Genomic DNA, 57,671 nt, shown 5'->3' on the forward strand with positions numbered 1-57,671 from the left:
GTAAAATGTTAAATGAACTTTCTTCGCTCAGTCTGTTAGCTAAGACGGCGCCCGCCGATCCGGCACCTAAAATAATATGGCTATAGATCTGCTGACTATTCCTTTTTTTTGGCGATGTAAATGATTTGTTTTTAGTCATTTAGTTTAATTTTTTCTAAGAGAATTTTGACTTTACAAATCTTTACATTTGTCAAAACAGATGACATGTACAAACGGCGCTTTTATATATCCTTTTTACGTTTTATATACAAAATGTCTTAATTTTACATAATGAAAGATTCTCATGTCTCAACGCGAATAGTCTCGATCGGCGAAATTAATTCGGCTTCGGGACAGGAATCTTTGGGAGATCAATTCCATGTTACGCGTACGAATGAGATTATCGGGCAGCCGAGCTATGAAAGGCCTGTAAGGGGTGATCACTTTACTTTCTTGCTTGTTCTCGCTGGCACTACTTCTTTGAAATACAATCTGTTGGATTACAAACTTGAACCGAATGACCTGTTCATCATCGCCCCCGGGATTATTCACGAATATCATCCCGGCATTGACGGCCTCATAATTGGTACAGGATTTACAAAGACATTTTATGCAGAGTCTTTGATCCATAAAAAGGATATCAATGTATTTGAATATCTATCTTCCAATACCGATCCGCACTTTCGGTTAAGCACTAAAGAAGCTGGCGTTTTACACGACTTGATGTTGATGCTTAAGACCAACCATGCCAATCAGGAACATGCCTTCCAATTTGATCTTATGTTCCATAGCTTCAATCTTTTTATGTTAGAGCTGGCTGCCATCATTAAACACCATCGGCCGAACAACGGTGCGACGTCAACACGTAGAATGGATTTACTAAATAGCTTTTTGAAGTTGTTGGCAATACATTTTAAGGTAGAGAGAAGCGTACAGTTTTATGCAGAGAAAATCTTTATATCCCCAAAGCACTTAACAAAAGTTGTTAAAGAAGAGACCGGCAAGTCGGTTGGTCAGCTGGTAAACGAAATGGTAATCGCAGAGGCAAAAATATTGCTGGATACTTCATCGTTGACCGTTGGAAACGTGGCAACCGAGTTAAACTTCAGTAGCCAGTTTTTTTTCAGTAAATTTTTCAAAAAACATAGCGGATTAACACCCTCGCAATTTCGAACAAATACATCAAAAACAGTGAGATAGGAACAACCACAACTACCTGTGGGGTACAAAATAATCTTGGTCAAGACATCTTTTTATGAAATTATTTTGAAACGATCGGTTTAATACATACTTTTGTCATATGCCAAGGAACAAGGAATTCGATTACGATGAAAAGCTGGTAACAGCTAGAGATCTTTTCTGGAAGAAAGGTTATAATGCGACGACTATGAACGATCTGGTGGATACAATGCAAATTAACCGGAGTAGTTTATACTTGGCTTATGGTAACAAACACGACCTGTTTTTAAAATCCCTTACGAACTATATCCAAAACAAGGATAAACAATACAGCCAGGCAGCGAAGAACAGTGAAAAGCCGTTAGAGGCGATCCGTAACGTTATTTATTCTGTCATGGAATCTGCTTTGCGAGACACTAACTGCCTGTTCACCAACTCGGTATTTGAGCTGGCAACAACGGATCAGGAGGTGAGCGAAATGTTGAAAAAGCAAACCCTGAAAGCGGTTGACCTTTTCGAGAAATTGTTGACGCAAGCAAAAGAAGACGGCTCCCTTTTATCAGCTAAAGAGCCGCGCGCATTGGCACACTTTTTAACATCGGGCCTTGTATCGATCTATAACACGCACATATTATTTGCGGATGCCAAACTCACTAAACAAACAACAGAATTTTTGATCGGGTCGATCAACCAATAATTTTTTTATCTTATTGTGGAACGATAGGTTTAATATAAAGGTATGTATATATGATAAAAATCAATCTTCGGTACACATGGTGGCGCTTGTATAGGAAAACTTATTGGACCACTTTCTCTAAAATAAAAACTCATAATAATTAATAACATGCAGAAAATCAAATTAAACAATGGCATCGAAATGCCTCTTGTAGGTTTAGGCGTCTTTCAGATACCGGATCTGAACGAATGCGAACAAACCGTGCTAACAGCTATCAGATCAGGCTACCGTTTGATAGACACCGCTTCCCTATACCTGAACGAATCCGCGGTGGGTAGCGGCATCAGAAAAAGTGGTGTAGCCAGAGAAGAACTATTCATCACTACGAAACTTTGGGTGCAAGATGCCGGTTATGAAAAGACGAGAATAGCTTTCGAAAAGTCACTGAAAGAATTAGAACTCGAGTATCTTGATCTATATCTCATACATCAGGCTATGGGAGATTATTACGGTTCGTGGCGTGCCATGGAAGAACTGTACAAAGAAGGCAAGATACGCGCTATCGGCGTAAGTAACTTTTTCCCGGACAGGGTAGTCGACCTCATCGCACATAACGAGATTGTTCCGGCGGTAAACCAGATAGAGATCAATCCTTTTTATCAGAGAGCCGCCGAGCACGAATTATTAAAGAAGCACAATATCGTCACACAATCCTGGGCATCATTCGCAGAAGGAAAAAATGAGATCTTCAGTAATCAGGTGCTTACCGGTATCGGCAGTAAATATGGAAAATCTGTCGCACAGGTTACCCTACGTTGGCTTATCCAGCAAGGTATCGGTGTGATCCCGAAATCGGTGCGTGAAGAAAGAATGGTGGAAAACCTCAATATCTGGGATTTTGAACTGACCTCAGAAGACATTGATGCCATAGCAAGGCTGGACACCGGTAAAAGTGTTTTCTTTGATCATCGTGATCCCGAAACCGCTGATTGGCTCACCAAGCTAACGTTCTAATTAACAGATCAACAAATAATTGTAATGTCAAGATCCATGGCCTGCTCAGGCTATGGATCCTATTTGATCAAGAAGTATTCTGAAGATTATAGCTAGGGTTCCTACGTAAATTCACATGGAACCGGTTGCACCTACATTTGGACGATTAGATTGGCCGACGACTCCGACCGTATAATTGGCGACTGTGCATTCGGAAAATATACTCGGGTTTCATGGGCTCATCTTTTTTCAAAGCCGATATCCTGTAGTAGATATATAGATAAAAAAAAAATGCGCAAAAAGAATTTATTTTTGAACGTTCATTCAAAAATAATTCCTACCTTTGTATCATTATGCCAAGAGTGATAGAATTTAACGAGCAAAAGATCATCTCCAAAGCGCTACAGGTATTTTGGAAGAAGGGCTATCACGCCACTTCGATGAAAGATTTGGTAGAAGCTACCGGGCTAAATCCCGGAAGTATCTATAATACTTTTGGAAACAAGCATGACTTATTTTTGGCTTGTCTCAAGGATTATCTGAACCCCATTTATGCATACGATTTGAAGCAAAAGGAAACGCAGAAAAATCCGCTGGAATTACTTCGTGAATTTTATATGGAGGTTGCTACCAATTCCGTACTAAGCCAAGACTCCTGCCTTTCAGTTAAAAGCTCTTTCGAACTCGCGGCGACAGATGATGAAACGCATCAGTTATTGAAGAACAGCATGGATAAACTGTTCGAGATCTTCGAACAAATGGTCATCAATGCACAAAAAGCCGGGTCTATCAGTGATAAGCAGGATACTTTCTTATTGGCCCAACTCATCGTAGCCACTTTGCCGGGCTTGGGGCAGAATTTCATTCTTTATAAGGATAAAAACCGCATAGCCAAAATCATTGATGATCTTTTGGATATGATAACACGATAAATTTTTTTTACCCTATTTTTGAACAATCATTCAAGTATAAATTATATTAACATTTAAATTTTAAGACAATGTCAAATTCAGAGCGCACGAATTCAGTGCAAAAAACAGAAAAAAAAGTAGCGTTGATCACAGGAGCTAACCGAGGTATCGGCCAACAGGTAGCAAAAGAGTTGGCAGGCCACGGTTTCATTGTACTGGTCGGGTCTCGCAAATTAGAAAATTCAAAAAAGGCTGTATCGGAAATAGGTGAAAATGCATATCCGATCGCCATTGATGTAACCAATAAGGAATCCATTTTGAAGGCAGCCAATCAGGTAAATACAGAATTTGGCAGACTTGACGTATTGGTCAACAACGCCGGGATCTCGCATGCAGGTTCATCAGAAAGGTCATTGGAAGAAATACTGGCCTCTGGCAAAGCCAGTGTAGCAGATATTGACGAGATGCGAGCCGTTTGGGAAACAAATGTTTTCGGCCTACTGGCTGTTACCCAGGCCTTTCTGCCATTGCTTCACAAGGCTCCTTCTGCCCGCATCGTTAATCTGTCCAGTGGTATGGCATCTTTAAATCTTAATGCAGACCCGGAATATCCGTACCGTGGAGGCTTCAATGTTGTTTACGGTGCCGGCAAGACAGCCGTCAACGCAATTACCCTAGCCTTGTCCATTGAGTTGGAATCTAGCAATATCCGTGTAGAGGCCGCAAGTCCTGGTTTTGCAGCGACCGCCATGAATAATTTTGAGGGAACGGAAACCGTCGAAGAGGCTTCCCGCAATATTGTTCGTGCAGCTCTTGGAGAGAATGACCCTTCAGTACTGTTCTCTGCACCGGAAGGATCGTTTCCTTGGTAAATTATCCCGGTTTTGGACAAGCAATATTTTAGAACTAAAAAATTTCGAGATGGAAAATGGAATATCAAACAAGGTGAATCCTCAAGAAACTACTAAGACCATTGGAATAGTGGGAGCAGGACACATAGCGCAAGCTGTTGCAAGGCATGCAGCAAAAGCAGGCTATAAAGTAATCATCAGCAGTAGGAAAAAACCTGACGAATTGGCTGATTTGGCCTTCTCTTTAGGGAACGGAGTAACTGCAGGAACCCCAACTGAAGCAGCACAGGCAGACCTTGTACTGATCGCCGTTCATTTTGATCAGATACCGGATGCTGTAAAAGATATAGATTGGAAAGGACGTACCGTTATAGATACGAGCAATGCCATTGTTTTTCCAGAGTTTAAACCTAAAGATTTTGGCGGAAAAACATCCAGCAGGGTTAATACCAGTTTATTTCCCGGTGCTTCACTTGTGAAAGCATTCAATACATTACCGGCCGCAATTTTGGCTTCAGATCCTAATGTGGATAAAGGTAGACGTGTCATCTTTGTCTCAGGGGATGATGATGAGTCGAAAAAAAAGGTTCTAACCTTTGCAAAAAACTTGGGCTTTTATCCGATAGATTTAGGAGGTTTGGATGAAGGCGGTAGATTACAGGAATTCGGAGGCGCCCTTATCACTCATAACCTTATCAAATTGAAATAAAGATAGTGAATGAGCTTTATAAAGCCCGTTGGGTTATGATATTAAAGAAAGTACCATTCTTGATGCCGTAATTACGAAGGAATAGTTTTTTTGCCCCGATCTTGAACGATTATTCAAGATTGGGGTTAAATAAAACGAAAATATGAAACGAATAAATGAGAACAGTACCTCAGGTGTAATCAAAATGTACAGCCAGGGAGGTCCGGAAGTATTGGTATTTCTTGTTTGCGTATTATCTTCGTCTAATATGGTGATCGTATCTCCATCGGCAACTCTTATGAGTTTACCTTTGATGATGTTCTGGCAAAAGACAATGGGACCGAGCTGACATATAAATTCAACTATTACAAATACTGAATCAGGACGAGCACTTTCTAAGAAACAATCTGAACCCTTTTGCAGTAGTGGTACTTACTTCGCTTATGGCCATCAAGCATAAAGACATAAGTGATGAAGAAATAAAAGGCATCAAGCATGATCTGTATGATGAATAGGCCGAATGGAGCTTACCATGCCAAAAATTTACATTACTGTATGTGAATGGAAATGAAATTTTTGACAAGGACGGTATGTTTTTACTAAATTATCTTGTAAAAGTTCTGGGAATTAATTGCATTGAGAACCCCATATCCGAATTCGATAGTGGATTCCGTTTACTTATGCAAGTTGTAATACCATAACAGAATTTGCCCAGTTCACTCATTTGTTCATGAACCTGCGATATAATAGCGGGGCGATAAAAATCAGATAAAATACAAAGGCTGCGAAAGAAGGCAACGTTTAGCCGATAAAATAGGGTATAGCCAACAATTTTTTTAGGATCGTAGTCCAAGCGAATCGTATAAAGGCCTTTACTAAGCCACAACAATCTTTGGGTAAATTCGATCGGGCTGTTTTCATTTAATTGAAGATCTTGTAAAAAATTACCAGTTACAATGCCTTCTCTAGAAATGCAAAATATCTCATTGCAATCCTTCATGCTCAACGTCTTCAAAAGTACATTTGTTTTATTCGCTGTGTTCATATTATAACCATTTAATGTGAATTGTCTGTTGTATCGATCCCATATCTCACTTTACAAATCAAAGCTTTGATGTATGATCCGCTAACTTTGCACTTATATGTTTAAGTAAATCAAACTGTTGTTTTTGGGCTTCAAAGAGTGTTTTTAGTTCCCCTTCCAACAACAGATCCATTTTCTTGTGTAAACTGCGAATTTGCAGTTCGGCTTTCAGGTTTATCAGGTAATCATTCTCACTTCTTTTCCTGTCTTTCTCCTCCTGTCTATTTTGGCTCATCATAATAATTGGGGCTTGTAAGGCCGCCACACATGAGAGGATTAGATTCATAAGAATATAAGGGTACGGGTCAAAGATATATAATGAGGAAGCAAGGGTATTAATGAGTATCCAGCCGGTAAGCATTAAAATAAAGACAATAATAAACCACCAGCTGCCACCGAAGCGAGCCACTTTATCGGACAATTTCTGACCTCTGCTGAGGGTTTCCAGTGGTGGGTTCGATAAATTTTGAATGATGAGCTGCTCGTCAACGATTGTTTCCTTAACAATCTGATGTAATTTGGACAGTTGTTCGTTCTGATGTTTTAATAATTGGTCAATATCTTGCGTGTCCATGGTCTGATTATTTGTTAATTAAAGGATAGCTGTCTAGGTAGGCGAATCTTAATTTTTTCCTGTTCATCTCTTCAATCAGTTTTTTTAATTCATTTACCATGATCGCCGAACAAAACATTTCGTCATGTAAGAGGAGTACTAAATGATCTTTGGTAAAAGTGTTGCGTCTCTTTAGTCTATGTTCAATTACTTCCATTAAACCTAGTGCATCTATGCTTGGCTCTTTCGTTATGCTGTCCTGCAGCCATGCTATATCCCAGCCGATAATGGTATATCCGTTTGCTGCCAAATGATCGGCCGCTTCAATTCCGTTTGTTATGTCATTTTTACTTCGACCGTTTATTCGCCACATATTTCTGCCCGGCATCCGGATAATGGAGGAAAAAGGATTAAGAAGCGAATCATTTTTCTGAAAGTCCTTTAGCACAGCCGCTGTATCTCGATAGTATTTTCGATAATGACCATTTGCATGGCTGTAACTGTGATTAAAGATTTTGATATGGGGATTACTTTTATAACGAGCGTAATTTATACGTCCTTCCTTGCTGGATAAGTTTGCTCCTACGGCAAATATATTGACGGCTATTCGTTCTACTCTAACTAAACTGTCGATGCATTTACTTTCAGGAAGTGGGCCATCGTCTAGCGTTAAGTAGATGGTTTGTTGTATCGCAATCGTTTTTGCGGTGAGCCCTATTATTAAAAACAGGGCGAGCAGCATGGTTTTCATAGGGCTTATCATTTATAAGGTAGGGCTTCCGATCTGAAGCACCACTCGACCTTCGATGCTACCTTTTCTCATATCGTCAAAGATCTGGTTGATATCTTCCAGTTTGCCGGCATGTACAGAAGCTTTTACTTTCCCTTCCACGGCAAAGCCAATCGCTTCTTGCATGTCTTTTCTAGTACCTACAATTGAGCCTCGTACTGTATACCGATTAAGAACGGTGTCAAAAATGGGCAGATCAAAACTGCCCGGAGGAAGCCCATTCAAGGAGATTGTACCTTTTCGCCGTAATGCTTCAATTCCTTGTTTGAAGGCGATGGGCGAAACGGCAGTTACAAGAACACCGTGCATTCCTCCCGTTGCCCGTTTCAGAAAGGAACCTGGGTTTGTTTCTGTCGCATTGACGGTAATATCTGCGCCCAATGATTTTGCTAATGCCAACTTATCATCGGCAACATCAATAGCCGCTACATGTAAACCCATTGCCTTAGCGTATTGAACAGCAAGGTGACCAAGGCCTCCTATTCCGGAAATGGCTACCCACTCACCGGGTTTGGTATCTGTCTCTTTTAAACCTTTGTATACTGTAACGCCTGCGCAGGTTATCGGTGCAATTTCTAGAAAATTAATATTTGGCGGGAAATGGGCTACATATCTTGCATCCGCCACTACATATTCTGCGTATCCGCCGTCTACGCTATACCCGCCGTTCTGTTGGCTTTCACAAAGTGTTTCCCAGCCGCTAATGCAGTACTCGCAATAACCACAGGCACTAAATAACCATGGAACGCCTACGATATCGCCTTCTTTGACATTTGATACCAGTGGGCCCAATGCGACAACATAACCCACAGCTTCGTGTCCTGGAATTAGAGGCAATTTCGGTTTTACCGGCCAGTCACCTTCACAGGCGTGTAAATCGGTATGGCATACGCCACAAGTAACAACCTTTACGAGAATTTGGTTTTCTTTGGGCTGCTTTACAGGAACTTGCTCAATTTGGAGTGGCTTGCCGAACTCATGTAGAACGGCCGCCTTCATTGTCTTTGGTATCATAGTTTTGCTGTTTAATCTTGATATCAAAGGTACTCCGCTGTCTTCAACACGTGGATGATTTACCTCAACCTTACAAATGATTATCGTCACATTGATAAAAGGGGCGTTTTGCTTGAAAAGAGAAGAAAGCTATTATGATTAAAATCATAGTCTATTATGTCGTTCATCATCCGGGATACCTGACAACTTACATAGCTTTGCTTGAAATAAAATGATCATTATGGAAACTTTATTAATCGCAACAGACTTCTCAAAAGCTGCCAATCACGCGGCTATTTATGCGGCACATTTAAGTAACCAGTTGGAAGCTAAACACCTAATATTATACCACTCTTATGAACTGCTTCCTACTACTGCTGATATCCCAGAGAGCATTGCACTGTCTGATGGCCGACTGCATGAACGTAGTTTGGATCTGCTCGACGAATTAAAACGCGAATTTATACAGACCTTGGATCCGCATACGAAAATTACCCTAGTAGCGAACTCGCTAAACATGGAACAGGGAATCAATAACCTAGCAGTAGAACACGGCGTCAATTTGGTTGTGATTGGGTTGTCTGGTAAAAATACCTGGGAGAAACTGCTGGTGGGTAGCAGTACAAAGTCCCTATTAAAAAATTGCCACTTACCTTTATTAGTCGTACCGGTCAACGCTGCCTTTCAACCAATTGATAAAATTGTTCTCGGTTGTGATCTGGAAGACGTCGCTGAGACCATACCGATTGAAAAACTTAAGTATCTAATAGGGAAGTTGAACGCCCAGCTGCTGGTAGTGCATGTAGACCATAAAGAGGAAGAGCATTTTGATGCCGATATGATCCGCGAACAATATGACTTTTATGATTTGTTCGAAGATTTTAATGCATCTATTCATTATATAGATAATAGAAATATTGATAAAGGAATTCTTAGCTATACTGAAAATCATCAAGCGCAGATGATTATCGTAATAGCGAAGAAACATTCGTTTATAGAAAGAATTACCAAGGAAAGTATTTCTAAGAAATTAGCTGCAAAAACGCGGGTTCCCCTGCTGATTATCCGTTAATGAACTTATCGAGTCTATATTTGTTTTTTGTAAGATTGATCGTTACTACCGGAGTGATGGTTGAAAACACAGACTCGATTCAATAGTTAATTTATGAATGCTACAAATTCTGAAATAGAAACAAATGCTAACCAATACGGTTTTCGTGGTTTGACAGCAACTGAAGTTGTTGAGCAACGACAGCGTGGGGGAGAAAATAGTATTGAACAACAAAAGGAGCGTGGCTTGATTCATATAGTAATTCAACTGTTGAAAGAACCGATGGTACTCCTTTTATTGTTAGCTTCTGCCGTATATTTTGTGAGTGGAGAGAAGGCAGATGCGATATTCCTGTCAGTTTCTATTGTGCTTATCAGTGTCATTTCCATATTTCAGGATTCGAGAAGTAGAAAGGCAATCGCGAAATTGAAACAGATCACAGCTCCCAAAAGCAAAGTCATTCGTTCCGATGGAGTTGTCATAATTGACAGTAAAGAACTTGTTCTGGGCGATTACCTGATAGTTGAAGAAGGGAATACCATTGCTGCAGATGGTAAAGTACTCCGTGCACATGATTTTTCTGTAAACGAATCCATTCTTACCGGTGAATCTTTAGCGGTTTATAAGGACGGAGCTGCAGATGATGCCTATGTTTTTCAGGGAACAAACGTGGTAAGCGGTTCTGCAGTTGCCTTAGTAACAGCAGTTGGGGAACAAACTACACTTGCCAAAATAGGAAAAAGTATCGACCATATAGCGGTTGAAAAAACACCACTAGAGAAGCAAGTCGAATCATTTGTAAGAAAAATGGCTTATGTAGGCGTTTCGGTATTTTTGCTTGTTTGGTTTATAAATTATTTAAAATCGCTCACCATTCTGGATAGTCTACTTAAGGCTTTGACTTTAGCCATGAGTATTTTACCAGAAGAAATTCCGGTTGCATTTACTACATTTATGGCCCTGGGTGCATGGCGATTGATGAAGAACGGCGTGTTAGTTAAGCAGATGAAGACTGTGGAAGCTTTGGGAAGTGCAACTGTGATATGTACGGATAAAACAGGAACACTCACGGAAAATAAAATGAGCTTGATAGACCTGTATACTTGGGATGAAGACAAATACTATGGTATAGAGGACCAAAAGCTAGGTGAATCCGCAAAGAAACTGTTAACCGCGGCTATGTGGGCCAGTGAAATTGTTCCGTTTGATCCCATGGAAAAAGCAGTGCATGAGCAGTATGCGAAGGCGATTGATTTGGATGAACGCCCGTTATTTCATATGGTATATGAATATCCAATAGAGGGTGTGCCACCAATGATGACGCATGTGTTTGAAAACGAACAAGGCCAGCGTATTATAGCAGCCAAAGGTGCACCCGAGGCCTTTTATGCGATCGCCAATTTTACTAATGAAGACAAATTGAGACTCGAAGGTGCCATAGAGCGTCTGGCGTCTAAAGGTTATCGCTTATTAGGTGTTGGCGTTTCTCATTTTCCGGGAAATGAATTCCCGGAAAAGCAACAATCATTGCTATTTGAATTTGTTGGATTAATTGCCTTTTATGATCCGCCAAAAAGAAATAGCAAGGAGGTGCTTAAACAGTTCTACAATGCAGGAATTAAGGTTAAACTTATTACAGGCGATAATGCGATAACCACTTTGGCAATTGCGGAGAAGATAAACTTCAATGGTCGAGAACGGCATATCACAGGTGCCGATTTATTACAATTACAGGAACCGGCGTTAACAAAGGCCGTAATGGACAATCAGATCTTTACACGCATGTTTCCTGAAGCGAAACTAAAAGTAATGGAAATTCTAAAGAATAACCGGGAGGTTGTTGGTATGGTAGGTGATGGGGTAAACGATGGACCGGCCTTACGAGCGGCTCATATCGGTATTGCCATGGGCAGAAAGGGTTCCGAAATTGCAAAGGAAGCTGCCTCGTTGATATTACTGGAAGATGACTTATCCAAAATGGTCACAGCAATCGCCATGGGAAGGAAGATTTATACTAACTTGAAAAAAGCAATACAGTATATTATTTCCATCCACATTCCTATTATACTGGTTGTGCTTGTCCCGTTGGTGCTTGGGTGGGTATATCCGACTATTTTTTCTCCTGTACATGTTATCTTTTTAGAATTAATTATGGGGCCAACTTGCTCCATTGCTTATGAAAATGAACCCATGGAGCCGAATACTATGCAGCGGAAACCTCGCCCGTTAACACAAACCTTTTTTACGTGGAAAGAGTTGGGCACCAGTATTATCCAAGGTTTGGCGATTACCCTTGGCATACTGGGGATTTATTTGTTTGGTGTCCATGCCGGGTTGGGAGAGACAGGCGTTCGTACCATCGTTTTTCTTACACTTATAACGGCGAATATCACATTAACTTTGGTGAACCGTTCTTTTTATTACTCATTTATTGCGGTTTTGAAGTACAGGAATGTGCTAATTCCCTGGATTATATTGGTTACTGCCCTTGTGGTTTTATTGCTTTTAACGATACCGCCCCTGCGCTCCTTTTTTGGCTTTCAAAACCTATCCATAGCGCAACTCTTATTGAGTGCAATCGTAGGTTTTTTTAGCGTATTGTGGTACGAATTAATCAAGTGGTATAAACGAACCTATTAGAAACTGTTTTGGTAGAAAATTAATTGTGCATTTTTCTTAATTTATCATAATTCAAAATGGAAATCCGATTGTCCTCGATCGTGATTAGCTTTTCTTGTTTGAAATCGCCCAATGTGCGGATCAATGATTCTTTAGCGACACCGGCGATGGAAGCAAGGTTTTCCCTTGATAAATCAATATAAAAGGGGGAAGCCCTTTCCGCGTTGTATTTATCATATAAGGTTATTAGGGAGTCGGCCACCTTTTTACGTAGGGAATTGTACGCTACCGCCAGTAATTGATTTTCGCTCATGTCCAGGTTTTCAGCTAAAATATTGATAAACTTCCTCATCACCGCAAAATTACTGTTCAACAGTTCCTCAAAATCAGACTTAGGTATAAGTGCTAGTTCTGTATCTTCAAGTGCTTCAGCAGATTCTCGATACTCGCAGTTTTCAAGTAAGGCACGGTAACCTAAAAAATCACCCGCTTTATATAGGTTTATAATAAGCTCCTTTCCGTCTGTATTTCGCTTGAAAGTTTTTACTTTGCCTTTCAAAACATAGAATAAACGTGCGGGCTGATTCCCCTCTGAATAAATCAACTGTTTCTTTTTATACCTATTGATATTACGACCTTCTTTAAGATCTTCCATGTAATCTCGTTCACCTAAGCTGCGCATCAATTGACTTACGCCATTTAAGTTAGGCTGCAATTTTTCTTTTAAAAACTCACTTTTTTTTAGCCGGGCTTCTACCACGTTTAAAAGCTCTGTTCCATCAAAAGGTTTGGTTAAGTAATCATCGGCTCCCAGATCCATACCTTTTCGTACATCCATTCGTTCGGTCTTCGCAGAAATGAAAATAAATGGAATATGATGCATAGGCATATGCTTGTGCAATAAATGGATAACACCATAGCCATCCAAAACAGGCATCATAATATCGCATATAATCAAATCTGGTTGATATTCTAAAGCTAGGGAAGCCCCTAATTTTCCATTTTCCGCAGTGTAAACTTTATAACCGGCAAGATCCAAGATTTCAGCCATACTTTCTCTAATCTCTTGATTATCTTCGATGAGAACAATTTTTTTCATGAGCGTATAGTTTGACCAATCATAAAAGCCATTAACACTTACATGAATAGAGCGTTATTTTTAGAAAGTGTGTTTCAAGGGCTGTCAGTGGCTTTCGTAAATATAGATATTTTTGAAGACAATTAAGGTTACGAATTGTTTTTGCTTAAACTGCATATAATACTTCTAATTGATCTTGTTTTAGGATCGTCACATCCCATCGCAATTTATCCTTAACCTTTACACGTAAGGCCTCTAAAGCACAGGGTTCACCATGATTCAGATATAATTTTATCGGTGCTTTATTGTTGCTGTATAGCCAGTCCATTAGTTCCTGTTGATCTGCATGGGCCGACAGACCGGTAATTTCGTGAACCTTTGCAATTACCGGATAATATCCGCCGTGGATCTTTATTTCGTAAGCGCCATTCAATAATGCTCTCCCCCGGGTGCCGGCCGCTTGGAAGCCAATTAGCAGCACAATATTCCGGTCGTCGCCAAGATAATGTTTAAGGTACTCGAGTGCCCGACCTCCTGTAAGCATACCACTTCCGGCAAGAACGATTTTACTGCCCTTTTGTTTGATTATTCTCTCGGTACCACTGAAATCCTTATTGATGGTTATGCTGCTTAATACTTTTTGCCAATGCCGATTGGCAAGTGTCGTCCACTCCGGATAGTGCAGTAATACTTTGTTGGCTAAGGAGGCCATAGGGCTATCTAGAAAGATAGGAATTTCTTTAGGTATTTTTCGTTCTTGTTTCAATTGATATAGCAAAAGGAGGAGCTCTTGGGCCCGGCCTACTGCGAAGCAGGGGATTAATAAGTTGCCCCCTTGGGAGATTACTTCCCGAACCATCGCGGTGAGCTGTTCTCCCGCATCTGAGTTTTCATGAAGCCGATCACCATAAGTGGCTTCCATAACAAGATAATCTGCCTCTCCAGGTGCTTGCGGAGAGGGAAGATAAGGTGTATGCCGGCGACCTAGATCACCCGAAAATACAATGTGTTTACCATAGCAGTTGAGCTTAATTGAACAAGCACCCGGTATATGTCCAGCCGGAAAGAACTGAAAATTTATGTAGTTATTTAGTTGGTACAGTTTGTTGAGTTCTACTGTTACAAATTGTTTTAGCGCCACTTCCACATCGGCAATTGTATACAAAGGTTCAGCAAGTTTGTGCTTCGTATAGCCATGCACATTTGCTTTGTAAGCATCTTCTTCCTGTAATTTAGCACTATCACGTAAGATGATTTCACATAGCTCCCGTGTAGGAGCACTCATGTAAATTTTGCCCTTATATCCATATTTTACAAGTAGTGGAATATAGCCCGTGTGGTCAAGATGAGCATGGGTGATAAGTAAATCATCAATTTTACTGGGATTAATAGGTGGATACTGCCAGTTTTTAGCTCGTAGTGATTTCAATCCTTGAAACAAACCGCAATCAATCATAATGTTGAGTGACGGCGTACGCACGAGTAGTTTCGAACCTGTAACTGTTTCTGCTGCTCCAAAAGCCTGAAGCAATACAGCCTTTTTATTATCAATCGTAAGCATTAGCTCTATGTTTTTAATACAAAATTCCATAATAGCTTATAACTCCCTTATGATAACGATCAATAGAATCCCTAATACCAGTCATATATATTGGCCACGATAAAGGCTAATTTTATTGCATAAAAGTCAAATTATGGAACGCGATATCAAAAAATCTACACAGCTTAACAAGCGGATCTTAATCACCGGTATTTTATTGGTAATAATAGGGTTTTTAACTTTATGGCGCCCTTTTCAATCCTATTTGTTTATTAGCCTTAGCTTCTCCGTTTTGATCATTGTCAGTGGTGTCCTTGAGATACTATTCATCATACAACATCAAAAAATAATAAAGATGTGGTTGACCATGTTGGTGGGTGGAATCATCGATGTTACTATGGGGATATATTTGTTGCTATCACCATTGATTATGATGATTATACTTACACCTTTAATCAGCATTTGGGTATTTTACAAGGGCTTTACAGCATTGCGTTTCGCCCTGTTGCTTCGAGCGTACGCTTATCAAAGATGGTGGTTACAGCTTGCAATGGGTGTAGCAATTATGCTGATTTCCTTAATAATTGTTTCAAGTGCTACTGCGAGTTTTTTGCAGGTAATCGGTTTTCTCAATACCATCTCTTGGACCGGTCTGGGTATCGTTCTAATCGGTATCACCGCTATTTCTTTGTCCGTTGTTTATCGGAATACTGGTAGGCTTTTTCGGAGAGGATCGGATCAATCCTAAATAGAAATGAGCTAGACCAATCGGTTCAAAAGCAGGATCATCAAAAATAACAGGAGATTCCCAATCGTACCATATTTTGCTTCTTTCCAAGCGCTTATTATCAAAAGTTGAGAGGTGAACATTGCAATAAAACACAGAATTTGCCAGCTACTTTGATGAATGTACAGAAGGATTGCGCTTGTGAGGAATAAGAGACAGCTCAACAGCCATCCGAGTCGGTGTAGGTTCGATTGAAAGGCCCGATGGGATAGAACAATCAGTACTTTTGAATAACCGAAGAGATGGATGGTGCCGTGAACCAACATCAGAATGATTAGTGTTGTTTTCATTTCATTATTTTTTAGATGGTTTTCTTGTAGCAATCTTTAGCATTTATTGGTTAAAATCTTATTCAAAATCTTGAACCGTTGCAGCCTGGGCTGCTTGCTAATTTTATCGGAAAGATAGCGCTTGTGTTAAAAGATAGATATGATTCCAATCAACTGCGATATTGATACGTATCATCTAGCATAAGCAGACCAACTGATACCTTTACACCTTCATATAAACGCACAGTATTGAACGATATAAACTAACTTATCGTAACAAAGTACGGCCGTTTAAATGGCTTTTTGAACGCAGTTTCTTTCTTTGAGATCCATACTGTTGACAATCATGGGTAAGCATGATTGATTTCACTGACAGAGCAAGATACCTTTACGAACTTTACCCTAAAAATATGTTATGAGAACAGTGTTAGTACCTACCGATTTTTCTGCACCTGCTTATAACGCTGCGTTGTACGCCGTAGAAATGGCGATAACGCTGCAGGCCTCTTTACATCTGGTACACGTAATGGAAGTCGCAGATAAAACACTTTTAGACACCCAGATTCTATGGCCCGTGCTTGATTATCAAGATGTAAAAGAAAAAGCCAATCAGCAGATGAACCTTTTGAAGCAACAGTTGAGGCTTCAAATTATAGAAAACAATGCTGGGGAAAAGGTTTCTGTCACGTCTTCTTTAGTAGAAGGCGTGGTTTACCAAGAAATTGCCGAAGAAATAGTACGCAATGCAGCGATATTACTTGTGGCCGCAATGCATGGAGCGGGTAACGCCGAACGGTTTATTTTTGGAAGTAAAAGTAGGGACTTTATCAGGCACATTTCTTGTCCTGTTTTATTAATTCCACATAACTTTAAATACCGGAAAATTAATAAAATTGCTTTTGCAACCGACCTAAGTCCAAACGACATAGCCTTAATAGAATTATTGGCTAAATATGCCGAGCCATTTCATGCCGAAATAGTGATCAGTCACGTAACTACTGACGCTAATGATGGTCAGCATCAGCAACAGACTGAATCTTTCTTGCGGGAGGTCGCCGGTAAGAATAACTATGATAGAATTTATTATCGCTATTTATCGGGCCAAACCATTGAGGACGGCATTTTACGGCTATCAGAAAATGGCGAAGTGGATGTTTTAACCATGGTTCATAGACCGGAAAGCGGCTTGGCTAAACTATGGCAGAGAAGTCATACAAAACAAATCGCGAAGCAAATAAAAATTCCGTTGTTGGTGCTAAAAGGCGCATCTATTAATTACTGAAAATTACGAAATAGGTTCACCTGCTGTTTCCTTTATCTTGCTAAAGATTAGCATAGGGACCTTTGGATGAAAGGCCAACTCCTCTGCTAAAATTGACGGGAACAACTTTTCTAAGAAAGACCGATTTTGCCGGGTAAATAATACCAGCACGGAAGGCTTAAGGCGATCTACTTCTTTCAATAATTGTGTAATGAAAGATTGAAGTATATCTTTTTTTGTAATGTGAAAATCAACCGGATAAGCTGTTGATTTGGTATACGGGGCAGTAGATACGTCTTCAGGTGTGCTCGTCAAATGTAGCACATCTAAGTTTGCTTTGAACCGCTCAACAAATGTTAAAACCTCTTGTATTTCTCTTTTATAGTCTTGCAGATCTGAAGCATAGAGTACGCTCTTTAACGGTGTCGGCCGGTAATTTGTGGGGACTACAAAGACCGGAATACAGGATTTGGTAACAAGGTTGCCGGTATTTGTGCCCAAGCGTCTGCTTAGTCCGCTAGCGCCCCGTGTACTGATTGAAATGTGAGTGATGTCTGTACTCTTAGTGCAAAACCGTAGAAGGGCGAGATCTGCTCGTAGCCCACTGATAACAGTACAGTCGTATAATTTGGGCTTAACTCCCATTTCTTGGTAACAAGCCTCAACAAAGTTTTTTAAGGATAGCGACTGCTCATCTTTATTGATACCGAAATGTTCGTATGACATGTTCGGGTCGGTTTTATATACAATCGGTGCCACATAGATAAATAGCAGACGAGTATCTGTATAAGCTGCTACGTTAATGGCAAAACGGATTCCTCCTTTGGAGTTTTCCGAAAAGTCGGTCGGAACTAAAATGGTGTCCATAAGAATATTTTTAAGAGTTATTTGAATAAACTGTATAACGCGAAGTAAGTACATAAAAGGCGAGGAAACTATGATCTTCATAAGTACAATAAATGATTGTAGACATTAGTTGGTGTTCCAAACATATCACAATATAATGAGCGCAATCATCTTTGGCGGTTATCCAAATCATTCAAAAAGCGGAAGAAGTAAAGGAAATTTGAATTCGGTATGCTCCATTGTACAAATGGAAAAATTAACGAGGTAAAATGAATTAAACATGAAGAATATTCTCTTGATGATTGATGTTGCGAACAAAAAAGACAATGTTTTGCAATACGCGTTAAAACTAGCGCAAAGCTTGAAATCCAATATGATCTTATCCTGTATAATTGACGACAGAACGGCTAATTATGCACAGGCTTTTTCCGAATTGGAAAAAATTAAGGAGGATCTGAAAGGTCATTGGGTGGCTACGGATTTCAAACCGGTAATTACAAGCTTGGTTGAGCGGGGTGTTTTTGCAGAGACCATGTTTAACTTGGTTAAGGATCTGCATATTGAACTCATTTTAATGGGAGCGGCAGACGGTAAAAACACAACAGGGTTTTTATTTGGTAAAAAGGTAAGAGAAATTGTCGATAAGATAAATTGTCCCATCCTGATCATTCCAGAGCAGGTCGTTTTTGAGGGTTTAAAAAATATACTCTATGTAACTGATCTCAGGTACACGGATTTTAAAATCGTAATGGAGTTAGCTAAGCTCTCGGAACCGCTACATGTAAAACTATCTATGTTACATGTATGTGCAGAAGGTTTGCCGGATCTGACCGAAGATGTCATTGAATCTTTGTTTACGGAAACCATATCTTCGCGGGTTAAACAACGTATACGTATATTCAACGCTGGTAAGCATGGCCACGCGGAAACGATCATCAACCGATTGATGACTTCGGAGGACCAGGGAATGTTGGCAATTGCACATCGTAAGCATCATTTCTTCGCTCATCTATTTTCTGATAAACCGGCTGAGGGTGCAGAAGTTTATAAGCGCGTGCCTATTTTACTAATGCCGGTGGCCTAAAGTAGGCCATCAAATCTCTCTTTGGCTAGCTTTTCTCTTGCTGAACCCGTAGCATCTTAACGAGTTCGGTAATCAACAGCGGAAAAAAAGAGAATAGTAAGGCAACTGCCCAATCTGTCCAACTGAGTAGTTCTAGATGAAATGCTTCTCGTAGAAAAGGTATCATGATAGCAGTCAATTGTAGAATAAAACCTGTTATAATTGCATATACAAGGTATTTATTAAAAAGAAGGCTAAGTCTGAAAAGATGTTTTCGTTTACTTCTAAGGGATAAGGCATAAAGCAATTGACTTCCAACAAGTACGATAAATGCCATGGTTTGGGCATAAGATAAAATTTCGTCGTCTTCAACGTTGTTAAATGGGCTTGCTTCATTAATGTAAAAGCCATAGTAAAAGGCAAATAAGGCGTTCAGGCCAATAAGCAACCCGCCCCAAAAAACTTGAGTCGTCGCACCACCGGAAAAGAAACTTTCCCGAAGCCGTCTTGGTTTAGCTTTCATGACTTCGGGATTGGAAGGGTTCATCCCCAAAGTAACTGCAGGCAACGAGTCTGTAATTAAATTAACCCACAATAGCTGCGTTGCTAATAATGGGGTTGGCCAACCAAGTAGTAAGCTAAAGACTAATGTGAAAACTTCGCCCAGATTGCAAGAAAGCAAAAAAGATAACCGATTTCTTAATGTTGTTATAAATGTTTCGGCCTTGCTCAACAGCTGTGATGATAGTAGCATAGTTGTCATCTGTTAACACCATGTCGGCGGCACTTTTAGCCACATCTGTTCCGGTTATACCCATCGCTACTCCAATGTCCGCCGCCCTCAACGAAGGGGCATCATTGACTCCGTCGCCCGTCATTGAGACAATGTTTTTACAACGTTTCAGCGCATTGACTATTTTAACTTTATGTTCCGGCGAAACGCGAGCAAACACACGGTATTGCATAACCTGTTTGATAAATTCTTCCTCAGAAAGCCTGTCAATTTCTTGTCCGGTAATAACCTCTTCCATTTTATTAGCTATCCGTAGCTGGTGAGCAATGGCGAAAGCTGTTTTTTTATGATCGCCGGTAATCATGACCGTTATGATACCCGCACTTTTTGCTTTTTGTACTGACAATACCGCCTCTTCTCTTAGCGGGTCAATCATGCCTACAAAACCCAATAAGATTAAGTTTTGTTCTAGATCTTCGGGTTTAACTTTATTCGAATCTATTGATTTATAGGCGGCGCTCAACACCCGCAATGATTGATTAGACATGTTTTCCGCGAATTCGCGATAAAACTGTTTTTTTTCATCATCCAAAAGTTCTTTCTCCCCTCGTTCTGCTACAAAACGACATTTCTCCATAAGCTCATCTAGTGCCCCTTTTGTATATACAGTATAGGACCCGTTTTCTTCAACCACGGTTGACATCAATTTCCTGTCCGAATCAAAGGGTAACTCTGCAATACGTTTGTTGCTTTCGTATAACGATTTGCGATTTATCTGAAGCTCATCTCCCCATTGCAGTAGGGCGATCTCGGTTGGGTCGCCTGTAACCTGTCCATCACCAACCGTGGCGTCCGAACAGAGAATCATGGCTTTGGCCAAGGAAAGAGGATCGCCTTCTTTACCGTTGGAAAGACAATAATCAGTTACCTTCATACGGTTTTGAGTGAGTGTTCCCGTCTTATCTGAACAGATGATAGTTACCGATCCCAACGTCTCAACAGCTGACAGCTTGCGTATAATAGCGTTTTGTTTTGACATCCTGGTAACGCCTATGGAAAGCACAATTGCCACAATAGCTGCTAAGCCTTCCGGAATTGACGCTACTGCCAACGATACAGAAAGAAGAAACATATCCAGTAAGTTTCTCCCCTGAACCATCGCAATCACAAATATCAACAAGCATACGCAGATAGCAATTCTTCCAAGAGTTTTTCCGAGATGTTCAAGGCGCTTTTCGAGCGGTGTTTTATGAGTTTCTTGACCTGTTATCAGATTGGCGATTTTTCCGATCTCCGTTTTCATACCAGTGGCCGTAACGATGCCTAATCCTCGCCCCGTACTTACTAAGGTTGACATATATGCCATATTATAGCGATCCCCAAGTGGTGTTTGATGGTCATCTGTAATAAAGGAAGCGTCTTTTAAGCTAAGCACCGATTCGCCGGTAATAGCCGATTCATCGATTTTGAGGTCAATCGTTTCCAATAAGCGAATGTCAGCAGGGACGCTTCGCCCTACTTCCAGAATCACAACATCCCCGGGAACAAGATCCTTTGCGTCTATTTCCGTTGTTGTATTTTCCCTTTTAACAATTGCCCTCGGTCGACTAATCTTCTGAAGTTCTTCAATGGCATTACTTGCTTTAATCTCTTGGAATACGCCTAATAGTGCGTTTAATATAATGACGCATAGAATAATAACGGCATCAACATACGCTCCAACAAAAACAGTTATTAAGGTGGCGGCAAACAGGATATAAATTAACCAATCTTGGAGTTGCGTAAAGAAGAGTCTTAAAACGGTCTTTCTTTTTTCTTTTTGAAGCTCATTGACGCCGGTTTTGTTCCGTCTTAATAAAACTTCTGCATTCGAGAGACCGGTTTGTTCGTCAACGTCAAGCGTTTTAAGAACCTCAGCCCTTTCTTTGAAAAACCACGTTGCTTCTTTCATTTTATATTTAAGAAAGTATTCCCCTTTTGTTGATTTATTACGCCTCTCAGTAACACTTGTTTGTTTGCGCATATAATGTAGATTGATAACAATCATCGTTAGCGGCTGTTTTAATCACCCTCATAAATAGACTTATAGGGAACCTCCCTACGATCTATAATTCGCGACAGACAAAATGCACAATACTCGGAGGCTAATTAATGATCAACATCATATGAAGAACTGTTTTCGATTATCGTCCTTCCGATGGGCGGTAACTAAATTTAACTAAAATAATTAGATTATGGAAACAATATTAGCTGCAACGGATTTTTCACAACCGGCGACAAATGCTGCGCAATATGCCGCCCAGTTGTGTAAGCAACTTAAGGCGCGTTACTTGGTTCTCTATCATGCTTATAAATTATTACCAATTTCGAGGGAAAATCCGGAAAGCATGATGTTATCTCAAGAAAAAATGCAAGAATGTATGGAGGTGTTTTTGAGTGAGTTACGAGAAAGCCTATTGCCACTAGCACCCGAAAATACCTTGATTTTAACGAAAGCCGATTCCCGACCTTTAGAAACAGGGCTTGCAAATCTTGTTGAAACATGCGAGGCCAAACTTATAATAATCGGTTCTGAAAGAGATGTATTGAAGAAATTGCTGGTAGGAAGCAGTACGAAGAAGCTCATGAAAACGACCCATTCGCCCATACTGGTGGTTCCACCGCAAGCAAAATTTAAAGCGATTAGGAAGATTGTAATGGGCTGCGATCTGAAAAACGTGGCAGACACTGTACCGATCGCCAAACTAATTCAACTGATAAAGAGCTTTCAGGCACAACTGATGGTCGTTAACGTGGGGAAAAATGCGAAAGTACCTTTGGATGATCGCGAAGCATACGAACAACATACATTTTATGATTTGTTTGAAGAGTTAGATCCATCCATTCAATATATAGAAGGGAATGACGTTAGCAAAGGACTTTTGGATTATGCCGATCAGTTTGATGCGCAGATGATTGTTGTGGTAGCCAAACAGCACTCCTTGCTAGAGCGTATTACCAGCTCAAGTGTCTCAAAAGAGTTGGCCGCATCCGCTGAATTGCCTGTTTTAATAATTCGAAAATAATAGCGAGGGATATCTTTTGAAAGAGCCATGATCATCATCAAAAATGAATCGATCATCAGTTTTTAGCAAACTATCATCGGGTAATGCGAAGAAAATTATCGGAAAACTAATTAAATAACCATGGAAACCAATCAATATATTATTCCATTTTTTAAACTCCGTGCAAGTGATGTAGCCTTAGTAGGTGGTAAAAACGCGTCGTTAGGAGAAATGATTAATCAATTACAAAATCTCGGCGTGCAAGTTCCTGCGGGTTTTGCGATTGTTGCTAACGCCTATCGGTATTTTCTGAAATTCAATCAGCTGGAGGAAAAGCTGAAAATGGTATTGAAAAGTCTTGATTCGAAAGAGCTTACGAACCTGGAAAAGATAGGGAAGGAGTGTCGGAATTTGATAAAACATGCGGTATTACCAGATGATTGGAAACAAATGGTACTGGCTTCATATCGGGAACTCGCTAAGGGGACTAAAGATCCTGTAACAGTTGTTGTGAGAAGCAGTGCAACTTCAGAAGATCTTCCGGAAGCCAGTTTTGCAGGTCAACACGATTCTTTTTTGAATGTGAAGGGAGAGCAGGAACTTTTAATAGCCTGTCATCGTTGCTATATCTCTTTGTTTAATGATCGTGCTATTAAATATCGCTTGGATCATGGTTTCGACCATATGCAGGTTTTGTTAAGTATTGGTGTCCAAATAATGGTAAGAAGCGATCGTGGAGCCGCGGGGGTTGCTTTTACCGTAGATCCAGAAACGGGGCACGAAAATATCATTTACCTAACCGGATCCTGGGGTTTAGGTGAAAATGTAGTACAAGGAGCTGTAAGCCCAGATGAGTTTTATCTTTTTAAACCGGCTGTCATCCGCCAACAATATAGTCTCATTCAAACCAAGTTGGGCAGGAAAGAGAATACCTTGATATTGCGAGAAGAAGTATCAATGAGCAAATCAACGGTAAATGTCAAAACACCAATAGATTTAAGAGAGCGATTTGTTTTAGATGAAGACGAAGCCATGAAACTTGCCTATTGGTGTTATCTGATTGAGCAGCACTATGGCATGCCTATGGATATTGAATGGGCTAAAGATGGCGAAACCAATGAGCTGTTTATCGTACAGGCACGCCCCGAAACCGTTCACGGGCGTAAGAAAGAAGTGACGCTTACTACCTATAAGTTACAGGACAGAGCGGTTCCTCTTTGTTCGGGAAGGGCAGTAGGGAAGGCGATTGTCAGCGGCCGTGTTTGTTTGGTACATTCGTTGGCGGATGCAGACAAAGTTAAGCAAGGCGATATCATCGTGTCAGATATAACTAACCCGGACTGGAATGTGCTCTTAAAAAAAGCGATTAGCATTGTTACGAATAAAGGAGGTCGAACCAGTCATGCTTCCATTGTGGCAAGGGAATTAGGTATTACAGCCGTAGTGGGAACGCACAATGCAACTGAAATACTAAAGGATGGACAATTGATAACGGTAGACTGTGCGCAAGGTGATAGCGGATATATTTACGACGGTCGTCTCCGTTGGGAAGTTAAGGAAACCAGCTTGGAACACTTAACTAAAACTCGAACGGCTCCCATGTTGATACTGGCCGATCCAGACAGAGCGCTTGACCTTAGCCGATATCCCAACGAAGGGGTTGGTCTCTTACGGATGGAATTTATCATCAATAACAGCATCCAAATCCATCCAATGGCACTAATAAAATATGATGAACTTGCAGATAAGAACGTGAAACATAAAATCGATTCGCTAACAAAGCACTTTCCCGACAAGCGAAAATATTTTATTAATAAACTTTCAGGGGCCATTGCCATGGTTGCAGCTGCTTTTTATCCGAAAGATGTTATTGTAAGAATGAGTGATTTTAAAAGTAACGAGTATGCTAAATTGATCGGTGGAGAAGAATTTGAGCCAAAGGAAGAGAACCCGATGCTTGGCTTTCGTGGAGCTTCCCGCTATTATCATCCAAAATATAAGGAGGCGTTTGGCCTTGAATGTCAAGCCGTAAAACGCGTACGAGTAGAAATGGGGCTCGATAACGTAAAAGTGATGATCCCATTTTGCCGGACGGTAGATGAAGGTAAAAAAGTGCTAGAGATAATGAGAGGTTATGGACTTGTGCAGGGCGAAAAGCAACTCGAAATTTATGTGATGGCTGAGATTCCTTCTAATATCATTTTGGCCGAAGGATTCGCTTCCGTATTCGATGGCTTTTCGATCGGTTCTAATGATTTAACGCAGCTAACTTTGGGTGTTGATCGCGATTCCGCAGATGTAAGTAATCTATTTAACGAAAAGGACATGGCAGTGCTAAGCCTGCTAGAGCAATTGATTAAAACTGCGCGAGCCCATAACCATAAGGTGGGGCTTTGCGGTCAGGCACCGAGTGACTATCCTGAATTTTCAGATTTTTTAGTCCGAAAGGGCATCAACAGTATCTCTTTCACAGCAGACGCCTTGTTGCAAGGAATCGAATACATAGCGAAAGCGGAAGCAAAATGGTATGGGCAAAATGAGGATGATTCCTATCATGACCAGACCTGTTTTCGATCATAGTAAGATTTCTTTCCTATAAATAACTTTATACTAAACAATAGAAAACATGATACGCACACCTCAACTTTGGACAAAATTTTATGAGAACCTGGCCTTTCTCTTTTATAGCCTTACCTACTGTGACCGCGATATAACGGATAAGGAGGTAGAGGCCGTTAAAGGCCTGGTACAGGAAGCGTGGCTCGATTTTGAACCCTCTTTGGACGAGTACGGTTATGATGCCGCTTATCAGATTCAGGCGGTGTTTGATTGGCTATTCGATAGCAGGCCAACAGCTTCATCCGCCTTCAAACGGTTTAGTAGTTTTGTAGACGATCACCCATCGTTCATTGATCAAAAGTTAGCTGAAGCAATTTTCAGTTCTGCCAATAAAATAGTCTCGGCCTACGGTCATCGGAATAAAATTGAACTGGGTTACCTATACTTGCTTCAAGATGTATTGAAAGAATCATATAAGAGCAATAAAAAACCTTCTAATGGAAAAGTCTCTTAAGAAATACGCTAATCCTTAAGATCATGTCAATCCGTACAACATTAACAAATAAACGATATTACGCCTGGCTATTACTGGCAGCCGGCTTAGTACTTATCGGGCTTGGCGTATGGGTCTTTTTGAGTCCGATAATCTCCTATAGATATATTTCTATCGTTTTTATCATCCTGGCTTTAACAGCCGGCGTTTTTGAGATATCTTTTTCACTGTTCAGTCGTAAGATGATTCCCGACTGGCCTTCGTTCGTATTGGGCGGTGTTCTGGACATTGCAATTGCCGGTTATGTGTTCTTTAATCCCTGGCTATTGATGGTTCTTTTACCACCTTTTATGGGCGGTATGTTATTGGTTAAACTGATTATAATCATTCAGAATACAGTTAGCATATGGAGAAGGAAACCCGTTAACTGGTGGCTCGTGATGGTAGCAATTATATCAATTGGTTTCGTGTTGCAACTACTGTTGAGGAACAATTCGATAGAAATGACGGATTTGATGGCATTAACAGGTGTTGGCTTTATATTGGCGGGTGTTTTTCGTATTTATCTTTTTGCAAAAGCCCGAAACATAATTGCCGAACGTTAAAAATTGGCTTTATGAGAACTTTTCTTGTAGCGATCGACTTTTCCGAGTCGGCGCTGAATGCAGCTAAATACGCTACCGCTTTTGCTTCACGGGTAGAAGCTTCCAGGATAATTCTTTATCATAGTTTGGATGCATTGCATGGCTATTTCGATATCGCGCAACTACCTGAAGCCATTAATGAATCCACTGTAGATGAGGCTGCACATAAATTAGCGGAAATCAAATTATGTTTACTGGCTATTGATCCATCTATTGAGATTGTTTGCGAAATTGATCACTGGAACTTAATCGAAGGGATCAATCGGATCCAGGCCCGGGAAGCCATTGATCTGATCGTGGTGGGACGGACCGGTAAATCAAGGTTAAGCAGACTTTTATTAGGTAGTAATACCGCCAGACTTTGTGCTACATGCGATACTCCCCTTTTAGTAATCCCTGCTTCGATTTCGTTTAAACCCATAAAGCGAATGGCATTAGCTTGCGATTTTAAGGAAGTTACCGCAACCATACCGGTTAATATAATTAAAGGACTCACAAACAAATTGGGAGCCGAATTGCTCGTTGTGAATGTTGATTATCGAGAAGAAGAGTATTATGATCCGCATATGATAACACAGCAGTATGCTCTACACGCGTTACTGGATAATCTCAAGGCAACGTATTTCTATGTGGATAATAAATCTGAAAGACAAGGAATTCTAAAATTCGCAAGAGAACAGGAGGTACAACTGATCTTGTTGATTAAAAAACAACATGCTCTGGGTGAAAGCTTCCTACATAGAAGTGTATCAAAAGAAATGGCTCTGTATACTACCATTCCTGTTCTTTTAATAAAACCGACTGAAACAAAACAATAATTTTTAACAAAGCCACCTGTATAGCAGGTCGCTATTAATCTGTTTACTATGAAAAGTGATGTAGAAATTCAACAAGATGTAATCGATGAGTTAAAATGGGAACCCATACTCGATGCGTCAGAAATTGGTGTAACTGTGAAAGGTGGGGTTGTTACCTTGTCAGGCACGGTAAGTACCTATTCAAAAAAAATGGCTGCGGAACGGGCAGCCCGCAGAGTTCAGGGGGTAACAGCCTTAGCTGAGGATATTGAGGTCGTGTTTTTTGCCGGAACAATGCATACGGATACAGAAATAGCTCAAGCGGCGGTGGAGGCCATTAAATCACAAGCCAGCCTTGCTGATCAGCACATTCAAATTAAAGTAGAGGAAGGAGTGGTCAAACTAGAAGGACAGGTAGAATGGGAGTATCAACGCAATGAAGCAAAAAAGGCGATGGAGAACTTAAAGGGTGTCCGATCGGTTATCAATTTAATCAACATCAAACCAAGAGCTACAGCTAAGGATGTTGAACAACAAATTGCGGCGGCTTTTCAGCGACATGCAAATATTGATGCACGTAATATTCAAATCGAAATCGATAAAGATCGGGCGATCTTGCGAGGCACCGTACGTTCATTGGCTGAAATGGGAGATGCAGTAGATGCTGCATGGGCCGCACCCGGTATCTCCAAAGTGGAGAATGAGCTGACGGTTAAATTAGCCGATTATCCACGCTATGATGATTAATGACATTTGATTGAAAGCCTATGAGGCATATACTGTGATTCATTTCACTGCTGTTTGTTTATATAGTTATTAACTATAGTTGCAGGATTAGTCGACTATAAAATTTTAAAACGGTGATTATTACAATAACAATGAATCCGGCAATTGATCGGGGTGTTTCTGTCGAGAAGATGACACCGGAAAAAAAGATGCGTTGCGTTCAGGAGAGCCTTGAAGTAGGAGGCGGAGGAATTAACGTTAGTAAAGCCATCAAAGAACTGGGAGGTTTAAGTTATGCTATTTTTCCTTCCGGCGGAGAGAACGGTCGATATTTCGAAGAGATTTTAGCCGATAAAGATATACCACATACAGCCATTAAAGTGGCCAGCAATACACGCGAGAACCTAACGGTCGTTGAAACTGCCTCTAATTTCGAGTACCGATTCGTGATGCCCGGACATGAACTCAGCTCCACCGAATTCGACCGTTGTTTTTCAGCAATTGTTATGCTAAGCCCACTGGCAGACATTATGGTAGTAAGTGGAAGCTCACCTAAGGGCGTGCCGGACGACTTCTATTTACGTCTTGCAGAAGTTGCCAGAAAGAGCAATGCCTTATTGGTGATTGATGCATCAGGCAAATCCTTAAAGCTTGCGTTAGAAGCCGGAACTTATTTGCTCAAGCCCAATTTGTCCGAACTTGCCAGTTTGGTAAATAAGGAAAGTGTTGACGAAGAAGAGGTTAAAGCCATCGGTCAGGATATTATTGGTAAAGGACAGTGTAAGATGTTGGTGGTTTCTCTGGGTAAACGTGGTGCTATCTTATTGGCGGATGGTGTATACGAAGAAATCGAAGCACCACCCGTGCAGCGAGTGAGTACAGTGGGAGCCGGAGATAGTATGGTGGCCGGAATGGTATGGATGCTTCAGCAAAAGAAGAGTTTTTCGGAGGTAGCCAGATTTGGCGTGGCTTGTGGTACGGCGGCAACGTTAAATAGCGGTACACAGCTCTTTCATAAGAGGGATGTTTATAAGCTATATAAATTAGTTAAAACAAAGGAGCTGAAATTATGAAAATCTTGGTTACAACGGATTTATCATCTAATTCTAAAGGAGGAATACGCTTTGCTTTGCAACTTGCCGAGCACTATCAATATGAATTAACATTTTTTTATACCTATCACAACGAGAGACCTACTTGGAATGACCTATCTTATAAAGGATTTCAAAACACTGAACTGCAAAATGAACGTATAAAATTGATAAGGTTTATTCGCAAAGTTGCCGGAAGCATAGATCTTCAGCAGCTACAGCTTTATTATCACGTTCAAGAATCGCTGTTCGTTGCGCAGCACATTCTCCAGTATGCGCAGCTCCATCAATTTACATTTATTTGTATAGGTCGAAGCGCGGCCGGATGGCATCGAAAACTGTTTGGAAGTGTGGCTAATATATTAATAAAACAATCACATGTTCCTATCATCATTGTACCTCCTGATTATAGAAGAAGAAAACTCCGAAACGTATTATATGCTTCCGACTTAACGAATTTCGAAAGCGAGTTAAACATGGTGTTGGTTTGTATGGAAACCCTTAAGCTAAAAGTAGACATCCTTCACTTTTCGCTTCCCTCAGATCAGCTCAATAACAAAGTAGCCTCTGCAACAGAAATTATTTCTAAGCTGCCCCCCAATACTGTCCAATTTTTTCAAGAGAAGTACAATTTTGAGGAGCCTCTCGTAAAGCATTTAGCTGTACAGTTAGCCAAATTTAACCCCTCTATACTTGTTATGTTTACAGATCAGCAGCGCACCTTCTTTGAGAAATTGTTTCTCGGTAGTGACACTGTTTCATTTTCTTCGTTGGCCAAATGGCCAATGCTGGTTTTTCCGAAACCGCTTACCTGATCAATCTCATTATGTCAAATAACCTAAATCATTAAGAATTATTTATTTAAGGAACTTAGTTATTATTTCTAAATTCAATATTATGTCAAACTTAGTTAAAGCTACTGACTTCCCATCATTTAGGTCAATGATGGAAGATTTCTGGAACACCGATGGCTTCTTTAGCAAACCGATCTTTAGCAAAACTTCTCTACCGCCGGTTAATATCCGCGATACGAAGGACTATTATGAATTAACATTAGCTGCGCCCGGGTATAAAAAAGATGATTTCAAGATTGCCATTGAAGACGGTATGATCAGCATTAGTGCCGAACATAAGTCAGAAAAGAAAGAAGAGAAGGAAAATTACACGCGGCATGAATTTCATCAGGAAGAATTTACGCGCGTATTTAGTTTGCCTGAAAATGTGACAGAAGATGCTATTAAAGCAAAGTATCAGGACGGTATTTTACAAATTGAACTAAAAAAAACAGCGAAATCCCCGTCTAATAAAAAAACGGTGCAAGTTTCTTAAGCGGAATCAATTTTGGGGGCAATTATATGCCCCTAAAATGTAAATTTGCGATATGGACGTTCTGGATCAAATTGAAGAATTTAGGTATTCGCCGCAATTAAGAGAGATGTTGTATGCAAATAGCATACAGAAGACCTATAATGCAGGACATGTTATTTTAAGCGAACATGCGTACATCCGTTCAATCCCTATTGTTACAAAGGGTACATTAAAGGTTATCCGTACAGAAGAAGACGGACGAGAGATTTTACTATATTACATCAAGGCCGGCGAAAGTTGCATCATGTCATTTTTAGGAGGACTTCACAACGAAACGAGTAAGGTTAGGGCCGAAGTGGAGGAAGACGCCGAAATTCGCTTCCTGCCCATGGAAAAGGTCTCATTGTTCATTAGAGAATACCCACAGTGGCTCGATTACATTTTTCGCCTCTATCACAAACGTTTTGAAGAATTACTGGATATGGTGAACGCAATTGCGTTTAAGAAAGTTGACGAACGATTGCTAACGCTATTACGGAAAAAAAAAGAACTTTCGGGAAACAATATGCTGAGCATTACGCACGAGCAATTGGCGAACGAACTTGGTACCGCACGTGTGGTTGTTTCCAGACTTTTAAAACAGCTCGAAGACGATGGTACGGTAAAGCTCGGTAGAAATAAAATCGTTCTTGTGTAACAAAAGTAGCTGTACAGATCTTTGAATTGACGGACCTTTGATCCATCTAATAAAAAAGAAATGGACTTCATCGGTTATTTTGCGTCAATTTTAATAGGTATCTCGCTGGGACTGATCGGAAGCGGCGGTAGTATCCTTACCGTACCGGTATTAGTTTATCTGTTTCATATTGACGTTATAACCGCTACGACCTATTCGTTGTTTATCGTTGGCTTAAGCAGTGCCGCAGGTACATTTCCCTATTTTAGGGGAAATATGGTGGATATTAAAACTGCATTAATTTTCGGTATACCTTCCGTCTTGGCAGTTTTCTTTAGCAGACGGGTCATTGTACCGGCGATACCGGAATCTGTATTTGAAATTGGCAATTTAGCCGTCACGAGAAGCACCCTTCTCCTTTCCATCTTTGCCGTGTTAATGGTAATAGCCTCCTATAGCATGATCGCAAAATCGGAAGAAGCTGACCAACCAAAAGTAAACAGGCAAAAGCCATTTAGTAATTTACGTATCCTATCGTTGGGTGCGCTCGTAGGACTTGTTACAGGATTGGTTGGAGCAGGAGGTGGTTTCCTTATAGTTCCGGCACTTATAGGTTTCCTTAAAACGCCTATAAAGACAGCTATAGGGACATCGCTGTTAATCGTTGCTATCAACTCCTTAACAGGATTTCTATTCTCAGTAACATTTATTGCCATCAATTGGTGCTTCCTCCTATCGGTCACCTTGATGGCCTTTCTAGGCATTTTTGTTGGTAGTAAGTTGGTAAAAAAAATTGAAGGAAGAAGACTACGGTTTGCCTTTGGCTGGTTTGTTTTGATTATGGGTATTTATATCCTTTTAAGAGAATTGTTGTTCAAGTAGCGCACTGACTTGCGTCGTGTAACCAAAGTAACTGTACGATAAAAAATTAGTTTACAACTTTAACAGATCATTAAATATTACATATCATGTTTTTTCAACACATTTATGATAAGAGTTTATCACAGAGCAGCTATCTGATAGGCTGCCAAACAATTGGGAAGGCTATTGTGCTTGACGCCAAGAGGGACATCGATACCTATTTAGCGCTTGCTGAGGAAAATAACCTGACGATAACCCACATTGCGGAAACCCATATTCACGCAGATTTTCTTTGCGGATCACGCGAATTGGCTGCAGTGACAGGGGCAGAACTTTACCTGTCTGATGAGGGAGGAGCCGCTTGGCAGTACGAGTTTCCGCACATCGGTCTAAAAGATGGTGATAAAATTACTATCGGTAAACTTACATTAGACGTGATACACACACCCGGGCACACACCCGAAAGCATCAGCTTTCTACTTACAGATCATGCCGCAAGTGATCAACCTGTAATGATCTTCACAGGCGATTTCATATTTGTCGGCGATGTTGGTAGACCTGATCTTTTAGAGAAGGCGGCCGGATTTTCCGGTACAACGGAGCGGGGTGTTCAACAGTTATACCAATCGCTTCGGAAATTTGCAGATCTTCCCGATTATGTTCAGGTCTGGTCAGGACATGGGGCCGGTTCCGCTTGCGGTAAGTCGCTCGGGTCGGTACCGAGTTCCACCGTCGGTTATGAAAAAATCAGGAACTGGGCATTTCAATTATATGGAAATGAGGAAAAGTTTGCGGACTATTTATTGGCCGATCAACCTGAGGCACCACGATACTTTGCCATGATGAAGCGTCTCAATAAGGAAAGGCGACCGTTGTTGGCAGCTATTCCTCCGCATCCGAAATTAACAAAAGAACAGTTCAAAGCCGCTTATGATCAAGGAATCCAAATTATTGATACTAGGGATAAACGCCTCTTTGCTAAGGGATTTCTTTTGCAAAGCATTAATATACAGGCGAATAATTCATTTTCAACGTGGATGGGTTGGCTGCTGAGCTATGAAGAACAATTCATGCTGATAGCGGATGACGAGCAAATGAGCGATTTGACGCGAAAATTAATGCGTATCGGCCTCGATAACATACTAGGTTATATATCAGATATATGTGATGTGGGTGTTGAGCTGCAAAAAGCAGATGTGCTCTCGCTGTCCGAATTCAAAAGTTACCTAAACAGGAACGATGTGCAGTTAGTAGATGTGCGGAGTGCTTCAGAATACCGTGAGGCACATATTGAAGGTTCCCATAATATTTTCGTTGGCACCTTGACAAGCAATCTGAACAAAATCGATAAAGATAAACATTTAGTCGTTTATTGCCAGTCCGGCGATCGAGCTACCATAGCTCACTCAATTTTAATAAAAAACGGATTCAATAATGTAAAGTACTATACAGGAGGGATGAAGGAATGGTTGGAAAACAAAGAGCCTGTTATAACAAAATCAGTTTTGTAGCTGGGAGTGTACAAGAGCGCAAAATTAACTATAATTTATAAAACATGTTAGAACTTATTAAACAACCTTGGCCCTGGTACATTGCCGGGCCACTCATTGGCTTAACGGTTCCGATACTGTTAATTATCGGAAATAAATCCTTCGGTATCAGCTCTTCACTGCGGCACATTTGCGCGGCATGCGTACCTGCCAATATCCCTTTCTTCAAATATAACTGGAGAAGAGAGTCGTGGAACTTGTTTTTTGTCGTTGGTATTCTTATGGGCGGCTTCATCGCTAAAAACCAGCTTTCTGATGCCGATCCGATTAAGTTAGATCCTCGGTTGGTATCAGAACTCACAGATTATGGCATTACGGATTACAGCAGCTTAATACCTCATGATCTTATGAGTTGGTCAAGTCTCTTCACCCTGCGAGGTTTCATTATCCTCATATTTGGCGGATTCCTCATAGGTTTTGGTAGCCGCTATGCAGGAGGATGTACCAGCGGACACGCTATTATGGGGCTATCTAATCTACAATGGCCATCATTGGTAGCAACCATCAGTTTTATGGCAGGCGGTTTTATTATGGCTAATTTTATACTCCCCCTTATCCTAACACTTTAATAAATATAAACATGCATTTAAAGATAATTGAAAGAAATAATAACGAAGAGCAAAATAGGAGGGACGTCACTGAAAACGACTCAAGGCGTCGTTGGTATCCAAATTTTAAATATCTGTTAGTGGGCATTTTTTTTGGGATTATATTCGTGAAATCCGAAGCGATCAGTTGGTTTCGTATACAGGAAATGTTCCGTTTGCAATCCTTTCACATGTACGGCATTATTGCAAGTGCCGTAGTTGTTGGTATAATATCTATAGGCATAATTAAAAGGTTTAATATCAAAACAATGGGTGGCGAGCCGATCGAATTTCAAGCAAAAAAATTCAATCGTGGGCAGTTGTATGGCGGGTTGCTCTTTGGATTTGGTTGGGCAATCACCGGAGCCTGCCCAGGCCCATTGTTTGCGCAAATAGGAACCGGAGCTCTTGTGATTGGAATAAGCCTTTTGAGTGCTATATTCGGAACGTGGGTTTATGGCTTATTAAGGGATAGACTGCCACATTAAGGTAAAGGCTTAAATAATAAGCTACTACAGTTTATCCCTATAAGATTACCTTTCGGAACGTCAGATTGATCCTCGGCCCCATGATCACGTTCGATTTTGCTATCCTATGTTCCCAGTGAAGTTGCAGATCGCCTTTCATGAGCAGAAGGGAGCCGTGCTGCAGCTTGATGGAGTAGCGACCGGTATGGTCGTCCTTCCTGCGGAAATCAAAGCTCCGTTCGGCTCCCAGGCTCAGGGAGGCTATTTCGGTTTTGCGGCCGGGCACCGTATCCTTGTCGGCATGCCAGGCCACCGAATCATTTCCATCGCGGTAGAGGTTCAGCAGCACGCCCTGAAAGGCCATGCCGGTAAAGGCCTCTATGCGCTGCCTTACCATCTGCAGTTCCGGCAGCCAGGGTATCGGTTCACGCCGGTCATCTGCCCTCAGCGGGCGGTCTCCGTACCATGCCGTCAATCTGGGCGTTACCACCTCCTTATCGTACATCTTAACTTTGGTCTGCTGCCAGGGCACATTATGCAATAAAAAAGTAAGCAGCGTATCCGCCTCCGGCCGTTCCAGAAAGCCTGGCGTATAATCCATCAGTTCCCGTGGCAGTACCAATTGCCGGTTATCATCAAACAATTTCCCCTGCATCTCCAATCAATTAAAATTTACCTGAAATTACGTCCTTTCGGAAACAGCTCCAGTTGAGCATCAACCCGTACCTGCGTCCTTTTGTTTTTGGCAGGGAAGACATGGCCGTCTTTTTCATCGGCGGGCGAGAGTGTCCGCAGCTCGGCCTGCTTTCTTTCCTTCGGACCGAGCAGCGTGAGCAGCCCGGAGAGGTTGTAGAGCCTTTTGGCCACCACATGGGTAACCTGTCCCTCGCGCTGCAGTTTACCCTCTACCATCAACAGCTGCGAGTAGAGGATTTCCTTCCGGTACCGTTCAAAGAGACTCGCAAAGGCCACCAGGTTGGCCACGCCCGTTTCGTCCTCGATCGTGATGAAACAGACACCGCCCGCCGTTCCCGGGCGCTGCCGTACCAGTACCAGTCCGGCCACCCGAACGGGCGTGCCATCGGGCCATCGGTCCAGTTCCCTCGTGGTCAGGATATCCCGCTCATAAAGCTGCCGCCGGATAAAACTCACCGGATGCGCCTTCAGCGAAAGTGCCAGCGAGCTGTAATCCTGCAGCACATGTTCCGATTCTGACATCGCCGGCAACCGCACCTTTTCTTCCGGTGTGCTCGCCGAAGGCTGCCCTTCAAAGATGCCCATGGGACGGTCATGGAGGGCCGACACCTCCCAGAGCGCCTGCCTGCGGTCCATGCCCATCGAGCGGAACGCATCGGCATCCGCCAGGCGCTCCAGCGAAGCGATGGAAACCCCTGCATCCGGCAGGAAATGGATATGCGTATAAGGTCTCTTCCGCGCCCGTACCAGCGCTTCCATTTCCTCCCGGTTCATTCCCTTAACCTGCCTGAAACCCAGGCGCAGCGCGCAGTAGGGGCCTGTTTTCTCCTCCAGGGTATTGTCCCAATGGGAAAAGTTGACGTCAACGGGCCTTACCGTCACGCCATGCTCCCGCGCATCGCGCACAATCTGCGCCGGGGCATAAAAGCCCATGGGCTGGCTGTTCAGCAGCGCTGCGGCAAACACATCTGGGTAGTGATGCTTCAGCCAGCAGGAAACGTAAACCAAGAGGGCAAAACTGGCCGCATGGCTTTCGGGAAAGCCGTAGCTTCCGAAACCTTCCAGCTGGCGGAACACCCTTTCGGCAAATTCCTTTTTATAGCCCCGTGATACCATGCCGTCGATCAGCTTCCTTTCGAACCGGCTCACCAGACCCTTCGCCTTAAAGGTGGCCATGCTGCGCCGCAGTTCATCCGCTTCGGCAGGGGTGAAGCCCGCGGCCACAATGGCGATTTTCATGGCCTGTTCCTGAAAGAGGGGCACGCCCAGTGTCTTGCCCAGAATCGCTTCCAGCTCGGGAGAGGGATATTCCACCTCCTCCTCACCGTTGCGCCTGCGCAGGTAGGGGTGTACCATATCCCCCTGGATCGGGCCCGGCCGTACAATGGCCACCTCGATCACCAGGTCGTAAAAGTTCCGCGGCCGCAGGCGCGGCAGCATCGATTGCTGCGCGCGGCTCTCGATCTGGAATACCCCGATGGTATCGGCCGCGCTGATCATATCGTACACCTCGGGGTCATCCTGCGGTACGGTGGCCAGCGTCAGCTCCAGGCCGTGATGTGCCCGTGCCAGATCAAAGGCCTTGCGGATGCAGGTCAGCATGCCCAGTGCCAGCACGTCGATCTTGAGGAAGCCCAGCGCATCGATATCGTCCTTGTTCCATTCGATGTTGGTGCGGTCCTCCATCCGTGCGTTGATCACCGGACACAGGTCGGTCAGTTTACCGTCCGTGATCACAAAACCGCCCGTATGCTGGCCCAGCTGGCGCGGAAAACCCATAAACTGCCGTGTCAGTTCCAGCACCTTTACCAGGTGAGGGTCCTTCGGGTTGAAGCCGTGCTCCGAAATGCGATCGCCCTCAAACCATTCGTCGGTAAACTCCCAGATGGAGCTCGACAGGCGGTTGATGGCATCCACCGACATGCCCATGGCCTTCGCCACATCCCGCACCGCGCCTTTCTGGCGGAGCTGGGTCACCGTGGCCACAATGCCCGCGCGGTCGCGTCCGTATTTTTCATAGATATACTGGATGATCTCTTCGCGGCGTTCGTGCTCAAAATCCACGTCAATGTCGGGCGGCTCGTTCCGGGCCGAAGAGATAAAGCGCTCGAAGAGCAGGTCAAACTTCGTCGGGTTCACCGCCGTGATGCCCAGGCAGAAACAGATGGTGGAGTTGGCGGCCGAGCCGCGGCCCTGGCAGAGGATGCCGCGCGAGCGGGCCTCCCGTACAATGTCATATACCGTAAGGAAGTAGGGCGCATAATCCATCTCCGCAATGAATTTCAGTTCGTGCACAATGGCCGATGAAACCTTTTCCGGCAGCGGATCACCGAAAAAGCCGTAAGCTCCCTGCCACGCCAGCCGGGTCAGTTCCTCCAGCGGCGTGCGTCCGTCCGGCATGATCTCCCTTGGGTACACATACTTCAGGCTGTCGAGGTTGAAGCGGCAGGCCTCCGCGATCCGCCGGGTGTTTTCGATGGCCTGCGGATATTTTCCAAAAAGGCGTTCCATCTCCCCGGCGGGCTTCAGGTAGCGTTCCGCATTCCCGTAAAGCAGGTAACCCGCATTGTAGATCGTTTTCTTTTCGCGCACACAGGTCACGATGTCCTGCAGCTGCCGCCGCTCGGGGCTGTGGAAATGCACATCGTTGGTGGCCACCATCGGTATGCCGAAATCCGCTTCCAGTTCCGCTATGCGGTAGAGCCTTTTGGCGTCGCTGCCCCTGTACAGCCAGGAGGCCGCCACATAGAGTTGCCGGCCGAAGGCCTTTTTATATTCCAGCAGCTCCCTTCTGAAATCCTCTCCGAAATCAAATTCGTCATCAAGATCAACGGGAGGCAGGGAAATAAAGATCATGCCCTCTGCATAGCGATATACATCGGCCTTATAGAGCTCGCATTTCCCCTTTTCCGTCCGCCGGTTGCCTTCGGTCAGCAGCGCCGAGAGACGGGCGTAAGCATCCCTGTCCGTCGGGTAGGCCAGCAGGGGAGGGCCGTCCACAAGATTGAGGCGTGCGGCAGGGATGATACGCAGACCGTATTTTTTCGCAGCGCTGTGTGCCCGCACAATACCCGCCAGGGTGTTGTGGTCGGTTATGGCCATGCTCCCATAACCGAGCGCCGCGGCCTGTTCCACCAGTTCCTCCAGGTGCGAGGCACCGCGGAGGAAGCTGAAATTCGAAGTGACCTGTAATTCCGTATAATCCATAAACCGTTAAGCAAAAAAACCATGCATGAACCATTCCGGCTCGCCCTCGCCATCATAATGCCCCGATCGGAAGAGCCAGTAGCGCGCGCCCTCTTCATCCTCCACGCGGTAGTAATCGCGCTGCGGACCCGTCTCGATCCACCATTCCCTTTCGATGCGCTCGGGCCCGTCCGCCTTTTTCACCTTATGCCTTTTCCCTTTGTACACAAAAACCATGGGCGGGTAATCCGGCACGGGAGCCGATACCCGGATGGGCTCCGGCTCGGGCAGCAGGTAAATCGGGCGCGGCTCATCGATAGGCCAGGGGATGGCCGGCCGTTCGTCATAAGAGGTGGCAGGCCTGATGGAGCGCTCCGGCCAGTGGTGCTCATCCGGCAGATAGCGGCGGATGGCATCGTGGCCGGCACGCGTGGCGATCCGGTCGAGCAGATTGCCGATCTCCGTACTTTCATAGACACCGCCATCGTTCCACAACTTCTCCTGTCGGGCATCCAGATCCTCCACAACGGGCGCTTCCAGTATAAAAAGCTCGATGCCCAGACCGGGGGCAATGGTACCGATCTTTTCGCCGAACAGGCGGAAGAGGTGATGCCGGTCACGCGAAGGGCGGCCGGTGCCTATCTGGATCTGCTGTACCTTACCATCTATACGGAAAGACCGGAAAACCGCCTTCCGCAGCCCCATCCCATCCTCCAGCAGATTCCGTGTAAGCATTTCCAACAACGTCTCCAGCGCCATTTCAATGGCCTTTCGCGTCCGTACCGGCTCCAGACAGGGCAGGCGTTCCGCATAAGGTGCCGGCGGCCGCACCGGTTCCAGCGGTTCGGGAGAGGTGCCCAGCGCCTGACCGATGCGGTTGAGCAACTGCTCACCGAAACGGCGGCGCAGTACCGTACGGGGCATGCCGATAAAATCACCGATGTGGGTAAGGCCCAGCTTCTGCATGCGTTCCGTTATGGCCCGGTCCAAACGCAGCGCGGCAGGGGGGAGGGGCATCAGGGCCGCCAGCTGCCCACCCGGAGCAACCACGGCGCCATCCGTTCCATAACGGGCCACGGCCCATGCCGTTCCGATGGTGTCGGCCATGGCCATCCGCACATCATAGCCCGCGCCTTTCAGTTTCCCGGCAATCTCTCCCATATAGGGCCTTTCCCCTTTCCATAGGTGGGTGCAGCCGCTCGCATCCAGTATCAGCCCGTCCGGCAGATCGACGCCCGCCATCGGCGTATAGCGCAGACACTGTTCGGCCAGACGCTTCAGTAATTTTTCCGCCCGGTGGGGCTCATAATCGAAGACCTCCAGATCGGGATAAAGGGCACGCGCATCGGCCAGTACCATATTCACGGTAACACCTTCCGCCGCTGCCCCGGGGCTCAGGGCCCGGATCACCATGCGCCCCCGCTCGGGCGCGGCCAGTACAAAAGCCTTTCCGCGCAGTTCCGGCCGGTGGATGGCCAGGTCATCCGTGAGCAGATGACGGAATGCTATCGCAACATATCTTTTCATCATGTACCGGTATGTGTATAGACTTTCTTTTTAACGGGGGCATCGGGCGCAATGTGCCGGAAGTTACCGGCCTTCCAGCACAGGTGCCAGGTGCCGGGCCTTCCGTTGCGTATCTTCCCGAGCTGCACTTCCCACAGCGGGTGGCCGATGCCCGGCAGGCGTCCGTCCTGCAGGCTGCTCAGGGGGCGTATGTTCCAGCGCGAGACGCAGGCCAGGTTATTCAGGCGCCGCGGGCGATAGCGGTGCAGAAAGCCCGTAACACGGCTCTGCTCCACGGCCAGCTGCAGGCGGCGCGAGGCCGTCAGGTCCAGGTCGCGGATTTCGCCCACCACAGCGGCGAGCGAAGGGCACTTAAGCGCCTCCTCCAGCACCCAGAGGGCATCCTTTTCCCCATGCAGGTTGATGAAGATCACCCGGTGGGGCTCAATGCCGAAACCCAGCAGAGAGGGCGGAAACAAACGCTTGCCGATGCTCACCCAGAGGCAGGGACCCTTCCGCTGCATCAGGCGGCCGATCAGGCAGGCGATGAAGCCGGTAGATGCCGCCGCTTCCTCCGCACTGTTACTGATAAATTCATGGATGGCCCCGAGCGGAAAGGTACCCATCGGGAAGGCCTTTTCCATCGGCCCCAGATCCCCGGGCAGTTCATCGCTTCCGTTCGGAGCGGAAAAACCCTCCGCTGCCAGAATCATTTTCCGCAGCTCCTCCACCACTGACTTTTTCTTCAACGAGGTTTCCATATCCCGATTTTATTTTTAATTTTGTCACCATTGGTAACAAAATGAATGTCATCAATAATAACAATACAAAATGGAAGCTGCAAAAGTTTTTTTCAGAAGCAATCTCCGGTTTCTCCGCAACCGCAAAAAATACAGTCAGGAACACCTGGCACAGCTGCTGGGCCTTACACGCAGTAAATATACCGCACTGGAGAACGGGCAGACGGAGAATCCGCCACTGGTCGACCTGATCCGGTTGTCCGAGTTCTTCAGAATCCCCGTGGATTACCTGCTCCGGCAGGACCTGGGCCGCTGGAGCGAATACGAACTGCGCAAGCTGGAAACGGGGGCAAAGGAATATATCAACGGGAAGAACCTGCGCGTACTTTCCATTACCGTTACGCCCGATAATAAGGAAAACATGGAGTATGTACCCGTAAAGGCCAAGGCAGGCTATGCCGCGGGCCATGCCGATCCCGAGTTTCTGGCGGCGCTGCCCAAATTTTCGCTGCCGAACCTTCCGGCCGGGGGTACCTACCGGATGTTCCCCACTACGGGCGATTCGATGCTGCCCATTCCCGAGGGGAGCGATGTGGTGGCCCGTTATGTGCAGGACTGGAAAACCCTGAAGCCCGACAGCCTGTGCATCGTTATCCTCAAAGGTGAACGGGATTTCGTGTTCAAGCAGGTTACCCTGCAAGGGGACGGTACCGTGCTGCTCCGCTCGCTCAATAAAAATTATGCGCCCTATACCGTAAGGGTGGATGAGGTGCTGGAAATCTGGCAGTATGTAAAGCACCAGACCGATAAGCTGCCCGAAGCCGGAACCGACCTGCAGGAAATCAGGCAGCTCCTTCTTGATGTAAAAAAGCGGGTCGAAAAAATATAAGGCTTGGAATTATTAAACAGAACAGATGGACGAACCCTTTTTCATAACCATAAATTACCGGAATACCGAACATAGTTTCGAAAGCCGTATCCGCTGGATGGGCTATACCCATAAGATCGAGGTGGAAGTATTCGGCACCATGGTGCATTTCGAGCCCGATGAAGAACGGAATTACCGGGCCATATTGGTAGATCCGACTGCCGACACGTCAAAAGAACTAAAGCCGGGGCTTTTGCAGGCAATCGCAAGCTATCTGGAAGAGCAGGTTAAATCGAAGTAAATGTTACTGTTGGCCACCTGGCTCTTTAGCTAAACACTTTGCCTCTGCACTTGTTAGAAAAAGAAAAAGTGCCCTCCTTCATTCATGAAAATTGCAACGTTCAATATCAACGGCATCAATGGCCGTTTACCCGTTCTGCTCCGCTGGCTACGGGAAGAAGAGCCCGACGTGGTGTGTTTGCAGGAGCTCAAAGCGCCCCAAAACCGCTTTCCCTTAAAAGCCATCCAAGAGGCAGGTTACCAAGCTATCTGGCACGGACAGAAAAGCTGGAACGGGGTGGCAATTTTATCGAAATTGGGAGAGATCACAGAGGTGACCCGCGTGCTTCCCGGTAACGTGGAAGATAACCATAGCCGGTACCTCGAGGCGATCATTGATGACACGCTTATCTCCTGTTTGTATCTGCCCAACGGCAATCCCTATCCCGGGCCTAAATTTGACTATAAGATGGCCTGGATCAAACGCTTTAAAAGACGGGCTGCCCAGCTAATAAAAATGGACATTCCCGCCATTTTAATCGGTGATTTTAACATTATCCCTACAGAGCTGGACGTTTACAAACCCCAAAAATGGGAAAACAACGCCCTGTACCGCATGGAGGCAAGAAAGGAATTTAAATCTCTGCTCAAACAGGGATGGATGGATTCCGTCCGTAGGCTATTTCCCGATCAGGCAGTCTATACCTTTTGGGATTACCTCTGGAATGCCTATGGGCGTAATGCAGGCCTCCGATTGGATCACATTTTGCTGAGCCCCAAAATTGCGCCCCGGTTGATCGAGGGCGGCATCGACAGGCATGTCCGTGGCTGGGAAAAGAGCAGTGACCATGCGCCGGTATGGATCAGATTGAAACCTACGTGAATCTGTTAGGTTTTCTGCTACGCTGTTAAGAATTTTCGAACAATTAAATAATTTACGTATCGATATATAGACAACAAGAAATGCCAAGTGACACTTTCTGGCCTATAGCTAGCGATTCATCACGTTTATCACTGTCTTTTGGATGCCGTAGTGGGAGAGGCTTTAGCACTATATTATGCTGTTTGTAGTAGCGGTCTTTTTATCGAAATAGATTTAGGCTTAATACATTTCTGCGCCTGAGAAAGAGTGTCTTTAAAGGCTTAGGTACGCTTTTATGATCGTTTTGTGAAACGCTATTATGAGGTAATCGTTTTATGCAAAGGGATAAGAAAATCTGTTGGAACCTTGTCAGCTCAATCCTTAATTTGGTTAATAAAACCGAAATATATCAAACATAAGAAGAAAACCAATGAATGCTACTGTGCCCGCAGTTGATAAAAAATAATTTCCCGTTTTACGCATACCCGTGGATCGTGTGATTTCCCTTTCTTTCGCGTATTTATAATAGTATGCGATTCCTATTGTGTGGGTTACACCTGCAATGATAAATAATACAAGCGGTACAAGGCGTCAATCAATTGTGAAAGTGCCAATTTTCGCAATACAAGTTTTTGGGATAAACAATATTAGTTCTTAGTTAGCCTTCCCCACAACTGAAAGTGGTTCCAGAAAACAGACGTTTATTTGTGACAAAAAACGTCAGATTTTAGCGATATTTATAAAAATTTAAATGCTATAATCTCGCTACAATAAGAGGAGTCAGCAGGTCAGAAGACACTGTTATATTGCGAGGCGATATCTTGAGCAGGACAACCTGGTTTACATCATAATGATTTAATGACGCTCGTACTAGCTATTAATACTATAAAGAAAGCATGAAAGACTTTATAAAAGACAATTGTATTGCAATTGCCGGTGTAGTAATATCTATAATCTCTCTGATTCGAACCTTTAGAGAAGGTAAAATCTACATTGATGCTGTATATAGTTTTTATGGCCCTGAAAACACAATAACGATTTACAACAATTCTACACGTAAAGTAACGATTACTTACTTTGAAATCTATCATTCTATCTGGAAATGCTTTTTTAAAAAAGAATCTGCATGGACATGGTACGATGAAGGACAAACTAGTCGTTATGTAATAGCTCCTTACGAAAGTTACGATATAATATTTGATGAGCACAATAAATATAATGATTCTGTTGATAGAATTTTTAACAAGAAAGGTAGGGTTTATATTAAGATCGTTATTGCTGGGCAAAAGAAGAAAATTGTTAGGCTTCGATAGAGCGCAAAATATCCACGTCAACCATTTCTATAAAAATATCCGACCCGTTACCTATACGTTAGACTAGCGATTTCGTCACCTTAACTTTTCCTCAGCATTTGTTAGTATAGCGATTCCTTTTACCAACGCAGCGATTTCAAAAGAAATGCCTACGCTATTTATACCTTTATAACCATCCTTATTATATTTCTCAAAGATCGTCTTGGCTCTTTCATAAGAACCAGAGAAATTTTGCTTGTTCTGTTCCAAAAAATGGACTAATAAACCTTATTAATAACCTCCATAGCCTTTTTGTATGCTACGGTAGTTTCTTTGAACTGCTCTTTGAAAAAATAAAATAGGGCGATTTTATATTGTGGTATTTCCAAAAATATAAAATCGTCAATCGTATGGAAGAAATGAAAATGTTGGTTTGAGGTTTTGAAAATGAGTAAGGAATTGACGTGGTTTGCTTTATCCTTTACCGCTAGGCGTTTGTGAGCGTATCGAATTGTAGACAATATCTTTGCAGGTGAATATCCTTTGTTAGGTAGTAGCAAGTATAAAGGAAAATCACTTAGATATGGAATATGTTTTCCATTTTTTGGACTTAGAAATTTTTTGGAAATATTCATGATTTGAAATTTATAATCAATAGTTTCAAGCCAGCGAATTATATGTTGCAGTTCGAAAATATTGAAAGCAAAGTCTTTCTCAAATCCTTCGTGAAACAGTTTTTGTATATACCTTTCCAAACTATTGAGCAATTCAGCATTGCATGTTGAGCAGGTTGGAATCGTTGCTTTATTGTACGTTACTGTGTGCCCGTTTACGGTGATATCAAAATATTTTTTTGTATCTTTTCGAAAGCACCACCGTGGTATAATATGCTCTCTTGTTATGTTAAGATGGGATCCACAAACCATACAGATGAGATATTCGTTATTTTTGACAACTTCTTCATTTACGCGCAATACATAATTGTGATAAACGAATTCCATCACTGAGAGATTGTTTCTTCTGATTATACCACGAAGTATCCTTAGTTTTGCATTTAGTCCTTTTAACTCGACAGAATTATTGCTCATTTTCTATACCTTTTCCTAACTTCTCGAATTTGCCCGCAGTGATCATACTTTTCATAATATTCGATCGGTTTATTTCGCATAATATAACCATATATTCGCCTAACGAGCCAACCTATGAAAAATAAGCCGCCTACAAATGGCAACTTTTGATCCGGTAATTTATCAAGTATATTGATGATTTCTTGAAAGTCCATAGCATCACTATTTAAATTATGATGCTATCCACTTATCGTCGTGAAGGCACTCCAATTATAAGAAATATTTTTCATATTCCAAAGGACACGTAAATCAATGCTTTTAGAACTGCATTAGGGCAACTTAAGCGGTTTTATATTACATTGGTGCTGATTTTAGAACTCAGATTTCTAAAATTAGCACAAAATAAATTTCAGACGATGGGTTTATCTCACATGAGAATAGACGCAATAACTTTTTTTCATGTAGCGAAAATTGATTATATTTGAGCCAACAATCAAAGCCCAAATAAGCCTATTATCTATGCACGATATTGCACCTTATATTTTTCATAATCGAGCCGTTGCTTTTCTAGATGTTTTGGGATTTCAACAATTTCTAGGCGAATTTGATGCGGAGGCTAGGCAAAATCGGAAGCGCCTACCCGAAGAAAATGAAGACCCTATATTGGGAGGTAGGTTCACCTCTCAGAAAGCGAACGAATTTATTGCAACATTTAAAAATGCCATAGAGCAGTTAGATAAAGAAAAGTACAGATACTACCTGTTTTCAGATAATATCTGTATCACCTCCATTCAGGAGACCACCCCGAATGATTTGCAAGACCTGTTACTGGTCATCACTAAATTATATTTTGATTTCGCGAAAAAAGGATATTTCCTTAGGGGAGGAGTGGATTACGGACTTTTTATTGACGAAGAAACTATTGCAGTAGGAGTACCATTAGCCAACGCGTATTTGCTTGAATCGAAAATTGCGATATATCCTCGCATTGTGTTGTCCACAAATATTGTCGATCAATTCCAAGCATATAATCTGTTGGGCGAAAAGGAATATGACTATCCCTTTGCTGATGTTATGATCGAAGGCGAAGACGTGAAGTATTTAAATATTTTTTTGCAGGTCTTTCAAAGTGACTATGTAGAGGATAAAAGACTTTTTTTTACTGATTTTAATCAAGTAATTGGTAACCATTTAGAAGAGAATAGACAAAACGAGCGTATATACGAAAAGTACCAGTGGCTTGCCGAGCAGTTTAATATATTTATTGACAAGTTTGTTAACGAACTTGCTTTTCAGGATAGTAACTTCGACCCCGAGAGCGACGAAGATTTTCTCGAATTTGTGAAAAAACAACGGATAAATTATGGCAATTAACCTCATATACATGCCAACATTTAGGGCACGCCAACAGGAAAACCTCGTATTACGAAGCTTCAAGTTTGATGGCCACATGTACCCTATGTTAGAAATCATCAAAGAGTATGATCGAAAGAGAGACTCTGATAAACAATCTCCATTTCACGAAATCTACTTAGACCTTATTGAGACCATACAATCAGAGCGAGTGTTTGTTGACTTACCTTTATACCTAAAAGAACGGGCGTCAATGAAAAATGAGGTTATCGCATTCAGTCGTTCCGTCATTGCCAGTAAAGAACGTCGTACAAAATACTTACAATCATTGGGAGAAGCTAGCCCAAAGATGATCCCAGTAATATCATCCTATTTACACAAGACCGGGGAAATTGATACCCTGCAATGGCAAGAGGCACATCTGCGTCCAAACTTTCCGTCCATCGCTTTTAGAGTAATGTACAATCAATTCAATGAAGATTGGCCAATTATCAACCAGCTTGCCACAGCAGTAGATTTTATCATACTCGATCTTGACAATATTGCACCATATCCTAGTCCATCAGTCAGACAAATCATGAATGCATGGAGATCTTTTAGTACCTGCCCCAAGATTATACTACGCAGCGCTATAAACACCGATATACAAAACGTTGGATTAGATCATGGCGAAGTGGTGTTTGATATCGATAACGGCTTAATAGATACCTATAAACAACCCCTGCTTGGCCAATGCTTCGGCGATTATGCCGGTATTAAAAAAGATGATTTAACCTCCGGCGGAGCAATTAGTCCGGGTTTTCTTTTCTATGATGCCGTAGATAATCAATTCGTAGGCTTCAAGGGTAGTGTAAAAGAGCTTTCCGAATTTAAGAATACTATTGTGCCAGCGGTTATAAATTCCGAAGCTGCGAAGCGCATGCAAGCAAGTGGACTTCCGTATTTAGACGATCGAAATTGGGGCTGGCAAACGTTGCTCCGCATTCAGCACGAGGGCGAAACCGGAAAAAGCCAGGCAAAATTTAAACGTATTGCTATGGAACATTATCTACATTGCATTCGCGTGAAAATTGAAGCGGGAGAGCTTAAGACTTCTTAATCTTGGTAGATCAATAGCGGATCCACATTTGTGTTAAAAAAAAATTGCAAATCTATAGGCAATATGTGCTTCCAGTGTGCCAAAACAAAAGACCAGCGAGCTTCATAACGCTTTTTCAAGGCAATTTTTAAACGCTCGTTGATTTCTTGAGCAGTATATTCGCCCATAATTTCTGTGTATACAGCTGTCTTAAAAAGGCTGAGCCGTTCTTTCTTGGTAAGTACTTCCAATTGGGCAAGAGGATTAAGATAGGGACTTTTAATGGCAGACCGGTATTCCACACGCTTTTTCCCTTCAAAATACCAGATTCCGTAATGCGCTGGTACTAAACATTCCGTTTCACGCAGGTGCTTGGCATCAATTACTACCGTATTATATTCAAATATTCTATGATAATCATCACTCTGTTTCCCCAAGCGCCTCAAAGTGTCAATTTTCGACTTTACCTCAAAGCATTTCGAATCACCGTTAATTACCACAAAATCCGCTCGGCTGTTTTTTGCACGCACTTCAAATGCAGCAACGTATCCCTTCTTCCTGAACGTAGTGGCGAGCTTATATTTTAAAGACTCTTCACCATGATAGTTTGAAAAAAGAGCTTTATTAATTTTAAGATGCAGTTGGTATTTAGACAAACCGTCCGTCTTACATTTTCCGTAACAGGCCTCTACTATTTGCAGTAACTGTTGACGGTAATGCAGGGTGTTATAAGATTTTGCCAGTGCAGTATAATCTACTTTGCCCATTGTTGCAAATATAGGAAGTTTTTGGAAGTTTCAGCCTTTCGGTCTTGGTTATGATCAGGATAATGTGACAGGAGACGAGAGGATACGATCGTCGACGCGATTCTGGACAAAATAGAACACAGCTCCCAAACAGGTTGTTTTGATGCCGTGGTTATTTATCCTGCTGCGGTTATGGCAACTTCGACATTATCATCTTCTGTCTGCTTAGTGATAAGTTTCTTTAAGTTTGTGGAATGAAAGCCATCAAAATATTCAATAATATCTATTGTTTCCAATGCGATATTCCTCAATGCGTCATCAGTAATGAAGTTACTTTCATCCAAATGTTGTGTGTTTCCGTGAGAAAACCCATCACATAACTTATTTATGTTTGAGAGTTTGTCTTGTATATTATCTTTTGATATTTTTCCTACTGAAGTATCAGGCAACGTTTCAAAGTCTATTATATCTGAAATGAAGTATTCCAGGCCAGCAGATTGATTAGCGTTGGATTTCGTTGTCAATTGAGCATATTTGAAACTAAAAAATGTTTCTAATATTCGACGGATATAATTCGGCAAGTATTTTCTTGCTTCTTCATAATTCGGTGTTTCATCACTTGAAAATTCGAGAAGACTTTCCAACATATAAAAATAGGGGCTTTGGAAATTTTGTAATGACTTGGGTAAGTCGCTTATACACCCCCTATTTATAAGGTAACAGGATTTTGAAGTTTTTACTCGGAAATTTGGATTCAGAAACTTCATAAACAACAAATTGTGGCTTAGGATAAACAGTTGCCTATAATCTTTAAACTCCTTGTGTATCAAATAGGCTGTTTGATATAAGCGATTGTCATCGAGGCTTGAAATTGGATCGTCAATAACGATGATAGTATTGCCTTTATCTTTAACTTCCGTCGTGACCTTGCTCAGGAAATACGCAAAGGCCAAAGCTGTTTTCTCGCCATCGCTCAAAGTATTGCGTAGTCGCTTCCGTATTTTTTCCGAATTATTATACTTAATTAAAATGTTCTCATTATCGTCCTCTTCATTAAGGTCGATGGTGAAATGATTGATGCCGAGTTTCTCCAAATATTCCCCTACTTTTTTTGCCTCCAACTTTAAAGCGCGGAGTCTCTGCATCTTCGCAGTCGAATGTTGAATTAGTTCATTGTTGTATGTTGCGATTTGCGAGCTTAGTTCGTGGTATTTTTTTACGTTATTTTTGTCTTCGTGACCGTTCAATTCCAAGATTATTAGTTTTGAATAGAGGCGTCTGATGTCAGTTTCTAGTGTTTCGGGGCTTTTTCTCCGGGCTTGAAGGGTTGAAATCAATTCGTCCTTGAAATCAGTCAATTTTTTAATATCCTCGTTATAATTTTCAATTGCCGATTGGATGTTGGTTAACTCAAAATCTATAATCTTTGAAGAATTATTTCCTTTGTCATCAACGAGATCTGTTAGCGTCTTTATCTGGGAAGTTAATCCGTCTATCCGGACGTCAGGCATCTTGTTCTCCAGCATGGCATTGTACTTTGTGGCTTCCTGTTGCAAGGTGGTTTTTGAATCCTTGTTAGCTGTACAAAAATTTTGAGCGGTGGCCAGTTGACGCGTATGATCGGCTATGTTTTGCTTAAATTCTTCATAGCTGCTATCAAAGTATTCCCCAAATTCCTTTATTAAATCAATAATGGTGTTATTGAGATTAGAATTACATAGAGGGCAAGTTGTTTCGTCGGTCTGATTTGATTTCTCTAAAAGTAATTTTCCGAATCTGTACCAAGGCTCTATCTTACTTATATCTTCCTCGTTGACTTTGGCTTGAAAAGTTTCAATTTTGCTTTTTAAAGTGGTTACAGCTTTTTCTCTGGCGGTAGTATTAAGTAGGGTTTTCAAAGACGGAAAATCCAATGAAATTTGACTGAATGAAACATTTCCTAACTTTTCTATATCCGCGATAAGGGCTGCCTGGTCTTTACTGATTTGATATTCAGATATTTTTTGCCTGATAGCTAACTCTAAATCAGATTTATTTTCCGTAGGAATGCTTTGTACATCAGGGAAATTTGGATTTCTGAGATTGCCACTTGGGAATGTTTCCCTAAATTTTTTGTTAAATTGCTGCTTGATGGCTTCAAAACTGCTTTTATATTCCTCTTGCTCTGATTCACTCTTGCCTTTGTCTAATTCTTTTTTCTCGATGATTTCGTTTAATTCCACGATTTCAGGATCTTCCAATACCGTTTCTGCCACATTGAATTTCTGAATTTTTCCTTTCCTTCCGTCAAAAACATGGTCGGCAACAAAATTGGAATTGAAAACGTAAATACTCTTATTATTGTTGTGACCGTCTCCGGTAAGGGGATAGAGTAATGTTTCCTTGTCGGTGCAGAGGAATTTAACTTTAGCATCATCAGAGCATTTTAAATCGTCAAATAAATCTTGTTTCTTTTCGGACGGGAAGTTCTGGTTTTTAGCAATCAAGTTGAAAAGATTGGACAGAGTGGACTTTCCGCTACCATTAAATCCGAAAATCAAATTGTACTTTCTAAAATCTTCACTGCAATTCCACGAGAAATTATCGAAGATACTCAACTTCTTAATTTCGATAAATTTTAGGATACTCATAGCTGGTTAGGTCTGATAACATTAAAACGTTTTTCAAATTTAACTAATCTTTTGAAGCAATGCCTAAAATCGGTATAATTTTGTCAATCTGATAAAGATGGATTAATCTCTGACGGATGAATTATCGAAGTGTTTGTAGTGCCAAGCTAACCCGGCCTTTAACAGCTCTTTATTTAGGTTGTTTCCATCTGGTAAAAGAACAATGCCAACGGTTCTGCCATACCTGTCTATGTCTTTAACCTGTACCGTCACCACCTTTTGAAAGCAATGATCTGCAGTAAACTTTTTAGCCACTGTACCAAAATCTTGATGACTTTCCGGGCAATCTATACCATACATGCGAATCCTTACCTGCGTGTCATCTGAATCTAAGATAGTTATTGTGTCGCCATCAGCCACTCTTATGACTTTCCTTTTCACTAGAGTTTGGCAAAGAGAGATTATAGAGATGAACAGCAATAAAAATGTCAAATAAAAATTTCGCATAATGGAAAAGGTTTAGATACGGCCTATTTCGTTTTCTTACTCGGGGTAACATCCCATTCTGACTTAGGTCTTAGTTTTAAGTCTTTACAGAGAAAAGCGGCAATTTCGTTCAGGTTCACTTCCAAAGCAAGAGAAATTAGATACACCTCATCAATTGTCGGCTTAGTTGTTAGATCCACGTGCAACCGACTTATTCTATCCTTTGATATACCAGTCATCCTAGCTAGTTTAGCTTGGCTTAGTGGTTTTCTTGATAGATATAAACCAAGTTTGGTAATTGTTTCTTTTGCCAATTTTCCCTCCGTTACACTTTAAAAATACGAAGGCAAAAAAAATGTAGATAATTATTTTGTAAATGGCGCAGAATTATCTACATTTGTATTATAAAATTCGATAAATATAAATCGAGTTATAAAATATATAGGTTTGGCTTTATGCTAAACCGCATGAGCCTTGTTATCGAAAACTGCAAATTTTGAATGACGCGAGGCCATAGGGGATTTCCTTGACCGAATTTTTCGTAAATTCGCAAAAATACACGGGAAAGGTGCCCCTATTGGAAGCCGCGTCAGGGTCTTGCAGTACCTCGATAACGGCGGAAGATAGGGGATACCGCCCACCAGCTCCGCAAGAGGCTCGTTAATAGAACGAGTTATGATAGCTAAACCTAACAAAAAATTCTGTCTAAGAAACATCTTTAGCGCTCCCGAATAGGCAAGGTGCTTGGCCATTTTATGGCTTCATCTCCTTACGGTGAAGGCGCCCCACTGTACGGATTTTCAAACCAAATTATTTGCATGAACAATCTAAATCATTACAGAAATGAAGCTTTTTACAAGCTACATCAGGGAGCTTTTTGCCCAATTTAAACTAAAAAGTAATACGGTCGTTACGCGCAAACCATCATTAGTGATGAATGTGCTCATGCCAAGCGCTCAAAGATTCTTCATCCCGCTTTGCAACGGGATGATGCAGGGGGTAGAGCCTCTCAGTACGACTGGTTGTATACAAAAAATAAATAAAAAAACTACCTGTAACTCGCGAGTTACAGGAAAATGGGCTTTAAGAAGGTTTAAAGGCGTTTTTTGGTGGTTTTTTACCACTAAAATTTGCATAAAAAAGTGGGGGGAATTTAGGTGCAGATACCTTTTTTCGTCGCAAAATGCTGCCTACGAAACTATAAGAATCGGGAGGCGACTGCGCGTCCTTAAACCTTACACCGTATACCTTATAACCCTAAAGATCTTGTTCTGTGTTTGTTTGGCACACGCCCGGCAGTCCTCCTCTCCGGAGGCTGCCCACGGCGTGGCTTTTCAAGATGTTTTATTGAAAGGGAAAGTTCTTTCGGCAGACGGTGAGCCACTTCCGGGAGCTACGGCAGCCATTAAAAACACCGAAATTAGGGTATTGACTGATGCCAATGGAGCCTTTACGATAAAAGGGCATAAAAGGGAAGGAGTCTTGATTATAAGCTACCTAGGCTATGCGATAAAAGAAATCTCGTTCGATGGTAAAAGCTCAGAGGTGCTAACTGTGCGGCTGATACCTAATGAAAACGTATTGGATGAGGCAGTAGTGATAGGTTATGGGCAAACCACAAGGAGATTGAACACGGGCTCAGTCAGCAAAGTGACGGCGGAAGATATTGCCAAACAACCTGTGGGTAATCCGTTAGCGGCCCTACAAGGTAGGGTGCCTGGTATGGTGGTGACACAAACCAGCGGCGTACCGGGGGCTGCAATCAATGTGCAGATAAGAGGCAGGTCATCGTTGGATCTGGCGCGCTCACGGAACGATCCTTTATTCATTGTAGACGGTGTACCTTTCCTTATGGGCAATGAAATTGCCAACCAGCTCATAACGGCTGCCAATAATCCCACGCAAACCAGTCAGGGCGGACTAAGTCCGCTGAATCTCATCAACCCGGCCGATATTAAAAGTATCGAAGTATTGAAAGATGCGGATGCGACAGCGATATACGGAAGTAGGGGAGCCAACGGAGTGATATTGATTACAACAAAGAAAGGCCAGGCAGGGGAGTTCCGATTGAATTTTCAGAGTTATGCCGGATGGGGTGCGGTTACTCGAACGATGGATTTTATGGATACTGAACAATACCTAGCCATGCGGAGAGAGGCTTTCCGAAACGATGGCATTGAACCAATATCCGCCACAGCTCCCGATCTCTTACTTTGGGATACTACACGTTATACCGATTGGAAGAAAGAGTTGATTGGCGGGATTGCCTCTACAACAGATATGCAGCTTCGCGCTTCAGGCGGTAACCAATACACTCGCTTTAATCTAGGTGTAGGCTATAGACGGGAGGGGACTGTATTTCCCGGCGATCAGGCCGGTAAACGGACAAGTGTCAGCATGGGAGTGGATCATCGAACACCAGATAATAAGCTGGAACTGAATTTCTCGGGAATGTACAGCTACAATATCAGCGATCTTACGGCCCGCGACCTGACGCTTTATGTGAACCTCCCGCCCAATTTTCCTGCACCTCGTGATGAGAAGAACAGGCTGAAATTCAGCGAAGGTGGTGTATCCTTTGCAGCTCTCGGGCTCGAGAACCCATATGCCTATTTATTAAGAAAATACCGCGGGCATACGGCCAATTTAATCGGAAATTTACAGGCCACTTACTATATCTCTCCGGGGCTCCTGTTCAGAAGTAACTTTGGCTATAACTCGATCGTGTCGGAAGAACGCTCGACAAATCCTTCTACTTCCATCGATCCCCAAAGCGGAGCAGCGCCCTCCGCCAATTTTGCCAATGGGAACGGGAAAAGCTGGATTATTGAACCACAGCTGGAGTTTACCGAACAGTGGGGCGGCGGCAAGTTCAATGTCTTACTGGGCGCCACCTGGCAGTCGCTTGATAGCCGGAACAGCACCATCATGGCAACCGGTTTTGCCAATGATTTGTTACTGTATTCTATGAATGCTGCCGCAAATCTTAATGCCAACAATAGTTTTTCGCTCTATCGCTATACCGCACTTTTCGGCCGGCTGAACTATAGCTGGAAGGATACGTATATTATAAATCTGACCGGTAGGAGGGATGGTTCCAGTCGCTTCGGACCGGAAAATCGTTTTGCCAACTTCGGCGCACTGGGAGCGGCATGGCTCTTCGGCAACGAAGAGTGGATAAAAAATGGTTTGCCCTTTCTAAGTTTCGGAAAAATTCGGGCAAGTTATGGCGTAACAGGCAATGATCAGATCGGTGATTATCTTTATCTGGATACGTGGACTTCTACATTGAGACCCTATGATGGGTTGGGTGGTTTGAGGCCGTCGCGTTTGTACAACCCTAATTTCAAATGGGAAATCAATAAAAAATTTGAGTTCGGCCTTGAGCTTGGAGCTCTGGACGACAGAATGCTGTTTTCCGCTGCTTATTACCGGAATAGAAGCAGTAATCAGCTGGTGTCTTACGCTTTGCCTGCTTTAACGGGTTTCAATAATGTGGTGCAGAACCTCGATGCCCTGGTGGAAAATAAGGGTATGGAGCTATCACTTTCTACTGAAAATGTGAAAAGAAAGGACTTCCGATGGTCGTCAGCGATCAATATTACCTTCCCGAAAACCCGGTTATTGGTTTTCCCCGATCTGGAAGGATCGAGCTATGTTAACCGCTACGAGATCGGCCAACCATTGAATGTGATCAAAGCTTACCGCTTCCTGGGGATAGACCACGAAACCGGAGTCTACATGTACGACGACATGAACGGTGATGGCAACCTGAATGCATCGGATTATCTTACCGTAGGTCATACCGATCCTGTCTTTTTCGGAGGCTTGTCCAATACCTTTAACCTTGGCAGTTTTGAACTGCACTGTTTCTTTGAATTCAGAAAACAGACGGGACAGAATTATTATGCCAATATGTATTCGTATCCACCGGGTTTCATTTTTAATCAACCTCAGCTTGTGAATGATCGATGGCAACGCCCTGGAGACGAAGCGGTCTTCCAACGGCTAACATCGCGGGCGGGCAATCCATTGTACACCGCTAATTCACGCTTGTTGAACTCCTCCGCGGCTTATAGCGATGCCTCTTTTATCCGATTTAAGACGCTCTCGTTGAGTTACCAATTTAAACCTGAATGGTTAACGCAGATGAGGCTGAGAAATTTAAGAATCTATATGCAAGGGCAGAACCTGCTTACTTGGACAGGCTATAAAGGGGCCGATCCTGAGAACCAGAACTTGCTGATGCTGCCGCCCTTGCGAACTTTTACCTTAGGCCTACAGGCAATTTTTTAAAATGAAAAAATCAATGAAGCTATACAGTTACTTAAAAATACTGCTTTTAGGCGGATTAGCTATGTCATCAAGCTGCAGCTCGTTTGTCGACATTCCGCTACCTGAAAATGAAATTCTCACGGAGCGCATTTTTGAAAACGAGGAAACGGCCCGCACGGCGATGGCAGGCGTATACAGTCAGATTATGGGGGCGAACCTCCATTTGGCAAGCGGAGGGCTTTCTGTTTATATGGGTCTTGCAGCGGACGAGCTGCTTAATACCGCACCCAATACGGTGGCCGACGCCTTTGCCCAAAATGCGCTGACATCCAATTTATCAACCATCGGAGCTAATTTCTGGAATTCATCCTACAACCTTATCTACCATCTAAATACGATTATTGAAGGGCTAAGTGACAATAGCCGCTTGACGGAACAGGCACGGACGGAGCTATTGGCAGAGGCGAAGTTGTTGAGGGCTTTTTATTTCTTTTATCTCGTAAATCTCTTCGGTGATATCCCAATACCCATATCCAGTGATTTTAGGTTTAATGCGAAGCTGAGCCGGGCCAGCAGCAATGACGTTTATGAGCTGATACTAGATGATCTAACTTACGCAGCTTCAAATCTTAATAACAACCACATAGGTGCCTACCCCTCAGCCATGGCAGCCAAGGCTATGCTTGCCCGCGTGCACCTCTACCGTGAGGAATTTGAAGCGGCCTTCCAGTTGTCAAATGAAGTGATCGAAAGCCGTCGTTTTGAGCTGGATTCAACATCGGGCGTTTTTCTTGATAACAGCCCTGAAACAATATGGGCCATGAAACCACTTCAGGGGAATCCGAGGAATACGGTTGAGGGAAATGTCTTTATTCCGGCCTCTGCTACTGCCAGACCTAACTATACCTTGTATGAAGGCTTGGTAATAAGCTATGATGAAAAGGACAGGAGAAAGAGAGACTGGATAGGTGAACGTACCATCGGTGAGGAAACCTACCATTATCCTTACAAATATAAGCTTCGTGACGGCTCGAGATATGAAGAGAATAATATTATTATCCGCCTGGCAGAAATGTACCTGATCAGGGCAGAATCGCTGGTACGAACGGGTAATCTAATGGCTGCGGCGACAGATCTTAATATCGTGCGGCACAGAGCCGGGATTGATCCCATAGATGCCACAAATTTCTCAGCAGAACAGATGATCAACGAAATACTTAATGAGCGGAAACGGGAACTTTTTGCAGAGTGGGCACACCGCTGGTTCGATCTGAAACGAACGAACCGCATAGATCAGGTGCTGGGCACGCTGAAACCTACCTGGAGAAGCTTCGCAGCGCAACTTCCCATTCCATTAACTGAAATAAACCGAAATCCACAACTTAAACAAAATGAAGGTTATGATTAATAAGATAATACGAACTTTTTTTCCGGTATTTATAGGATTAATACCTGCAATGGGTTCCGTATACGGACAGGTGCTGAAAATAGGGGATACTGTTCCTGATTTTGAGATTAATGATGTAATCGGCTATTCTAGTTCTACCATTCACTTATCCGATTTTGAAGGCAAAGCGATTATTCTAGATTTCTGGAGCCATGGATGTAAAGGCTGCATCGAGAGCTTTCCGAAGGTAGACTCTCTACAACAAAAATACGGAGACAACCTACAGATTATTCTGGTGAACAATGAAAGTCGCGATTCGACCGAACGATGGCGGAGCAAACGGACCGGCATCAAACTACCTTCGGTACCTATCGTCACAGGCGGGGGGCCATTGTCGGCCGCTTTTCCGCAGAATGCTTATCCGTTACATGTGTGGATTGATGCGGATCGTGTGGTAAAACATATCACCCATGGATGGAACGCTACAGAAGCCA

56 protein-coding genes (2 of these 56 cut by a window edge) are annotated in these 57,671 nt (G+C 42.8%); 35 read left to right on the plus strand and 21 right to left on the minus strand.

Annotated features, from left to right (window positions below; translation table 11 throughout):
* Positions 1–139, minus strand: partial view of a GMC family oxidoreductase gene (locus E0E36_RS07685; protein WP_130855443.1) — the 5' portion only. The gene continues 1,457 nt to the left of window position 1, outside the view; only the first 139 of its 1,596 coding nucleotides appear in the window; its start codon is at positions 137–139; the stop codon falls past the left edge of the window.
* Positions 140–270: 131 nt separating this feature from the next.
* On the opposite strand from E0E36_RS07685, the gene E0E36_RS07690 reads away from it, so the two are divergent.
* From E0E36_RS07690 to E0E36_RS07720, 7 genes are all read left to right on the plus strand, one after another.
* A complete protein-coding gene (locus E0E36_RS07690; protein ID WP_130855444.1) occupies positions 271–1,179 on the plus strand; it encodes a helix-turn-helix domain-containing protein in 909 nt (302 codons plus the stop codon).
* Between the two features lie 100 nt (positions 1,180–1,279).
* Positions 1,280–1,855: a TetR/AcrR family transcriptional regulator gene (locus E0E36_RS07695; RefSeq protein ID WP_130855445.1), complete on the plus strand. Its 576-nt coding sequence runs from the start codon at positions 1,280–1,282 to the stop codon at positions 1,853–1,855.
* Between the two features lie 147 nt (positions 1,856–2,002).
* Positions 2,003–2,848, plus strand: a complete 846-nt coding sequence (locus tag E0E36_RS07700) for an aldo/keto reductase (RefSeq protein ID WP_130855446.1) — start codon at positions 2,003–2,005, stop codon at positions 2,846–2,848.
* Between the two features lie 332 nt (positions 2,849–3,180).
* Complete coding sequence (locus E0E36_RS07705; protein WP_130855447.1) at positions 3,181–3,759, plus strand: TetR/AcrR family transcriptional regulator; 579 nt, start codon at positions 3,181–3,183, stop codon at positions 3,757–3,759.
* Between the two features lie 68 nt (positions 3,760–3,827).
* Positions 3,828–4,610: an SDR family NAD(P)-dependent oxidoreductase gene (locus E0E36_RS07710; RefSeq protein ID WP_130855448.1), complete on the plus strand. Its 783-nt coding sequence runs from the start codon at positions 3,828–3,830 to the stop codon at positions 4,608–4,610.
* 49 nt (positions 4,611–4,659) lie between these two features.
* The gene (locus tag E0E36_RS07715; RefSeq protein ID WP_130855449.1) at positions 4,660–5,298 is read left to right on the plus strand and encodes an NADPH-dependent F420 reductase; all 639 of its coding nucleotides are present in this window, start codon (positions 4,660–4,662) and stop codon (positions 5,296–5,298) included.
* 142 nt (positions 5,299–5,440) lie between these two features.
* Positions 5,441–5,626, plus strand: coding sequence for a hypothetical protein (locus tag E0E36_RS07720; protein WP_130855450.1), 186 nt, complete (start codon positions 5,441–5,443; stop codon positions 5,624–5,626).
* 255 nt (positions 5,627–5,881) lie between these two features.
* Here E0E36_RS07720 and E0E36_RS07725 read toward each other — a convergent pair whose 3' ends face one another.
* Genes E0E36_RS07725 through adhP form a run of 4 tightly spaced genes read right to left on the minus strand, consistent with a single transcriptional unit; the run spans position 5,882 to position 8,718 of the window.
* Positions 5,882–6,322 (minus strand): hypothetical protein, encoded by a 441-nt coding sequence (locus E0E36_RS07725; RefSeq protein WP_130855451.1) that lies wholly within the window; start codon positions 6,320–6,322, stop codon positions 5,882–5,884.
* A 58-nt stretch (positions 6,323–6,380) separates the two neighbouring features.
* Complete coding sequence (locus tag E0E36_RS07730; RefSeq protein ID WP_130855452.1) at positions 6,381–6,935, minus strand: DUF1003 domain-containing protein; 555 nt, start codon at positions 6,933–6,935, stop codon at positions 6,381–6,383.
* A 7-nt stretch (positions 6,936–6,942) separates the two neighbouring features.
* Complete coding sequence (locus E0E36_RS07735) at positions 6,943–7,665, minus strand: polysaccharide deacetylase family protein (protein ID WP_130855453.1); 723 nt, start codon at positions 7,663–7,665, stop codon at positions 6,943–6,945.
* Between the two features lie 12 nt (positions 7,666–7,677).
* Positions 7,678–8,718: an alcohol dehydrogenase AdhP gene (gene adhP / locus E0E36_RS07740; protein WP_130855454.1), complete on the minus strand. Its 1,041-nt coding sequence runs from the start codon at positions 8,716–8,718 to the stop codon at positions 7,678–7,680.
* 220 nt (positions 8,719–8,938) lie between these two features.
* On the opposite strand from adhP, the gene E0E36_RS07745 reads away from it, so the two are divergent.
* Both E0E36_RS07745 and E0E36_RS07750 read left to right on the plus strand, forming a co-directional pair.
* Complete coding sequence (locus E0E36_RS07745; protein WP_165446935.1) at positions 8,939–9,769, plus strand: universal stress protein; 831 nt, start codon at positions 8,939–8,941, stop codon at positions 9,767–9,769.
* Positions 9,770–9,862: 93 nt separating this feature from the next.
* Positions 9,863–12,388: a cation-translocating P-type ATPase gene (locus E0E36_RS07750; protein ID WP_130855456.1), complete on the plus strand. Its 2,526-nt coding sequence runs from the start codon at positions 9,863–9,865 to the stop codon at positions 12,386–12,388.
* Between the two features lie 19 nt (positions 12,389–12,407).
* On the opposite strand, the gene E0E36_RS07755 is transcribed toward E0E36_RS07750, so the two are convergent.
* Complete coding sequence (locus E0E36_RS07755; protein WP_130855457.1) at positions 12,408–13,466, minus strand: response regulator; 1,059 nt, start codon at positions 13,464–13,466, stop codon at positions 12,408–12,410.
* 145 nt (positions 13,467–13,611) lie between these two features.
* Entirely contained in the window at positions 13,612–15,006 is a 1,395-nt protein-coding gene (locus tag E0E36_RS07760; RefSeq protein WP_130855458.1) for an MBL fold metallo-hydrolase RNA specificity domain-containing protein, read from the minus strand.
* A gap of 133 nt (positions 15,007–15,139) precedes the next feature.
* Between E0E36_RS07760 and E0E36_RS07765 the strand changes: the two genes are divergently transcribed.
* Complete coding sequence (locus tag E0E36_RS07765; protein WP_130855459.1) at positions 15,140–15,733, plus strand: HdeD family acid-resistance protein; 594 nt, start codon at positions 15,140–15,142, stop codon at positions 15,731–15,733.
* Positions 15,734–15,744: 11 nt separating this feature from the next.
* Here the strand turns inward: E0E36_RS07765 and E0E36_RS07770 are convergent, their stop codons facing one another.
* Positions 15,745–16,062 (minus strand): hypothetical protein, encoded by a 318-nt coding sequence (locus tag E0E36_RS07770; protein ID WP_130855460.1) that lies wholly within the window; start codon positions 16,060–16,062, stop codon positions 15,745–15,747.
* Positions 16,063–16,456: 394 nt separating this feature from the next.
* On the opposite strand from E0E36_RS07770, the gene E0E36_RS07775 reads away from it, so the two are divergent.
* Complete coding sequence (locus E0E36_RS07775) at positions 16,457–17,323, plus strand: universal stress protein (RefSeq protein WP_130855461.1); 867 nt, start codon at positions 16,457–16,459, stop codon at positions 17,321–17,323.
* Between the two features lie 3 nt (positions 17,324–17,326).
* On the opposite strand, the gene E0E36_RS07780 is transcribed toward E0E36_RS07775, so the two are convergent.
* Positions 17,327–18,169 carry a universal stress protein gene (locus E0E36_RS07780; protein ID WP_165446936.1) on the minus strand — a complete coding sequence of 281 codons (843 nt, stop codon included), beginning with the start codon at positions 18,167–18,169 and terminating at the stop codon, positions 17,327–17,329.
* 259 nt (positions 18,170–18,428) lie between these two features.
* On the opposite strand from E0E36_RS07780, the gene E0E36_RS07785 reads away from it, so the two are divergent.
* Complete coding sequence (locus E0E36_RS07785; protein ID WP_130855463.1) at positions 18,429–19,232, plus strand: universal stress protein; 804 nt, start codon at positions 18,429–18,431, stop codon at positions 19,230–19,232.
* Positions 19,233–19,257: 25 nt separating this feature from the next.
* Here E0E36_RS07785 and E0E36_RS28005 read toward each other — a convergent pair whose 3' ends face one another.
* Together E0E36_RS28005 and E0E36_RS07790 are read right to left on the minus strand one after the other, a co-directional pair.
* The gene (locus tag E0E36_RS28005) at positions 19,258–19,965 is read right to left on the minus strand and encodes a cation transporting ATPase C-terminal domain-containing protein (protein ID WP_242627160.1); all 708 of its coding nucleotides are present in this window, start codon (positions 19,963–19,965) and stop codon (positions 19,258–19,260) included.
* On the minus strand, positions 19,850–21,967 hold the full coding sequence (locus tag E0E36_RS07790) for a cation-translocating P-type ATPase (RefSeq protein WP_242627161.1): 2,118 nt from the start codon (positions 21,965–21,967) through the stop codon (positions 19,850–19,852). Before E0E36_RS07790 ends, E0E36_RS28005 begins: the two co-directional genes overlap by 116 nt.
* Positions 21,968–22,178: 211 nt before the next feature.
* On the opposite strand from E0E36_RS07790, the gene E0E36_RS07795 reads away from it, so the two are divergent.
* The 14 genes from E0E36_RS07795 (at position 22,179) to E0E36_RS07860 (ending at position 34,768) form a co-directional block, all read left to right on the plus strand.
* Positions 22,179–23,009, plus strand: coding sequence for a universal stress protein (locus tag E0E36_RS07795; protein WP_130855464.1), 831 nt, complete (start codon positions 22,179–22,181; stop codon positions 23,007–23,009).
* A gap of 120 nt (positions 23,010–23,129) precedes the next feature.
* The gene (gene ppsA, locus E0E36_RS07800; protein WP_130855465.1) at positions 23,130–25,568 is read left to right on the plus strand and encodes a phosphoenolpyruvate synthase; all 2,439 of its coding nucleotides are present in this window, start codon (positions 23,130–23,132) and stop codon (positions 25,566–25,568) included.
* Between the two features lie 46 nt (positions 25,569–25,614).
* Positions 25,615–26,061 carry a tellurite resistance TerB family protein gene (locus E0E36_RS07805; protein WP_130855466.1) on the plus strand — a complete coding sequence of 149 codons (447 nt, stop codon included), beginning with the start codon at positions 25,615–25,617 and terminating at the stop codon, positions 26,059–26,061.
* A 23-nt stretch (positions 26,062–26,084) separates the two neighbouring features.
* Positions 26,085–26,645: an HdeD family acid-resistance protein gene (locus E0E36_RS07810; protein ID WP_130855467.1), complete on the plus strand. Its 561-nt coding sequence runs from the start codon at positions 26,085–26,087 to the stop codon at positions 26,643–26,645.
* An 11-nt stretch (positions 26,646–26,656) separates the two neighbouring features.
* Complete coding sequence (locus tag E0E36_RS07815) at positions 26,657–27,502, plus strand: universal stress protein (RefSeq protein ID WP_130855468.1); 846 nt, start codon at positions 26,657–26,659, stop codon at positions 27,500–27,502.
* Positions 27,503–27,550: 48 nt separating this feature from the next.
* The gene (locus tag E0E36_RS07820) at positions 27,551–28,228 is read left to right on the plus strand and encodes a BON domain-containing protein (RefSeq protein WP_130855469.1); all 678 of its coding nucleotides are present in this window, start codon (positions 27,551–27,553) and stop codon (positions 28,226–28,228) included.
* A gap of 113 nt (positions 28,229–28,341) precedes the next feature.
* Entirely contained in the window at positions 28,342–29,280 is a 939-nt protein-coding gene (locus E0E36_RS07825) for a 1-phosphofructokinase family hexose kinase (protein WP_130855470.1), read from the plus strand.
* Entirely contained in the window at positions 29,277–30,113 is an 837-nt protein-coding gene (locus tag E0E36_RS07830; RefSeq protein ID WP_130855471.1) for a universal stress protein, read from the plus strand. Before E0E36_RS07825 ends, E0E36_RS07830 begins: the two co-directional genes overlap by 4 nt.
* A gap of 82 nt (positions 30,114–30,195) precedes the next feature.
* Entirely contained in the window at positions 30,196–30,627 is a 432-nt protein-coding gene (locus E0E36_RS07835; protein WP_130855472.1) for an Hsp20/alpha crystallin family protein, read from the plus strand.
* A 52-nt stretch (positions 30,628–30,679) separates the two neighbouring features.
* Positions 30,680–31,303 carry a Crp/Fnr family transcriptional regulator gene (locus E0E36_RS07840; protein WP_130855473.1) on the plus strand — a complete coding sequence of 208 codons (624 nt, stop codon included), beginning with the start codon at positions 30,680–30,682 and terminating at the stop codon, positions 31,301–31,303.
* 60 nt (positions 31,304–31,363) lie between these two features.
* The gene (locus E0E36_RS07845) at positions 31,364–32,164 is read left to right on the plus strand and encodes a sulfite exporter TauE/SafE family protein (protein WP_130855474.1); all 801 of its coding nucleotides are present in this window, start codon (positions 31,364–31,366) and stop codon (positions 32,162–32,164) included.
* 86 nt (positions 32,165–32,250) lie between these two features.
* Positions 32,251–33,654 carry an MBL fold metallo-hydrolase gene (locus E0E36_RS07850; protein WP_130855475.1) on the plus strand — a complete coding sequence of 468 codons (1,404 nt, stop codon included), beginning with the start codon at positions 32,251–32,253 and terminating at the stop codon, positions 33,652–33,654.
* A gap of 44 nt (positions 33,655–33,698) precedes the next feature.
* Positions 33,699–34,262: a YeeE/YedE family protein gene (locus tag E0E36_RS07855; protein WP_130855476.1), complete on the plus strand. Its 564-nt coding sequence runs from the start codon at positions 33,699–33,701 to the stop codon at positions 34,260–34,262.
* 11 nt (positions 34,263–34,273) lie between these two features.
* On the plus strand, positions 34,274–34,768 hold the full coding sequence (locus tag E0E36_RS07860; RefSeq protein ID WP_130855477.1) for a DUF6691 family protein: 495 nt from the start codon (positions 34,274–34,276) through the stop codon (positions 34,766–34,768).
* A gap of 37 nt (positions 34,769–34,805) precedes the next feature.
* Here the strand turns inward: E0E36_RS07860 and E0E36_RS07865 are convergent, their stop codons facing one another.
* From E0E36_RS07865 to E0E36_RS07880, 4 genes are read right to left on the minus strand one after another with little or no spacing between them, the layout of a single operon-like run.
* Positions 34,806–35,402, minus strand: coding sequence for an alpha-ketoglutarate-dependent dioxygenase AlkB family protein (locus E0E36_RS07865; RefSeq protein WP_130855478.1), 597 nt, complete (start codon positions 35,400–35,402; stop codon positions 34,806–34,808).
* A 17-nt stretch (positions 35,403–35,419) separates the two neighbouring features.
* Complete coding sequence (locus E0E36_RS07870) at positions 35,420–38,650, minus strand: error-prone DNA polymerase (RefSeq protein WP_130855479.1); 3,231 nt, start codon at positions 38,648–38,650, stop codon at positions 35,420–35,422.
* Between the two features lie 6 nt (positions 38,651–38,656).
* Positions 38,657–40,159, minus strand: coding sequence for a Y-family DNA polymerase (locus E0E36_RS07875; RefSeq protein WP_130855480.1), 1,503 nt, complete (start codon positions 40,157–40,159; stop codon positions 38,657–38,659).
* Complete coding sequence (locus tag E0E36_RS07880) at positions 40,156–40,896, minus strand: ImuA family protein (RefSeq protein ID WP_130855481.1); 741 nt, start codon at positions 40,894–40,896, stop codon at positions 40,156–40,158. Before E0E36_RS07880 ends, E0E36_RS07875 begins: the two co-directional genes overlap by 4 nt.
* Before the next feature lie 70 nt (positions 40,897–40,966).
* On the opposite strand from E0E36_RS07880, the gene E0E36_RS07885 reads away from it, so the two are divergent.
* The 4 genes from E0E36_RS07885 (at position 40,967) to E0E36_RS07900 (ending at position 44,197) form a co-directional block, all read left to right on the plus strand.
* Positions 40,967–41,764: an XRE family transcriptional regulator gene (locus E0E36_RS07885; protein ID WP_130855482.1), complete on the plus strand. Its 798-nt coding sequence runs from the start codon at positions 40,967–40,969 to the stop codon at positions 41,762–41,764.
* Between the two features lie 25 nt (positions 41,765–41,789).
* Positions 41,790–42,044 carry a hypothetical protein gene (locus tag E0E36_RS07890; RefSeq protein ID WP_130855483.1) on the plus strand — a complete coding sequence of 85 codons (255 nt, stop codon included), beginning with the start codon at positions 41,790–41,792 and terminating at the stop codon, positions 42,042–42,044.
* A gap of 84 nt (positions 42,045–42,128) precedes the next feature.
* Positions 42,129–42,905 carry an exodeoxyribonuclease III gene (xth, locus tag E0E36_RS07895; RefSeq protein WP_130855484.1) on the plus strand — a complete coding sequence of 259 codons (777 nt, stop codon included), beginning with the start codon at positions 42,129–42,131 and terminating at the stop codon, positions 42,903–42,905.
* Positions 42,906–43,780: 875 nt separating this feature from the next.
* On the plus strand, positions 43,781–44,197 hold the full coding sequence (locus E0E36_RS07900; RefSeq protein ID WP_130855485.1) for a hypothetical protein: 417 nt from the start codon (positions 43,781–43,783) through the stop codon (positions 44,195–44,197).
* A 257-nt stretch (positions 44,198–44,454) separates the two neighbouring features.
* Here E0E36_RS07900 and E0E36_RS07905 read toward each other — a convergent pair whose 3' ends face one another.
* Both E0E36_RS07905 and E0E36_RS27915 read right to left on the minus strand, forming a co-directional pair.
* Positions 44,455–45,264 (minus strand): hypothetical protein, encoded by an 810-nt coding sequence (locus E0E36_RS07905; protein WP_130855486.1) that lies wholly within the window; start codon positions 45,262–45,264, stop codon positions 44,455–44,457.
* Positions 45,261–45,458, minus strand: a complete 198-nt coding sequence (locus E0E36_RS27915) for a hypothetical protein (protein ID WP_130855487.1) — start codon at positions 45,456–45,458, stop codon at positions 45,261–45,263. The genes E0E36_RS07905 and E0E36_RS27915 overlap by 4 nt, the downstream gene beginning before the upstream one ends.
* A 304-nt stretch (positions 45,459–45,762) precedes the next feature.
* On the opposite strand from E0E36_RS27915, the gene E0E36_RS07915 reads away from it, so the two are divergent.
* Together E0E36_RS07915 and E0E36_RS07920 are read left to right on the plus strand one after the other, a co-directional pair.
* The gene (locus E0E36_RS07915; RefSeq protein ID WP_130855488.1) at positions 45,763–46,617 is read left to right on the plus strand and encodes a hypothetical protein; all 855 of its coding nucleotides are present in this window, start codon (positions 45,763–45,765) and stop codon (positions 46,615–46,617) included.
* A gap of 10 nt (positions 46,618–46,627) precedes the next feature.
* Positions 46,628–47,695 carry a beta family protein gene (locus E0E36_RS07920; RefSeq protein ID WP_165446937.1) on the plus strand — a complete coding sequence of 356 codons (1,068 nt, stop codon included), beginning with the start codon at positions 46,628–46,630 and terminating at the stop codon, positions 47,693–47,695.
* On the opposite strand, the gene E0E36_RS07925 is transcribed toward E0E36_RS07920, so the two are convergent.
* From E0E36_RS07925 to E0E36_RS07940, 4 genes are all read right to left on the minus strand, one after another.
* Positions 47,692–48,441, minus strand: coding sequence for a sce7726 family protein (locus E0E36_RS07925; protein ID WP_130855490.1), 750 nt, complete (start codon positions 48,439–48,441; stop codon positions 47,692–47,694). The two genes, E0E36_RS07920 and E0E36_RS07925, sit on opposite strands and share 4 nt — an antisense overlap.
* Positions 48,442–48,596: 155 nt before the next feature.
* On the minus strand, positions 48,597–51,050 hold the full coding sequence (locus E0E36_RS07930; protein ID WP_130855491.1) for an AAA family ATPase: 2,454 nt from the start codon (positions 51,048–51,050) through the stop codon (positions 48,597–48,599).
* 102 nt (positions 51,051–51,152) lie between these two features.
* The gene (locus E0E36_RS07935) at positions 51,153–51,470 is read right to left on the minus strand and encodes a thermonuclease family protein (RefSeq protein WP_165446938.1); all 318 of its coding nucleotides are present in this window, start codon (positions 51,468–51,470) and stop codon (positions 51,153–51,155) included.
* Positions 51,471–51,559: 89 nt separating this feature from the next.
* Positions 51,560–51,829 (minus strand): helix-turn-helix domain-containing protein, encoded by a 270-nt coding sequence (locus E0E36_RS07940; protein WP_278045538.1) that lies wholly within the window; start codon positions 51,827–51,829, stop codon positions 51,560–51,562.
* A 529-nt stretch (positions 51,830–52,358) separates the two neighbouring features.
* On the opposite strand from E0E36_RS07940, the gene E0E36_RS07945 reads away from it, so the two are divergent.
* The 3 genes in view from E0E36_RS07945 to E0E36_RS07955 are tightly spaced (at most 13 nt apart) and all read left to right on the plus strand, a layout consistent with a single transcriptional unit that may run on beyond the window.
* Entirely contained in the window at positions 52,359–55,811 is a 3,453-nt protein-coding gene (locus tag E0E36_RS07945) for a SusC/RagA family TonB-linked outer membrane protein (protein ID WP_130855493.1), read from the plus strand.
* 13 nt (positions 55,812–55,824) lie between these two features.
* Complete coding sequence (locus E0E36_RS07950) at positions 55,825–57,198, plus strand: RagB/SusD family nutrient uptake outer membrane protein (protein ID WP_165446939.1); 1,374 nt, start codon at positions 55,825–55,827, stop codon at positions 57,196–57,198.
* Positions 57,191–57,671, plus strand: partial view of a TlpA family protein disulfide reductase gene (locus tag E0E36_RS07955; protein ID WP_165446940.1) — the beginning only. It continues 845 nt past the right edge of the window; only the first 481 of its 1,326 coding nucleotides appear in the window; its start codon is at positions 57,191–57,193; its stop codon lies off the right edge, out of view. Before E0E36_RS07950 ends, E0E36_RS07955 begins: the two co-directional genes overlap by 8 nt.

Origin of the sequence: Olivibacter jilunii (assembly GCF_900607235.1) — a bacterium.
GTDB lineage: Bacteria > Bacteroidota > Bacteroidia > Sphingobacteriales > Sphingobacteriaceae > Olivibacter > Olivibacter oleidegradans.

Excerpts from the sequence above, each read along its gene's own strand:
- E0E36_RS07690 (WP_130855444.1), top strand. The coding sequence starts at position 271 with ATGAAAGATTCTCATGTCTCAACGCGAATAGTCTCGATCGGCGAAATT.
- E0E36_RS07695 (WP_130855445.1), top strand. The coding sequence starts at position 1,280 with ATGCCAAGGAACAAGGAATTCGATTACGATGAAAAGCTGGTAACAGCT.
- E0E36_RS07700 (WP_130855446.1), top strand. The coding sequence starts at position 2,003 with ATGCAGAAAATCAAATTAAACAATGGCATCGAAATGCCTCTTGTAGGT.
- E0E36_RS07705 (WP_130855447.1), top strand. The coding sequence starts at position 3,181 with ATGCCAAGAGTGATAGAATTTAACGAGCAAAAGATCATCTCCAAAGCG.
- E0E36_RS07710 (WP_130855448.1), top strand. The coding sequence starts at position 3,828 with ATGTCAAATTCAGAGCGCACGAATTCAGTGCAAAAAACAGAAAAAAAA.
- E0E36_RS07715 (WP_130855449.1), top strand. The coding sequence starts at position 4,660 with ATGGAAAATGGAATATCAAACAAGGTGAATCCTCAAGAAACTACTAAG.
- E0E36_RS07720 (WP_130855450.1), top strand. The coding sequence starts at position 5,441 with ATGAAACGAATAAATGAGAACAGTACCTCAGGTGTAATCAAAATGTAC.
- E0E36_RS07725 (WP_130855451.1), bottom strand. The coding sequence starts at position 6,322 with ATGAACACAGCGAATAAAACAAATGTACTTTTGAAGACGTTGAGCATG.
- E0E36_RS07730 (WP_130855452.1), bottom strand. The coding sequence starts at position 6,935 with ATGGACACGCAAGATATTGACCAATTATTAAAACATCAGAACGAACAA.
- E0E36_RS07735 (WP_130855453.1), bottom strand. The coding sequence starts at position 7,665 with ATGAAAACCATGCTGCTCGCCCTGTTTTTAATAATAGGGCTCACCGCA.
- adhP (WP_130855454.1), bottom strand. The coding sequence starts at position 8,718 with ATGATACCAAAGACAATGAAGGCGGCCGTTCTACATGAGTTCGGCAAG.
- E0E36_RS07745 (WP_165446935.1), top strand. The coding sequence starts at position 8,939 with ATGGAAACTTTATTAATCGCAACAGACTTCTCAAAAGCTGCCAATCAC.
- E0E36_RS07750 (WP_130855456.1), top strand. The coding sequence starts at position 9,863 with ATGAATGCTACAAATTCTGAAATAGAAACAAATGCTAACCAATACGGT.
- E0E36_RS07755 (WP_130855457.1), bottom strand. The coding sequence starts at position 13,466 with ATGAAAAAAATTGTTCTCATCGAAGATAATCAAGAGATTAGAGAAAGT.
- E0E36_RS07760 (WP_130855458.1), bottom strand. The coding sequence starts at position 15,006 with ATGCTTACGATTGATAATAAAAAGGCTGTATTGCTTCAGGCTTTTGGA.
- E0E36_RS07765 (WP_130855459.1), top strand. The coding sequence starts at position 15,140 with ATGGAACGCGATATCAAAAAATCTACACAGCTTAACAAGCGGATCTTA.
- E0E36_RS07770 (WP_130855460.1), bottom strand. The coding sequence starts at position 16,062 with ATGAAAACAACACTAATCATTCTGATGTTGGTTCACGGCACCATCCAT.
- E0E36_RS07775 (WP_130855461.1), top strand. The coding sequence starts at position 16,457 with ATGAGAACAGTGTTAGTACCTACCGATTTTTCTGCACCTGCTTATAAC.
- E0E36_RS07780 (WP_165446936.1), bottom strand. The coding sequence starts at position 18,169 with ATGGACACCATTTTAGTTCCGACCGACTTTTCGGAAAACTCCAAAGGA.
- E0E36_RS07785 (WP_130855463.1), top strand. The coding sequence starts at position 18,429 with ATGAAGAATATTCTCTTGATGATTGATGTTGCGAACAAAAAAGACAAT.
- E0E36_RS28005 (WP_242627160.1), bottom strand. The coding sequence starts at position 19,965 with ATGCTACTATCATCACAGCTGTTGAGCAAGGCCGAAACATTTATAACA.
- E0E36_RS07790 (WP_242627161.1), bottom strand. The coding sequence starts at position 21,967 with ATGCGCAAACAAACAAGTGTTACTGAGAGGCGTAATAAATCAACAAAA.
- E0E36_RS07795 (WP_130855464.1), top strand. The coding sequence starts at position 22,179 with ATGGAAACAATATTAGCTGCAACGGATTTTTCACAACCGGCGACAAAT.
- ppsA (WP_130855465.1), top strand. The coding sequence starts at position 23,130 with ATGGAAACCAATCAATATATTATTCCATTTTTTAAACTCCGTGCAAGT.
- E0E36_RS07805 (WP_130855466.1), top strand. The coding sequence starts at position 25,615 with ATGATACGCACACCTCAACTTTGGACAAAATTTTATGAGAACCTGGCC.
- E0E36_RS07810 (WP_130855467.1), top strand. The coding sequence starts at position 26,085 with ATGTCAATCCGTACAACATTAACAAATAAACGATATTACGCCTGGCTA.
- E0E36_RS07815 (WP_130855468.1), top strand. The coding sequence starts at position 26,657 with ATGAGAACTTTTCTTGTAGCGATCGACTTTTCCGAGTCGGCGCTGAAT.
- E0E36_RS07820 (WP_130855469.1), top strand. The coding sequence starts at position 27,551 with ATGAAAAGTGATGTAGAAATTCAACAAGATGTAATCGATGAGTTAAAA.
- E0E36_RS07830 (WP_130855471.1), top strand. The coding sequence starts at position 29,277 with ATGAAAATCTTGGTTACAACGGATTTATCATCTAATTCTAAAGGAGGA.
- E0E36_RS07835 (WP_130855472.1), top strand. The coding sequence starts at position 30,196 with ATGTCAAACTTAGTTAAAGCTACTGACTTCCCATCATTTAGGTCAATG.
- E0E36_RS07840 (WP_130855473.1), top strand. The coding sequence starts at position 30,680 with ATGGACGTTCTGGATCAAATTGAAGAATTTAGGTATTCGCCGCAATTA.
- E0E36_RS07845 (WP_130855474.1), top strand. The coding sequence starts at position 31,364 with ATGGACTTCATCGGTTATTTTGCGTCAATTTTAATAGGTATCTCGCTG.
- E0E36_RS07850 (WP_130855475.1), top strand. The coding sequence starts at position 32,251 with ATGTTTTTTCAACACATTTATGATAAGAGTTTATCACAGAGCAGCTAT.
- E0E36_RS07855 (WP_130855476.1), top strand. The coding sequence starts at position 33,699 with ATGTTAGAACTTATTAAACAACCTTGGCCCTGGTACATTGCCGGGCCA.
- E0E36_RS07860 (WP_130855477.1), top strand. The coding sequence starts at position 34,274 with ATGCATTTAAAGATAATTGAAAGAAATAATAACGAAGAGCAAAATAGG.
- E0E36_RS07865 (WP_130855478.1), bottom strand. The coding sequence starts at position 35,402 with ATGCAGGGGAAATTGTTTGATGATAACCGGCAATTGGTACTGCCACGG.
- E0E36_RS07870 (WP_130855479.1), bottom strand. The coding sequence starts at position 38,650 with ATGGATTATACGGAATTACAGGTCACTTCGAATTTCAGCTTCCTCCGC.
- E0E36_RS07875 (WP_130855480.1), bottom strand. The coding sequence starts at position 40,159 with ATGATGAAAAGATATGTTGCGATAGCATTCCGTCATCTGCTCACGGAT.
- E0E36_RS07880 (WP_130855481.1), bottom strand. The coding sequence starts at position 40,896 with ATGGAAACCTCGTTGAAGAAAAAGTCAGTGGTGGAGGAGCTGCGGAAA.
- E0E36_RS07885 (WP_130855482.1), top strand. The coding sequence starts at position 40,967 with ATGGAAGCTGCAAAAGTTTTTTTCAGAAGCAATCTCCGGTTTCTCCGC.
- E0E36_RS07890 (WP_130855483.1), top strand. The coding sequence starts at position 41,790 with ATGGACGAACCCTTTTTCATAACCATAAATTACCGGAATACCGAACAT.
- xth (WP_130855484.1), top strand. The coding sequence starts at position 42,129 with ATGAAAATTGCAACGTTCAATATCAACGGCATCAATGGCCGTTTACCC.
- E0E36_RS07900 (WP_130855485.1), top strand. The coding sequence starts at position 43,781 with ATGAAAGACTTTATAAAAGACAATTGTATTGCAATTGCCGGTGTAGTA.
- E0E36_RS07905 (WP_130855486.1), bottom strand. The coding sequence starts at position 45,264 with ATGAGCAATAATTCTGTCGAGTTAAAAGGACTAAATGCAAAACTAAGG.
- E0E36_RS27915 (WP_130855487.1), bottom strand. The coding sequence starts at position 45,458 with ATGGACTTTCAAGAAATCATCAATATACTTGATAAATTACCGGATCAA.
- E0E36_RS07915 (WP_130855488.1), top strand. The coding sequence starts at position 45,763 with ATGCACGATATTGCACCTTATATTTTTCATAATCGAGCCGTTGCTTTT.
- E0E36_RS07920 (WP_165446937.1), top strand. The coding sequence starts at position 46,628 with ATGCCAACATTTAGGGCACGCCAACAGGAAAACCTCGTATTACGAAGC.
- E0E36_RS07925 (WP_130855490.1), bottom strand. The coding sequence starts at position 48,441 with ATGGGCAAAGTAGATTATACTGCACTGGCAAAATCTTATAACACCCTG.
- E0E36_RS07930 (WP_130855491.1), bottom strand. The coding sequence starts at position 51,050 with ATGAGTATCCTAAAATTTATCGAAATTAAGAAGTTGAGTATCTTCGAT.
- E0E36_RS07945 (WP_130855493.1), top strand. The coding sequence starts at position 52,359 with ATGAAGCTTTTTACAAGCTACATCAGGGAGCTTTTTGCCCAATTTAAA.
- E0E36_RS07950 (WP_165446939.1), top strand. The coding sequence starts at position 55,825 with ATGAAGCTATACAGTTACTTAAAAATACTGCTTTTAGGCGGATTAGCT.